Origin of the sequence: Pseudoalteromonas sp. SS15, from assembly GCF_049257195.1 — a bacterium.
GTDB lineage: Bacteria > Pseudomonadota > Gammaproteobacteria > Enterobacterales > Alteromonadaceae > Pseudoalteromonas.
In genome coordinates, this window is record NZ_JBMMUD010000001.1 from 461,371 (window position 1) to 519,041 (window position 57,671).

The 57,671-nt window shown below is 39.4% G+C and carries 48 protein-coding genes, 1 tRNA gene and 2 pseudogenes (1 of these 51 running past the window's edge); 16 read left to right on the forward strand and 35 right to left on the reverse strand.

Annotated elements, in window-relative coordinates; all coding sequences use genetic code 11:
• Positions 1-235 precede the first annotated feature (235 nt).
• Together AAEU28_RS01990 and AAEU28_RS01995 are read right to left on the reverse strand one after the other, a co-directional pair.
• Positions 236-898 carry a DUF2987 domain-containing protein gene (locus AAEU28_RS01990; protein ID WP_421962735.1) on the reverse strand — a complete coding sequence of 221 codons (663 nt, stop codon included), beginning with the start codon at positions 896-898 and terminating at the stop codon, positions 236-238.
• The gene (locus tag AAEU28_RS01995; protein ID WP_421962736.1) at positions 888-1,712 is read right to left on the reverse strand and encodes a glucosaminidase domain-containing protein; all 825 of its coding nucleotides are present in this window, start codon (positions 1,710-1,712) and stop codon (positions 888-890) included. Before AAEU28_RS01995 ends, AAEU28_RS01990 begins: the two co-directional genes overlap by 11 nt.
• Positions 1,713-1,944: 232 nt before the next feature.
• Here AAEU28_RS01995 and AAEU28_RS02000 point away from each other — a divergent pair.
• A pseudogene (locus AAEU28_RS02000) lies at positions 1,945-2,277 on the forward strand (HD domain-containing protein); the annotation flags it as partial.
• A gap of 108 nt (positions 2,278-2,385) precedes the next feature.
• On the opposite strand, the gene yfbR reads toward AAEU28_RS02000, so the two are convergent.
• From yfbR to AAEU28_RS02045, 9 genes are all read right to left on the reverse strand, one after another.
• Positions 2,386-2,976, reverse strand: a complete 591-nt coding sequence (gene yfbR / locus AAEU28_RS02005) for a 5'-deoxynucleotidase (protein ID WP_421962737.1) — start codon at positions 2,974-2,976, stop codon at positions 2,386-2,388.
• Between the two features lie 109 nt (positions 2,977-3,085).
• Positions 3,086-3,727, reverse strand: a complete 642-nt coding sequence (locus tag AAEU28_RS02010; protein WP_421962738.1) for a hypothetical protein — start codon at positions 3,725-3,727, stop codon at positions 3,086-3,088.
• Between the two features lie 199 nt (positions 3,728-3,926).
• Positions 3,927-4,289, reverse strand: coding sequence for a hypothetical protein (locus tag AAEU28_RS02015; RefSeq protein WP_421962739.1), 363 nt, complete (start codon positions 4,287-4,289; stop codon positions 3,927-3,929).
• A gap of 228 nt (positions 4,290-4,517) precedes the next feature.
• The gene (locus tag AAEU28_RS02020; RefSeq protein WP_421962740.1) at positions 4,518-7,691 is read right to left on the reverse strand and encodes a type III restriction-modification system endonuclease; all 3,174 of its coding nucleotides are present in this window, start codon (positions 7,689-7,691) and stop codon (positions 4,518-4,520) included.
• Between the two features lie 18 nt (positions 7,692-7,709).
• Positions 7,710-9,527 carry a site-specific DNA-methyltransferase gene (locus tag AAEU28_RS02025; RefSeq protein ID WP_421962741.1) on the reverse strand — a complete coding sequence of 606 codons (1,818 nt, stop codon included), beginning with the start codon at positions 9,525-9,527 and terminating at the stop codon, positions 7,710-7,712.
• A gap of 13 nt (positions 9,528-9,540) precedes the next feature.
• The gene (locus AAEU28_RS02030; protein WP_421962742.1) at positions 9,541-10,401 is read right to left on the reverse strand and encodes a hypothetical protein; all 861 of its coding nucleotides are present in this window, start codon (positions 10,399-10,401) and stop codon (positions 9,541-9,543) included.
• Positions 10,402-10,406: 5 nt separating this feature from the next.
• Positions 10,407-11,207, reverse strand: a complete 801-nt coding sequence (locus AAEU28_RS02035) for a DUF4391 domain-containing protein (RefSeq protein WP_421962743.1) — start codon at positions 11,205-11,207, stop codon at positions 10,407-10,409.
• A 10-nt stretch (positions 11,208-11,217) separates the two neighbouring features.
• Positions 11,218-14,493, reverse strand: a complete 3,276-nt coding sequence (locus AAEU28_RS02040) for a helicase-related protein (protein WP_421962744.1) — start codon at positions 14,491-14,493, stop codon at positions 11,218-11,220.
• A 1-nt stretch (position 14,494) separates the two neighbouring features.
• Positions 14,495-15,361: a WYL domain-containing protein gene (locus AAEU28_RS02045; protein ID WP_421962745.1), complete on the reverse strand. Its 867-nt coding sequence runs from the start codon at positions 15,359-15,361 to the stop codon at positions 14,495-14,497.
• 128 nt (positions 15,362-15,489) lie between these two features.
• Here AAEU28_RS02045 and AAEU28_RS02050 point away from each other — a divergent pair, with 128 nt between their 5' ends.
• Positions 15,490-15,744 carry a hypothetical protein gene (locus tag AAEU28_RS02050; RefSeq protein ID WP_421962746.1) on the forward strand — a complete coding sequence of 85 codons (255 nt, stop codon included), beginning with the start codon at positions 15,490-15,492 and terminating at the stop codon, positions 15,742-15,744.
• 52 nt (positions 15,745-15,796) lie between these two features.
• Here AAEU28_RS02050 and AAEU28_RS02055 read toward each other — a convergent pair whose 3' ends face one another.
• The 5 genes from AAEU28_RS02055 to AAEU28_RS02075 all read right to left on the reverse strand — a co-directional run bounded on the left by AAEU28_RS02055 (position 15,797) and on the right by AAEU28_RS02075 (position 23,078).
• A complete protein-coding gene (locus AAEU28_RS02055; RefSeq protein WP_421962747.1) occupies positions 15,797-16,099 on the reverse strand; it encodes a hypothetical protein in 303 nt (100 codons plus the stop codon).
• A 56-nt stretch (positions 16,100-16,155) separates the two neighbouring features.
• Positions 16,156-16,680 (reverse strand): hypothetical protein, encoded by a 525-nt coding sequence (locus tag AAEU28_RS02060; protein ID WP_421962748.1) that lies wholly within the window; start codon positions 16,678-16,680, stop codon positions 16,156-16,158.
• Between the two features lies 1 nt (position 16,681).
• Entirely contained in the window at positions 16,682-19,354 is a 2,673-nt protein-coding gene (locus AAEU28_RS02065) for a hypothetical protein (RefSeq protein WP_421962749.1), read from the reverse strand.
• Positions 19,351-21,645 (reverse strand): hypothetical protein, encoded by a 2,295-nt coding sequence (locus tag AAEU28_RS02070; RefSeq protein WP_421962750.1) that lies wholly within the window; start codon positions 21,643-21,645, stop codon positions 19,351-19,353. Before AAEU28_RS02070 ends, AAEU28_RS02065 begins: the two co-directional genes overlap by 4 nt.
• 167 nt (positions 21,646-21,812) lie before the next feature.
• Positions 21,813-23,078 (reverse strand): tyrosine-type recombinase/integrase, encoded by a 1,266-nt coding sequence (locus AAEU28_RS02075; RefSeq protein ID WP_421962751.1) that lies wholly within the window; start codon positions 23,076-23,078, stop codon positions 21,813-21,815.
• 78 nt (positions 23,079-23,156) lie between these two features.
• Here AAEU28_RS02075 and AAEU28_RS02080 point away from each other — a divergent pair.
• The 3 genes and pseudogenes from AAEU28_RS02080 to AAEU28_RS02090 all read left to right on the forward strand — a co-directional run.
• A pseudogene (locus tag AAEU28_RS02080) lies at positions 23,157-24,134 on the forward strand (anti-phage deoxyguanosine triphosphatase); the annotation flags it as partial.
• A gap of 127 nt (positions 24,135-24,261) precedes the next feature.
• Positions 24,262-24,723 (forward strand): hypothetical protein, encoded by a 462-nt coding sequence (locus AAEU28_RS02085; RefSeq protein WP_421962752.1) that lies wholly within the window; start codon positions 24,262-24,264, stop codon positions 24,721-24,723.
• A gap of 73 nt (positions 24,724-24,796) precedes the next feature.
• On the forward strand, positions 24,797-25,126 hold the full coding sequence (locus tag AAEU28_RS02090; RefSeq protein ID WP_421962753.1) for a hypothetical protein: 330 nt from the start codon (positions 24,797-24,799) through the stop codon (positions 25,124-25,126).
• 98 nt (positions 25,127-25,224) lie between these two features.
• Here AAEU28_RS02090 and AAEU28_RS02095 read toward each other — a convergent pair.
• Positions 25,225-25,301, reverse strand: a tRNA-Pro gene (locus AAEU28_RS02095).
• Between the two features lie 144 nt (positions 25,302-25,445).
• Entirely contained in the window at positions 25,446-25,790 is a 345-nt protein-coding gene (locus tag AAEU28_RS02100; RefSeq protein ID WP_421962754.1) for a VOC family protein, read from the reverse strand.
• 369 nt (positions 25,791-26,159) lie between these two features.
• Here AAEU28_RS02100 and AAEU28_RS02105 point away from each other — a divergent pair, with 369 nt between their 5' ends.
• Entirely contained in the window at positions 26,160-28,046 is a 1,887-nt protein-coding gene (locus AAEU28_RS02105) for a phytase (RefSeq protein WP_421962755.1), read from the forward strand.
• A 124-nt stretch (positions 28,047-28,170) separates the two neighbouring features.
• On the opposite strand, the gene ybaK is transcribed toward AAEU28_RS02105, so the two are convergent.
• Entirely contained in the window at positions 28,171-28,638 is a 468-nt protein-coding gene (gene ybaK, locus AAEU28_RS02110) for a Cys-tRNA(Pro) deacylase (RefSeq protein WP_421962756.1), read from the reverse strand.
• Positions 28,639-28,766: 128 nt separating this feature from the next.
• On the opposite strand from ybaK, the gene AAEU28_RS02115 reads away from it, so the two are divergent.
• Together AAEU28_RS02115 and AAEU28_RS02120 are read left to right on the forward strand one after the other, a co-directional pair.
• A complete protein-coding gene (locus tag AAEU28_RS02115; protein ID WP_421962757.1) occupies positions 28,767-29,717 on the forward strand; it encodes an alpha/beta fold hydrolase in 951 nt (316 codons plus the stop codon).
• A complete protein-coding gene (locus AAEU28_RS02120) occupies positions 29,714-30,862 on the forward strand; it encodes an RNA polymerase sigma factor (RefSeq protein WP_421962758.1) in 1,149 nt (382 codons plus the stop codon). Before AAEU28_RS02115 ends, AAEU28_RS02120 begins: the two co-directional genes overlap by 4 nt.
• A 100-nt stretch (positions 30,863-30,962) precedes the next feature.
• Here the strand turns inward: AAEU28_RS02120 and AAEU28_RS02125 are convergent, their stop codons facing one another.
• The 9 genes from AAEU28_RS02125 to AAEU28_RS02165 all read right to left on the reverse strand — a co-directional run bounded on the left by AAEU28_RS02125 (position 30,963) and on the right by AAEU28_RS02165 (position 40,440).
• Complete coding sequence (locus tag AAEU28_RS02125; RefSeq protein ID WP_421962759.1) at positions 30,963-32,132, reverse strand: cystathionine beta-lyase; 1,170 nt, start codon at positions 32,130-32,132, stop codon at positions 30,963-30,965.
• A 28-nt stretch (positions 32,133-32,160) separates the two neighbouring features.
• Positions 32,161-33,081 (reverse strand): NAD(+) diphosphatase, encoded by a 921-nt coding sequence (gene nudC / locus AAEU28_RS02130; RefSeq protein ID WP_421962760.1) that lies wholly within the window; start codon positions 33,079-33,081, stop codon positions 32,161-32,163.
• A gap of 386 nt (positions 33,082-33,467) precedes the next feature.
• Entirely contained in the window at positions 33,468-34,265 is a 798-nt protein-coding gene (gene nagB / locus AAEU28_RS02135; RefSeq protein ID WP_421962761.1) for a glucosamine-6-phosphate deaminase, read from the reverse strand.
• 247 nt (positions 34,266-34,512) lie between these two features.
• Positions 34,513-35,640 carry a transmembrane glucosamine N-acetyltransferase NagX gene (nagX, locus tag AAEU28_RS02140; protein WP_421962762.1) on the reverse strand — a complete coding sequence of 376 codons (1,128 nt, stop codon included), beginning with the start codon at positions 35,638-35,640 and terminating at the stop codon, positions 34,513-34,515.
• A gap of 65 nt (positions 35,641-35,705) precedes the next feature.
• Positions 35,706-36,830, reverse strand: a complete 1,125-nt coding sequence (gene nagA / locus AAEU28_RS02145) for an N-acetylglucosamine-6-phosphate deacetylase (RefSeq protein ID WP_421962763.1) — start codon at positions 36,828-36,830, stop codon at positions 35,706-35,708.
• A complete protein-coding gene (gene nagK / locus AAEU28_RS02150) occupies positions 36,830-37,741 on the reverse strand; it encodes an N-acetylglucosamine kinase (protein WP_421962764.1) in 912 nt (303 codons plus the stop codon). The genes nagA and nagK overlap by 1 nt, the downstream gene beginning before the upstream one ends.
• Positions 37,742-38,063: 322 nt before the next feature.
• Positions 38,064-38,306 (reverse strand): YdcH family protein, encoded by a 243-nt coding sequence (locus AAEU28_RS02155; protein ID WP_421962765.1) that lies wholly within the window; start codon positions 38,304-38,306, stop codon positions 38,064-38,066.
• 246 nt (positions 38,307-38,552) lie between these two features.
• Positions 38,553-39,563 (reverse strand): LacI family DNA-binding transcriptional regulator, encoded by a 1,011-nt coding sequence (locus AAEU28_RS02160; protein ID WP_421962766.1) that lies wholly within the window; start codon positions 39,561-39,563, stop codon positions 38,553-38,555.
• Positions 39,564-39,795: 232 nt separating this feature from the next.
• Positions 39,796-40,440: an HD domain-containing protein gene (locus tag AAEU28_RS02165; protein ID WP_421962767.1), complete on the reverse strand. Its 645-nt coding sequence runs from the start codon at positions 40,438-40,440 to the stop codon at positions 39,796-39,798.
• Between the two features lie 93 nt (positions 40,441-40,533).
• On the opposite strand from AAEU28_RS02165, the gene AAEU28_RS02170 reads away from it, so the two are divergent.
• Positions 40,534-41,724: a class I SAM-dependent methyltransferase gene (locus AAEU28_RS02170; RefSeq protein WP_404389985.1), complete on the forward strand. Its 1,191-nt coding sequence runs from the start codon at positions 40,534-40,536 to the stop codon at positions 41,722-41,724.
• A 132-nt stretch (positions 41,725-41,856) separates the two neighbouring features.
• Positions 41,857-43,479 carry a methyl-accepting chemotaxis protein gene (locus tag AAEU28_RS02175; RefSeq protein ID WP_421962768.1) on the forward strand — a complete coding sequence of 541 codons (1,623 nt, stop codon included), beginning with the start codon at positions 41,857-41,859 and terminating at the stop codon, positions 43,477-43,479.
• Between the two features lie 56 nt (positions 43,480-43,535).
• Here AAEU28_RS02175 and AAEU28_RS02180 read toward each other — a convergent pair whose 3' ends face one another.
• Positions 43,536-45,437, reverse strand: coding sequence for a beta-ketoacyl synthase (locus tag AAEU28_RS02180; RefSeq protein WP_421962769.1), 1,902 nt, complete (start codon positions 45,435-45,437; stop codon positions 43,536-43,538).
• A 113-nt stretch (positions 45,438-45,550) separates the two neighbouring features.
• Here AAEU28_RS02180 and AAEU28_RS02185 point away from each other — a divergent pair, with 113 nt between their 5' ends.
• The gene (locus AAEU28_RS02185; RefSeq protein WP_421962770.1) at positions 45,551-46,561 is read left to right on the forward strand and encodes a GlxA family transcriptional regulator; all 1,011 of its coding nucleotides are present in this window, start codon (positions 45,551-45,553) and stop codon (positions 46,559-46,561) included.
• 4 nt (positions 46,562-46,565) lie between these two features.
• On the opposite strand, the gene AAEU28_RS02190 is transcribed toward AAEU28_RS02185, so the two are convergent.
• Positions 46,566-46,958, reverse strand: coding sequence for a hypothetical protein (locus AAEU28_RS02190; protein ID WP_421962771.1), 393 nt, complete (start codon positions 46,956-46,958; stop codon positions 46,566-46,568).
• Between the two features lie 152 nt (positions 46,959-47,110).
• Here AAEU28_RS02190 and AAEU28_RS02195 point away from each other — a divergent pair, with 152 nt between their 5' ends.
• The 3 genes from AAEU28_RS02195 to AAEU28_RS02205 all read left to right on the forward strand — a co-directional run bounded on the left by AAEU28_RS02195 (position 47,111) and on the right by AAEU28_RS02205 (position 49,476).
• Positions 47,111-47,965, forward strand: a complete 855-nt coding sequence (locus AAEU28_RS02195; protein WP_421962772.1) for a hypothetical protein — start codon at positions 47,111-47,113, stop codon at positions 47,963-47,965.
• Positions 47,966-48,052: 87 nt separating this feature from the next.
• On the forward strand, positions 48,053-48,460 hold the full coding sequence (locus AAEU28_RS02200) for a hypothetical protein (RefSeq protein ID WP_421962773.1): 408 nt from the start codon (positions 48,053-48,055) through the stop codon (positions 48,458-48,460).
• Positions 48,461-48,561: 101 nt separating this feature from the next.
• Positions 48,562-49,476 (forward strand): M14 family metallopeptidase, encoded by a 915-nt coding sequence (locus tag AAEU28_RS02205; protein ID WP_421962774.1) that lies wholly within the window; start codon positions 48,562-48,564, stop codon positions 49,474-49,476.
• A 92-nt stretch (positions 49,477-49,568) separates the two neighbouring features.
• Here AAEU28_RS02205 and AAEU28_RS02210 read toward each other — a convergent pair whose 3' ends face one another.
• Positions 49,569-51,089, reverse strand: a complete 1,521-nt coding sequence (locus AAEU28_RS02210; protein ID WP_421962775.1) for an aldehyde dehydrogenase family protein — start codon at positions 51,087-51,089, stop codon at positions 49,569-49,571.
• 156 nt (positions 51,090-51,245) lie between these two features.
• Here AAEU28_RS02210 and AAEU28_RS02215 point away from each other — a divergent pair, with 156 nt between their 5' ends.
• Positions 51,246-52,133, forward strand: coding sequence for an AraC family transcriptional regulator (locus AAEU28_RS02215; RefSeq protein ID WP_421962776.1), 888 nt, complete (start codon positions 51,246-51,248; stop codon positions 52,131-52,133).
• A 34-nt stretch (positions 52,134-52,167) separates the two neighbouring features.
• On the opposite strand, the gene sohB is transcribed toward AAEU28_RS02215, so the two are convergent.
• Positions 52,168-53,172, reverse strand: a complete 1,005-nt coding sequence (gene sohB / locus AAEU28_RS02220; RefSeq protein WP_421962777.1) for a protease SohB — start codon at positions 53,170-53,172, stop codon at positions 52,168-52,170.
• Between the two features lie 92 nt (positions 53,173-53,264).
• The gene (locus tag AAEU28_RS02225) at positions 53,265-55,655 is read right to left on the reverse strand and encodes a VolA/Pla-1 family phospholipase (protein ID WP_421962778.1); all 2,391 of its coding nucleotides are present in this window, start codon (positions 55,653-55,655) and stop codon (positions 53,265-53,267) included.
• Positions 55,656-55,851: 196 nt separating this feature from the next.
• Between AAEU28_RS02225 and AAEU28_RS02230 the strand changes: the two genes are divergently transcribed.
• A complete protein-coding gene (locus AAEU28_RS02230; RefSeq protein WP_058030016.1) occupies positions 55,852-56,589 on the forward strand; it encodes a YciK family oxidoreductase in 738 nt (245 codons plus the stop codon).
• 84 nt (positions 56,590-56,673) lie between these two features.
• Here AAEU28_RS02230 and rluB read toward each other — a convergent pair whose 3' ends face one another.
• Complete coding sequence (rluB, locus tag AAEU28_RS02235) at positions 56,674-57,534, reverse strand: 23S rRNA pseudouridine(2605) synthase RluB (protein WP_390440676.1); 861 nt, start codon at positions 57,532-57,534, stop codon at positions 56,674-56,676.
• Positions 57,534-57,671: the final stretch of an SMC-Scp complex subunit ScpB gene (scpB, locus tag AAEU28_RS02240; RefSeq protein WP_421962779.1), read on the reverse strand. 450 nt of this gene lie beyond the right edge of the window; the window shows 138 of its 588 coding nt (coding positions 451-588); the start codon falls outside the window, past its right edge — the gene reads right to left on this strand; its stop codon occupies positions 57,534-57,536. Before scpB ends, rluB begins: the two co-directional genes overlap by 1 nt.

The window sequence follows — 57,671 nt, forward strand, 5'->3', positions numbered from 1 at the left end:
ATCCGCAAACCCACAAAGAAGTATCAAGCCTCTTCAAAAATTCTAAAACCTCGGTAGCACCGACATTATGTCGGGTCAAAATCCGCAAACCCACAAAGAAGCATCAAGCCGCTTCAAAATTTCTAACCCCCCGGTAGCACCGACTTTATGTCGGGTTAAACCCCATAAAAAAAGTGCTGAGTTCATAACTCAGCACTTTCTCAATGTCGATAAAACAAACCGTTAATTTAAACGCTTATTTCTCTATCCAAGGTGTGATTAATACAGGCTTTGCACTCATAGAATCACTGGTAAATTTAAAATCATCGCCTTCCCAGCTGTCTTCCACAGTGAATTTACACACGTTATTCGCGCAACTGACACCGGGCTGATTGAAAGCAACCTGATTATCAAACTTCACCGAGATCCCTTTTTGCGATGGCAATAAAAAGCTCATTAACTTACTTACAAAGAAGCCAGATAAGTCCGATAACAGTTCATCAAACTCATGATGAAGCTGATAAATGTCAGCTTTGGTTAAATTTTCTAAACCAAAGTGTTCAGCTTCAATCTGAAACTTTAGCTGACAATCATGCTTTGGGTTTTGTGGTTCGATGACCAATACCGCTTTATCTTTGTCTAGCTTGTCGTCGTAAGGGAGTAGTAATTGCGCGTCTTCAGTGTAAGTTAAAGGCGTTTCACTGTTCTCGGTCACAATTTTACCTTTGGCAATTTTGCACGGCTCAAGGGTGGCAATATCAACAATGTAAAAATTAACGCGGGCAAACTCGAACTCACCTTTTTCGATCACCTTCAAACGGTCGTGAAAGCCATCGTAAGACACCACGAAGTTATCGGCCATAGCTGGTTGAGCAAACCCAATAGCCGCTAACGCGAGCGCAAAAAATTTATTCTTCATTAAAATAAGCCTTGTTATGACGGATCATGTCATTCAGTTCTTCAATATACGCATCGCCACGCTCAGAGTAAGAAAGTAGGCCTTCAGTAAGCTCTGTGGCTTCGATAGGCTTTTTCTCAGCGCGTAATTGTGCTCGCTTAGCTCTTAGCTCGGTATACGCATTATGGGTGTTTAAATTTCTAAAATACGATTTAACACTGGCTCTCACAGACTTAAACGCTGCAACTTCATGGGCTGCTTCGTCTGCACGTCTTTTAGGAACCAAACCGCAGCCCTTCTTGTAACACCACTGCCCAAAAAAGTTAAGGCCAATTCGCGCAAACCTTGATGTACCCCAAGCTGATTCATTGGCTGCCTGCATTAGCGCCAATTCTTTTGGAATGATATCAACATGTACCAAAGCAGTTTGTAAGCTTTCGACTGTATAGTCGGCATCACCCAAACGGTAATAAGCAAAAATATCGTCTAACTTTTTAATTTGTGTTGGGGTCAACTCTTCTTCAAACTGCAACATCATTAATGCAATCTCAATCGACGCACGTTGCTGCAAGATGGTTTGGTTTTCTTTTACTACATGAGGTTTAATGAAATCAAAGAACGCCTTCTTCTTGGCTCTCACATCTTTGATATTTGCAAAGTCTGGTAACTCTACATCATGAAGTGGTTTTTCTACTTCCACTTTTTTTACTGGTAGCTGTTCTTGAGTAGGCGCTTCAACCACCTCTTCAACCACTTCTTCAGGTTGAATGAATGGATAAATCAAACCATATATCGCTACCACTGCAATAACCAGTTTAAGTAAATTTCTTAGCATTTTTTCTCCGATAAAACAGCACATTCCCCGCTTCCATGAATGGGTTGTTACCTGCTATACATCACACTTTATGCGTTGCGAAAAGCAATTGTAACCTGCACTATGTATACTATTAATGAACTCAAAAGCGCGTAATTATATATAAATTCGCCAAAAAACGCGAATGACCCCAAAATACGCTGAGATTATGTCATTATTTTGATACACAAGAATGAGGAATATTCGAGGATTTATGGACTTGATTTGGCAGCAAAGACGATGTGAACAACGTAAAAATAGACCCAACGATAACCGCTCAGCTTTTCAAGTTGACCGCTCTCGTATTATTCATGCAGCCGCTTTTAGGCGACTACAAGCCAAGACTCAGATCATGTCAATTGGCGTTAACGACTTTTACCGTACACGACTAACCCACTCGCTCGAAGTTGCACAAATTGGTACCGGCTTATTACGCCACTTACAAAATAGCCATCCCGATTTTTCACTGTTTCCAAGCACAAGCTTAATTGAAACCTTATGTTTAGCGCATGATATCGGCCACCCGCCATTTGGAACCAGACACGGGATTTCGTATGTGTAGACATTCAATTGTTATAGACTTCATATAATACAAGGATTCATACATATACAAGCGTTAGAATACACATACGGTTTTTCACATACGCTTTTCTTGCTAATTAGAAAGCTCATCTAAACTTGCAAGACAGCCTTGTTCAAAAAATTCCATAAATAATTCAACCTCAGGCATGTCCTTTTTGTAGTCTTCGATTTTCAAACCTAACCTTTCTTTCACAGTAGTGAACTCTGGGTTTTGAAACTTCATTTCGTCGCAGGCCTTAAAATAAGCTGTTATCACATCTGCGGCTTTGACGAGTTTCTTATATTCTTTATCTACTTTTCTTTGAACAAGAAGCTCTTCAAATAGAGGTTGAAGCTTTTCTGGTAAAGATTTTAAACACTCTACTTCAGCAAGTTCTTCTATCTTTTTAAATTCTTCTGTTAATGCTGGTGACGAATACTTAGTTACGTGATTTATATCCTGTAGTTTAGTTTCTGAAACCTCATGATATAGCGCGATTGTTGCTGCTGTTTCAGGGTTTAACTTTCCACCACAATAAACATTCTTAACAGTCGCAAGTAGATGCGCTATTACAGCCACTTGGTGACTATGTTCGGCAACATTCTCTTCTTTAACAAGATGCATTGGAGACCAGCGCTTAATTAGATTCATTCTTAGAATCCAAGCAAGGAATGAGCTTTTCATATCAAAACGTCCTTAAATTTAAAATCCGTTATGTATTAATTTACGGTAACCACGTATAACTATAAACGTTTTTCTTTACTAATTTTTATACTTCAATTTATATAGAAATTTAAAGATGTTGTCCTAACAAACTTTCCTCTACAAATGGTTTAGCTGCCAGGTAAACTTCCCATTCATCACTTGATGTTAGTAGATTCAGTAAGCCATCTTGTATAACTTCGTCTAGAGGGAAGAACTTCTTTTTTATATCTAATTTAAAGGTTTCTTCAAGTATTTCCCTGAATTCAAGAATGTTCATATTAGAAGCGTTCAATAGCTCTCTCAGCGTTTGTGAAGGGTCATAATAGGCTTCCTCAATTTCTTGAAATAGAGCATTCAACCTTAAGCGGTTAAATCCTTCACTATCATCTATTGGCAAAAGATCAAGAAAATCTAATCTGGAATTTACGAAATGCTTTTCGCTTAAGATATATTCAAATTGTTGTCTTTTACCTGAAACCTCTATAAGTGTAGTAATCACAACACTTTTACAAACCTTTGAAGACTGCGAAATATAAGAAATCGTTTCGTTTCGATACGCCCATGATATTTCATTTATAATATGTACTAATTCTTCAAATCTTTCTAAATCACAGCGAAACAAAGGCGACGAAATTGTTCCGCTGGTAACAAATAGATCATTAAACATTTCTGTGAAGTTAATAATTTCATCAACAGAAGACGGCTTTGCACCACAAAATGGACAATTCATAATAGTCTCCATCAGAAAAGGCCCACACTTACGCTTTCCTGAATCAAATATTACAAATTTTGCGGGCGCATCGGCTTTGTCGTTTTATTGTAGGCACAGGCTTCCCGGTAAGCCTCTAAATTTCATGTTAACTAATTTGCTTTAATCTATGAAGCGTTAAGGGTAAATATTTATTTGAAAAGCACTGGCCTAGAGAGTTTTATGAGTTACTCACTAATAGTTGCAATTCATCTGATGGTAAATTCAAAATACACGCGAGAACATCAATTCTCTCAAAAGGCTTTAAATACTCTATTGAATCAAAAGCTGTATTTATCCGAATCCATTGCCTTTGAAGAGAAATTAATGCAGCATCGGAGCCGTCGAACTCTAGTAGTTGCAGAATATCAGAAGGAGCAGTACCAGTTTCCAAACTAACTTTTAAGTGCTTAAGAGACTTATGATCATAAAAATCAATTGCTATGGAGCGTTGAGCTTGATTTAATTTACAACCCGTAAAGTTACTTAAACGTCTTGCCTGTTGCTTAAGTATTTTTTCATATTTTGACTTTTCTTCAGGCACTACTAACCCTCAAAGTACTGAAGAATCCACAACAATCTCAATACTCAAGAATTAATTAGCAATATAAGATGGGCCGAAGCTTTGTTTTTGTGGTCACGGGCCGCCATCTCGGCCATTAATCACGATTGTTTTTAGAAAATCTACTAGTTAGTAAAGAACAGAGTAAAGTCCTATTGTTATACCTAAATTGGATGTAGACAAGACTGCACTTGCCTACATTATGGCAAATTAAAAGTGCGTCGAGAAAGTATCAAAATTGTCGGCCTTTACAAACTTGGCTGGGTTTTCTAACTCTTTATTATTAAGATCTTTTCTTAATGCTTTAAAGTGTTCGATACCACAGTTAATTTTGGCTTGTTCTGATGCTCTAATATCATCAGAGAATATGCTAGATTTTGTTTCTACAACGAAATAAAGCTGTTCACCTTGACCATCATATTTATCAATTAACACAGCCCAATCAGGATTATAACTGCCTAGTGGAGTATCTATTTTGAACCAAGCTGGTAGTTTGGCATATAGTTTAACGTCTTCAAGGCTTTCGAGCTTTTCGGCAAAGGCTTTTTCAGTATCAGAGTCACATACTACATAGTCATAAACTGATTTTTCAGCTTCAACCATATCCTTTAAGTAGCCTGTTAGCTCTTCCTCTTGAAATAGCTCTTGTGCATAGTATTCATCATCACCAATACGCTGATAACTAATGCCATCAACAATCGCTAGACGCATTTGTTTTTTAATAACTTCACCAGCTAATTCAATGAATTTTTGCGGATTGTTTTTAAATGCTTCTAGTTTGTCCTCAATACCAATCAATATATCAATAATTGTTTGACGAGTTAGGTTTGATTGCTCTGCTAAATAGGTCACAATATCAGGCAATTTGAAGTTTCGGTTACGGTAATACTGAATCTTAGTTTTCTCATCGTAAGTCTCTAATTCAGCTTCAGTAACAGCTACTTTAACTTTTTTATATTCAAATTTAGCGCTGGCTACAGCAACGCTCGCTCTGATCTCTTTAATACAATTATCAATTAATAAGCCCTGATCAAACTTAACTCGATAAGTGGTCTTGTATTTAATCTTATCCCACAAAGCTTTGAAGTCAGTACCCAATACAACTTGCTTACCTTCATGGTCTTCAGCAAGCTTGGCTGTTTTCTTTTCTTCATGCTTTTTAATGCTTAGGCCTTTTGCTACTTTCTTTAACGTAGCAATAATCTCTTCGGAGTGCGTTTTAACCGACTCAGGTAAATTCACATTACCCGTTTCAATATCAACTTTTAAAGCATTCTGTATTTTGCCTTTCGTATCTATGTATCCATGGTCAAGCAGATGTTTATAAATCTCTTCAGATTGCTGAGCACCCAAGAATACTTTTTCATCACCTTCACCAGAAACTACAATATTGGCAAATTGGTGAGACTCTACTGCGCCAAACTTAATGCCTTCTTCAGCTTCAATTTCTTTTTGCAGATCAGAGACAAACTTCTCATATGACTCATTGGCCATAACAGTCAAAGTATTTACCTCAAAACCATAAGGCACGCGCTCACCTGACTGGTCTACAGCTAAACGTAAACCACGACCAATTTCTTGACGTTTTTTCATTACGGACGCTGTTTCGTTCAACGTACAAATTTGAAATACGTTAGGGTTATCCCAGCCCTCTTTTAACGCAGAGTGTGAAAATATAAATCGTAGCTTTCTATCAAGTGATAGAAGCTTTTCTTTATCTTTCATAATTAAGTTGTAGGCTGATTCGTCAGCAGCTGTCTTACCACCTTCACCTTTAGCTGATAGCTTTGACTCCGCAAATAGAGGATTACCAGATGCATCTTTCTTTTTATCTTGTGCAAAGTACCCCTCATGTACTTCTTTGGTTAACTCTTCTAATGCTTGCTCATTAACTACATAACGTTGTCCGTCATGATCCCAAATTTCAGGATATAAAATACGGTATTTAGGCTTGCGAACTAACTTTGCAAACTCTTCCTCAAACCACACAGCAAACTTACCAGCAACAGGAACACCTCCCTCGGCGTAACCTCTATAATTCGCTACTTTATCAATAAAGAATAGGCTTAAAACTTTAATTCCTTTTTCACTTAATACTTGCTTATGTTGCTCTTCGTCATAACCAGTAGTTACTTTGCGATAAAACTTTAATTCCTTCTCTAGGTGCTCTTCAATGGTTTTGGCCACTTGAATCCGTTTAAAAGCGTCTTGATCGACTTCTCCAATAGCCTGACCAACATAAATAATATGTTCGCCATTATTGATATCGATGTAAGAGTTTCCTTCCTCACAATAAATTTCATCAATAACTAAGCCTTCATAAACACTGCGAGCACCAGAAAGTTGGAATAAATCATTCACATTCCCATCTTTAATGGTGATTTGTTTTGCTGGCTGCAACTTACCTTGTTTTGTTTGGGCATCAATTTCAATTTTTGCTGAAATTGGTGATTTCTTATTGTCTACACTAATGAGCTTGATATAAGCCTGGTTGTGGCCATCTTTAACATCAAGAGAAGCAACCTCTATTTGCTTAACCAATTTACGATCGTAAGCATCAATAGAATCAAGCTTGTAAAGCATGTTATGCGTTTCTGTTAGTGTTGCTGAATAACGGAAAGTACATAATGGGTTCAGGCTTGCAATTGCTTTTTTACGGTTAGCTGTTGATGCTACTGATTGGGGTTCATCAATTAACACAACTGGATTAGTTGCTTTAATAAACTCAATTGGCTTCATACCGTTTAGGCGATCATCAGTACGGTGAATTAAGTTAGCCTTGGTTTCTTTACTTGGATCAGTAAACGACTTACTAAATGCATCAATGTTAATAACCATAATTTGAATATAATCATTAGTGGCAAAGTTACGCACTTGCTCACGCTTTGATGAATCATAAACAAAGTAGTCATACTGCACGTTTTTATAATCTTTTCTAAAGTGTTCTTCAGTGATTTGCAACGACTTATAAACACCTTCTTTAATGGCAACCGAAGGTACAACGATAATGAATTTAGTTAAACCATAACGCTGGTTAAGTTCAAATACACTTCTAAGGTACACATAGGTTTTACCTGTACCCGTTTCCATTTCTATAGAGAAATCTAGGCTTGGTAAGGCTTCTTTGTTGCTTTCCGTTTGTGGTAAACCATTTAACAACTGAACATGACGAGTATTGTGGTAGATCTCTTCGGGTAACAACGTTAGAGCATTAGCGTGGCCGATGTCATTATTTTGTGCAAAAAAATCCATTTGCTCGTTAAAGAACGCATTTTCAGCAACGGTGAAATTTGATTTAAATGACTCTTGGCCTTCGAATACACCAACTACAGCATTAATTGCTTCTTGTTGATGTGATAAGTCTGATTTAAATTGAATCTTCATCTGGGCTCCTAATCAGACTTAAATGCTTTTAACATCTTCTACACCACGCTGTTTGAGGATTAGGATTGCATTGGTTTTCACATTATTGTCGTTACCAAACCCCTCATCTTTAAAAACAACCTGAGTGCTTTCCGGCTCTAATTCATCTATTAACTTAATAATACCTTCAACCAGAGATTCTGTAATATTATCATCCAAACAAACAATAAGGGCACCTGCTCCCACGACAAAAACAAGTTTATTTTCTATAGTGTGCTCTTCGATTAGTACTGTTAGTTCGATACCATATTTAAGTAAAATTTCGTAAAGTACATCTTTCGCTGTTCTGCTTGGCTTTATTGATTGGGCAGCCAGTTGAAGAGCTGGTTCAAGCTCTTCAAAATCAGGGGACCATTGATTTATATTTGTTTCATCTAAAAAAAATGTATTAACGTTAGGTAAACCATATTTCGCTTCAACACGATTAATTCTTTCTAATGTGAAATCCGATATTTTTTCATAATCTTTCTTCTTAGTAGGCTCCGGTAACTGAACCAATATAAACTTTCTGCTTCCATTATCTTCAGCATTTTTTTCTATAACAGCGTGAGCCGTAGTTCCACTGCCTGCAAAGAAATCTATGACTAAAGACTCTCTATCCGAGGCAATATCTAGTATTCTCCTAATAAGACTTGAAGGTTTAGGAGTATCGAAAATGTCTTTAGTATCTGGGAAAAGCTTTTTAAGCTCTTGCTTAGCTGATTGATTGTGGCCAACATCGGTATAAGGCCAAATTGTCAATGCTGTTGTTCCATTTTTAACTTCAGATAGGAAACGTTTTATACGCGGTGTGTTATTTCCATCTTCCCCAAACCAAATCCTTTTATCCGCTACCATTTCTTCAAATTTAGATTTAGAAACACGCCAACAAGCCGAAGCTGGGGGATTAACAATGCGCCCCGAAGGTGTGATAATTTCATAATCATTCGCTTCTGAGTATGTTTTTACCGACAAATTATCTGACATCCAGTTTCCACGAGGATCATTATCTGGGTTTTTATATCTAGCTAAAGCTTCTTCGCTACGAGGTAGCAGGTTCGGCCTCCAGATAGATTTGTTTTTTGCATAGCATAAGATAAAGTCGTGGTTATCAGACAGCCATTTGGCATCGTTAGCCGGTGAATACTTTTTCTGCCAGATTATATTATTAACAAAGTTTTCTTCCCCAAAAATTTCGTCACAAAGAGCTTTTAAATTGGCGTGTTCATTATCATCAATAGAGATAAATATAGCTCCATCATCGGCTAAAAGGTTTCTTGCAACTTTTAGCCTTGGATACATCATAGTTAACCAGTCACTATGGTATCTTCCAGAAGATTCAGAATTTGTTGAAAGTCTATTACCTGAGCTATCGATTTGACCAGTGCTTCTAAGGTAGTTTTGTATACTATCTCTATAGTTGTCAGAATAAACAAAATCTTTTCCCGTATTATATGGGGGGTCGATATAAATTACTTTTGCCTTCTTGTGGTAACTTTTTTGAAGTAGCTTTAAAACTTCTAAATTATCGCCTTCAACAAACAAATTCTCTGAGCTCTGATTCAACTTTTTGGGTCGCAATGTAGCTAATGAAGGAGCAATTGCATTTCTTATCGCTGTTTTTTTCCCATGCCAGTTTAGGCCAAACGTTTCTGAGTGATCATTCAAATCACTCACTCCAAATAACTCTTTGACTACAGATAGATTTAATGAACCATCACAAACTAACTCTGGGAACACTTCTTTAAGTCGGCGTAAGTTCTCATTCACAACCGCGCCCTCTTTCAAGCCTATGCTTTCTTTCGTTATTTTTTCCATTGTATTCTCTTCATTACAAGACGCCTATCTGCGTCATAATATTTTTTAAACTGTCTATGTTTTCAATAGTTTTCTGTTTGTATCGAATTCCGGGGCTACGGCGATGTGAATCATCTGAGTATACGATTTGATCAACAATTTTATATTTGATATTGCCTCCAATCTCGTTTGGTGACCAAACAATAATTGCTAGATCTAATCTGGCTTGTTGCGACAATAGATCAAAAACTTTCCAACGTTGTTCATCACCTTTTCGATACTGGGTACGTGTAAAATATTTGTTATTGCAGTGGTTAGCCACAGATGCTTTCTTTGTAGTTTGAAACTCTACTAGCAACCTAGGGTTCTTACTATTTCTCGTTATAAACAAGGCATCTAAATTACCCATCCAAGGGATACCACAAACATCTCTAAAATATCTATCTATTTCTGGGAGTTGATCCTCTTCATATGCGCTACTCATGTTGAGGTCACGTAGAGCCATTGAATCTTGAATAAAGCGACAAAAGTTATTGTATTCTCTCATTAATTCAACACCTTGAGAATAAACTCTATAGACTTTAATCAAATTCAGCTCGTAAGAATAAAAAACATACCTATAATGAACGTCAAGCATCTTTGCGAATTTCAACTTAGATTCTAAATGAGGCTCCACATTTCTTATAAGCTCGAAAACTTGCAGATCAGTAAAATTTAAAAACTCATGATTTAAAAAAAGGCGTCTATCAAATAAACCTGTACAGCGTGAATCTTTAATTGTATACCCTTCAAATTCGACAATTTCCAATCCCGAAGCCAGTAATTGCTGCTTAACCCAGTTATTCTGGTCATTCCGCTCTGTTGTTTCGTAGACCAGCCAATCAAAACTTTCCATGTATTTTATTCTCCTGAATCATAACATTTTAATTTATTTTCAATTAGTAAGTTTTTTAATTTCGACATTTCCAACTTGATTTTTCTTGAGCGCATATTTAGTTCAACTCTATTGTTCATTAGGCTTTCTTGTCTTATTTTGTTTCTTAATACTCCAAGTTCATTTTCCAAAGCAGTCAATTGATACAATATGTTTGTGACTTCAAAGCTATCATGCAGCCGCTGATTCTCGTCATATGTCCCCGTAAACTTAGCTGACTCTAAACGGTTAAACCGATTAATAAAATCAACGTACAAATCATATAGGCTTACGGTTGAACAGCTCATTAGAGAAAAGTGAGCTAAGAACTTTGTCTGAATGTCATCGGTTGGAGGTGTGATCCAACCGGAATCAAATTGGTTTTCAATAGTAAGCTTGTGACTGTCTGCCTGATTGATTCGCTTATCTGCTGTACTAAGTGCTAATGACTCTTCAAATTCAACAAGTAGCATCGTTGGATATGGGATCACACTATGCAGTAACTTACATAGTTGCTTTGTTTTACTTAGGCTTTTTACCCTCACTAGTAAAATGGCAATCTCTAGATATTCTCTAACTCCGTCATTGTATGTTGGAATATTTATTGTTTCTGGCTTTAATGTGTAAGCCCAGTCAATCGATTTGAGTACATCTTTTACGATGGCCTTGTCGGCACTGGTTAGGTCAGTATTATCGGTCAGTGTTTTCTTAGGCACTTTAACCCCAAGCTTTGTCTCGCTTGGAAAGTTAAAGTTACTTATAAAATTGGTAAGTAGTGTGTTGTGCATTATTGCTTCCTTATAACACCACTAAGTAACTGATAACTTCAAAGTCATTAACTTGTTGAGAAGACGATGAAGTTAACGTTGTACCACCACGACTAAATAAGCTTGCTGCACCTTTTTCTTCGCTTTTGCCCGCGATATCTTCTACCGCTACTGCCAATAAGTTTTGGTAGTGTTGCATTTGAGTATTGCTTTGCGTTTGCTGATCAAATGTAGCCTGAGCATTTTCAAAAGCTTGCCCGTCTTGGATTGCTGAAAACTTTTTAAGCAAATCAAGCATATGTTTGGCTTGGGTAAATGAGTATACGACTTCTTCATCATCTGATACGTATACAAGGTAATAAGGCGATAAGGCATAGCTATCATCAACTTGCACACTACCTGTTTTATCTTTAAGACAGAATATAGCTCCGGGAACTAGGTCTTCAGAAACATCTTTAAGCTCAATATGATTTGAATCGACTTTTATAGGTGCGTACAGCCCCGTTGGTGATTGCTCAAGCGATTCTAAATGACTCTTCATAAAGTCTGACAAGTCCATTCTAAAGTCATTTAGTGTGAGGTCTGTAATCGATACACCACCTGATATCTCTTCTAAATCAACCACCTGATTTTGTAGTTGCTCTAACTGTTTTCGGCGGTAATCAAGGTCATTCATTTCGCTAGCTGACTGATCTATGACGTTTTCTTCACCTGTAGCTGATATATCTAACAGCACCATTCGGCCACTTACACGAGCTTCGAGGTTAATGTACTCGTCTAACTCCATATTTGGCCAGAAGTTAACTAACTGTATTTTGTCATTTATTGAACCCAAGCGGTCTATACGACCAAAGCGTTGAATAATTCTTACCGGGTTCCAGTGAATGTCGTAGTTTATTAAATAATCGCAATCTTGGAGGTTCTGACCCTCAGATATACAGTCGGTTGCAATTAGAATGTCTATTTCCTGACTAAACTCTGGAAATATTTTTTCTCGCTCTTTTGAGCGAGGCGAAAAGTGAGTCAACATCGCATTTAGGTCGGCAGTTACTCGCTTACCAGTTGGATCTTTTAACGTTGTATCTGTTTTTTGCCCTGTAATGATTGCTGTTTTAATTGCATGCTCTGAATCTGCCCACTTAGCGATGTCTGCATATAGATACTCAGCCGTATCTGCGAAAGCAGTAAAGATAATGACCTTCTTGTTTTGGCCATTAATCGGGTTGTTCACTTTATCTAGAATGGTGCTTTTAAGCACGCTTAGCTTGGCATCTTTGATTGGGGTGATATTTTTAGCTTCAGACACTATCATTTGTAAAAAGGTTTTGTCGGCATCTAAATCTTGAGCGTAGCGAATAAGATCCATGTCTTGTAAACGCACTTTAGTTTTTTTTCCAACCATGTACGGCGCAAGTTCTGGGTTTTCTAATTCAAAATCGTGAATATCTTCAATCGGCGGGGCTACAAACTCTTCCGTTAAGTCGGAAACTATCTTTGGAGCTAGATGTTCGTTAAAGTGCTCGATTTGCGAGAGTATACTGGTTACTTGACCGAGTAGCTTACCCGCCGTTAGATGAAACGAGTAAATTGAGCTTTCCATACGTTTAAGTAGGTTTACTCGCATTAAATGAATTAGACTTTCTTCACGGTCTACTTGTTTAAATGTAGATGTGCCACCTTTAACCTTTTGGTCGTAGCGTCTTGCATATTCTTCTTGCTTATCGACTCTGACATATTTCATCGGTGAATAGCATGCGAGCGTTAATCGTCTGATAGTATCGTTTACTTCTTTTAACGGCGGAAATTCATTATTAAGATCGATATCAGATTTAACGTTCTTTGGCAGTAAGCGAGTTGGGAATTTACCAATGTCTGACGTGCCGTAATATTTTTCTATGTGCTTTCTTGAACGAGCAATAGTGTATATATCTAACAACTTAAAGTAGTCGAAATTTATCGTATCTAATAGGTCTTGAGCTGTACGTTCTTCAGGAGGTTGTTTTGACCACGTATTAAAATGTGTTTGCGCTTTTCTTAAGGTAGCCTCAATACTGTTAATTCCGAACTCACCAAGGGCTGTGTCGTTAGCTTCAGTGATAAACGCCACCTGATTTTTCATATCATTAAGGCGGTTGTTTACTGGCGTTGCCGAAAGCATTAGTACTTTGGTTTTAACACCCGCCTGAATAATGTCTTCAAGCAACCTTTGATATCTGTTTTTGCCTTCTTTTTTAGGGTTGTTATTGCGGAAGTTATGACTTTCATCTATTACAACGAGGTCATAGTTTCCCCAATTTAAAGTTTCTAGATTTATTGCTCCTGATTGGCCTTTTGTGCGGCTCATATCTGTGTGGTTTAACACATCATAATTGAACCTGTCATTTGCAAGTAGATTGCGCTTGTCGTTCTGGGTGTAAACTAGCCAGTTATCCCTTAATTTTTTAGGGCAAAGAACAAGCACCTTGTCGTTTCTCAACTCAAAGTATTTTATAACGGCAAGAGCTTCAAAGGTTTTACCTAGACCTACGCTGTCAGCAATAATGCAGCCGTTATATTTCGATAACTTATCAATCGCACCAAGAACACCATCTCTTTGAAATTTGTATAGCTTGTTCCAAACGAGGGTGTCTTTAAAGCCTGTTCTGGTGTTAATGATGCTTTCTTCTTGCAGCTCACCTATAAAGTCTTTAAATAAGTTGTAAAGCGTTACGAAATATATAAAGTTTGGGGTCTGATCTTTGGTTAGTTGTTCAAGTTGCTTTAATAATTCATTTTTTGCATCAGTTACCTGGCCCTGAGCATTCCAAACCATATTGAAATAAGATAATAAATCTTGAGATTGTGGGGCTGGTATCTTAGTGATCATGTCAAAACCAGTTGACTCAACTAATCCCATTCCCGCACCGTTGAACTGTGCGCCATCAATAGCAGTCAGCTCAGTGCTTTCGTTGGTGATAATGTGCTTACCTACGGCTCCGGGCAGTTTTACTAATTTAACTTGAGCTTTTTGCTGCAACCAATTACTGAACTCTTTTGCTATTGCCTTTTGGTTTAGCTGATTTCTAAATTTTGTTTCATGCTCACCACCCGTTAATACACCAAATGGACTAGCTACTTGGTCTAGCTTTCCGAAACCTTTAAATTGGGAAAATAAAATACGGGTTGATGAAAGATTAGATAATTCTGCTTTTAGCGCATCGAAAGCGTAAATAGAGAATAAGCCAGTCATAATTGAAAGCTTGTCATTAATACTTATGCTTTGAGAAACGATATCTTTAACTTTTGAGGTGGTGTTATCTATTAGCATTCTATTTTCCGTAACCTGGGGCGATAGCTAGATTTTCCGCACCGTATAATGTTTGTGTATTGCGCAAAAATAATTGGTATTCAGGGCCTGAAAGCCTACCGTTTTCAGAACAATCAACATTCCAGCGCCTCAATAAATAACCAGCCATAGCTGCTCTTACATTTACTTCTAGCATTCCGTCTTCCATGCCGAAATCCAGCTTAATAGCTGTTGGATGCTCGACATTATTTGGATGAGGAATGATTTGCAACGGCACCATGCGCATCCACTGATGATCTTCTAATTTACCTTCATCAGAATCAGGCGTCTGTGCCAAAATTGTTACTTTAGTAATGCGAGTCAATACAAAGTCCCTAAAGGATTTTGTTTTACGGTCAAAAGCTCTTAAATGCCAACGTAAGCCGTTATCTACAATTGAGTGAGGCACAAGTTCTCTTGCTCCAGAGCCACTGCTCAGAGACGTATAGATTACGTTAACAGGTTTGTTGTGAATTATTGCCTGAGACAATTTGGCAATTATGTCTATGTTGGGGACGTTTAAAGGGCTCGGCGACTCTATAGGAAATGACGTATCACCTATAGCATCAAATCCATCACTGATATTGTTTGCCAATTTAATTAAAGTACGTCGCGCGTCATGTTTAAACAGCGGCTTAAACTTCGTAGTTATGAAGTACTTTTTCTCTACGTTGTCGTACTCCATATTTTCAGGAGCTAAATCTTTGTAGAGCTTTATATCTCGAGTTGCAGCTGCCAGGCCTAATTCGAAATGACTCACTATTTCACTACGTGTCGCCATGCCAGTAAAATAGAGTTTAAAGTCGATATAAGCTAAGCGTTGCTTTTGCGCAAAGTTTAATTCGTCCATGCGATAAATTGATTTTATTGACAATTTTAATAATTATCGAAATAGTATGTATCATTTTGATTTGGACATCAAATAGAATTTATGCTTAACTTTTGCTTGAGATCATATTCATTTAAAAGTACAAAATAATGATGAATAGAGAACCGAAAAACTCACCTGATGCTCATGTTAAATTTGCTGAAATGGAACATTTAAAGTCTGAACATCATGCTATATATGAATCACTCATGAGGGCGTTTAAAAATGATGTTCGAGTGTGTAATTATTGGCTGACGAAACCCAAGCCTCCGTTGCAAGGCTGGTCACTGTTTGAGCAACTTTCAATTGATGCCTGTATAGTCATCGACATGTTGATAAGGATGAGAACAGGCGACGTTTCATGAAGCCGAATTATATAAACCGTGATTTAGATAACCAGTCATAGATCAACGTAAGTCAACAAATAGATTTTGATTCATTTAAAGTTAACTTTTTAAATAAATCGCTGCCAGGATAAAGCGTGAAAGCTCTCCCAGCCTCTACTAAATCACCTGAATGATATAATGCGATTATTACTTCCTTATACTCTGGAGCTAATTTTTCGATGGGAGTGTTGTCGGAGTTTCCCATCCCTGTGTAATAACCTAAGTGAAAAGACTCATTATTTACGGATATTAATAAGCTAGGACCGCCCTCCGAATCATTTACCCAGTCTTTAACTTTACCCATTATGTTTTTTTTGGAAAGGCTATTTTTCATTATTATTGTCCTAAAAGCATGTTAAGTTGAGAAGCAACCATCTGAACACGGCTTAATCAAGCCTTGATTTTTAACGTTCTTTTAACGTCTAGTGGTAATTCATCTAGCATCATCTGAAAAAGTACTTCACAGTTATTTTTTGTGAGATCATCGATTTCCTGGGTAGCCTTGCGAACTTCTTTAACAAGTTCAGTCTTTGACCTGTTTTGGAAGCCATTACTTTTTCGCTCAAGCTGACTAATTTTTGCCTTTTCAAGATCTCCATTTGCATCTTTAAAATGTTCTTGGAGAGCTTTCGAAAATGAATTTTGATTAAATAATGGCCCTGGTTCTCTATCAACCTCTCTGGCTACTTCTGCTCTATTGATTTCATATGTTTTTTTTGCTTTAAAATCTGAGTCTTTAAAGTGGCCCTTTATGTATCTCAACTTTTCTTTTTTAAGCTTGTCAATCGCTTGCACTGCTGCTAGATAAGTAGGGTGACTTGACTTTAGAAGAGTACTACTGCTTTCTGCTTGCTCAGTTTGGCTGCTATCTTCATCAATCCCGATGAACTCTTGGTAAAAGTCATTTTCCGACATATCAATAAGCTCCATTACTTTTAGCGATTTCAATACTTTGCTGAAGATAACTTATTGCTTTGCCATATATCTGATTGGCTCTGTTAAGCTCTTCAATTCTTTTTAATGCTTTGGTTACAGTACCTAGCGATTCTTCTTTTAGCCAAAACGGAAGCCCTTTATCTCGAAGAATATCGAGATCTTGTTTGATATAAGCCATTGTCCCATCATAGTGAGAGGCTTCAAAATTTGCATTAACACAGCCCAAACAAAAGCTTGGTTTCGCTAGGTGTGGCTTTGGTTTACCACCATGACTACATTTGGCATTTGAAAACGTCCCAATACGCAGCAAACAATCATTTGTTGGTAGAGAATTTAAATCAACAACACGAGTGTCTGAGATTATTTCGATTAACTTAGATCTTTCTGCATCAGTCTTAGTACCATATAGAGCTTTTTGTATAAACTTTTGAAAGCCAGAATAATATTGATCTTTCTGATCCTGAATTTTGTTTATCCAATACCTCACAATGCTATTAATAGTAGTCAATTTAGCCATATCCATGATAGCCCTTATTTCTTTTCCATTGATATAAGTATTGAAAAAGCGATTATCCATGTGCTTGAAGTTTGACCTAATGCGTTTCCCGACATTCCCTTTATAACGTTGAAGTACTGCTTCAGCCCAGACATGCCTTAATGCATGTGGGGTTGCGTAGTGTGTATCAGCAATAAACTCTGTTCGAACTGCATCAGCTGTTTCTTTGCTTAGTACAAAGTCTGGTTCTCTGATTTTGGCTATTGTTAACGGACCAAGCTTTTGCTCTAGTAGCTCTTTGTCTTGATTTTCAAGCTTTCCTTTTATAAACAGTTCTAAAGTACGTAAAAACCTCACTGTCGAGCCATTCTCTCCTATGTATGAACGCATCGACAATTTTCTAATCGCACAGTGGTATCTTAACTTTTTTTTCAGAGCCAAAAGTTCTTTAACAAAAGATAACTTTAAATCATATTTTTCTATTAAATTGTTGTATTGTGGGTTTGATGTGTCTTTATTTTCTACAACATCTAGTTCTTTAAAAACACTATAGCGTTCAGGAAATTCTAGCCACAGCCTATTTACTAGGTTGTAAACTATCTTCGATGCTTCAACGGAAGTAAGTTTACCTTTTGAAAACAAAGCAAAGCCGTTTTCTTCAAACTTTGTTAATTCTGTTAACTGGTAAGTCAGAATCGTGCATGAAAGAGTTATTTCTCTCTTAATAATCAATTCACCACAAGTTTTGGGAACAACCCACTCCAGAAAGAATCTAAATGGAGTGTAAGCTACATCTCGTATCTCAAAGTTAGGTTCAGTTTTTATTGAGTTCTTTGGAAACCCGTACTCACTAGCACGATACCCAGTATAAGAAACTAATGTAGTAACACCAGCAGCTTCGACATCTTGTATAAACCGCTTAAAATCCAACCTATTTGATATAGATAAACTTTTTAAACGATTGTTAATATTTCTTCTTTTTAACGGCAGGTCACCTTTATTTCTTTTTATGACCTCGTCAACGATCCTATCAAACCTTTCTAGACTCAAATTTTTAAAATTAATATTACTTTCCGGCTCCGAACAAATTAACTCATCGTTGAATGAGCCTCGAAACTCTTCAAAGATAGCAGTCCTAGACTTTGTGTGTTGTTCATAAAAGCGTGCAAACATAAGTGCTCTAATAAACTCGTGTGTATCTAGCGCATTGACTTCAAGCCCAAGCTTATCTGCTATTTCATCTAATACTTCTTGCCTAAACGCAACTATGGAATTTGCATTTTTTTTTAAAAATTTTGCGACATGATTGCAGAATATTTCATTGTTCACACTGTTCTTTGAACAAAGTAAATCTTCCCAAGGACTATCACTTGACCCTTTATGAAGATCTAAATTCATTTTGTTTAATGCTTGCGTTAGTGCAGTTGCAAAAACTAAGTTTTCTTCATAGAAAGAAGCGCAATAATCAATGTAATGCTTTGCAATATCCAAACCTAAATAATCGAAAGTTGAACCTGTTTGGTAATCAGCGAGCGTCATGTCCATCTGTCTTAGACATGCTTTATTCAAGTTTTCATTAAGCTCAGCCTTAGAAATGGATTTAATAAAGGGATCTATTTGATAAATTCTGAGTACAGCGCTCATTTCTACTAGGTGAACCCACTTTAAACGACTTGAATATGCAGGTGATGAGTATCTGCGTACAAATTCATTGTTTTTATAATCATGAGTTAAAAGTAAGCCAAAATAGCTTTGTAAATCTTCTACAGTTAAGCTTGCTAAGTGATTATCTGATAAAAACCTAAACAACATTTTCAAGTTATCTAAGTACCAGCTAGCACGATAGCTTACTGAGTCACTAGATTTAATTTTTAAGAACAACCACTTTGCTAAGCCGCATGGGGTTAATTTTACTGTTTTATTGTCACAGACTTTAATAGTGATTGCTTCACTGAATCTGAGTTGAAGTGTTTCAAATTCGGAAAAGTCCAACTTTATTTTGAGTGAGCTATCAGAACTTCGCGATTCTTCCCAGACATCATCTTTAAATGATTTTTGGGAACCCTTAAAAAAGGCCATGTACATATCAGCCATTTCTTTATTAAATAGTTCTATGCTTTCTAAATCTTCATTTTGGTTGGCTAGCAAAGGGATCATTTTGCAACTCCCGTATTTACTGCAAATAAGCTAGGCAATTTATTTTTGAAACGATGAAAATATTCCTCTCCTTTCTCTACGCTTGTATTTGAGAATTTTCTTTCAACAAACAATTTTTCAATCCATTCAGCAGTAGGAAGTGCTTCATAGAACAGGAACTCTGGTGAGTGCTCAAACATCTGCCTATGATACTTCTCTAGCTGAGACAAGTAATGCTTCATTTTTAGCACTGTTTCAGGAGAGTCGACCAGGTAAATTGTGTCCGGTAGGTCATTTTTAAGAAACGAATTTTTATGATTAGAAACCACGCCTAGAGAGTCCGTTTCAGATTCATCAATGCCAGTAACTATTTTTAATCGAGCTAATACATCATTCCTTCGCTCTGTAACAACTTCGGAAGCACGTTCATATTGTTGGTTAAAAAATGCTATTTCCTGTTTACTTGGATGAAGAACATTTAATTGAAGATCGTGCATCACTAATCGTGTTATTTGTCCGCAATTATTCTGATATTCCTCATTATATTCAGATAAATAGTCCTTTTGCTCGGTTGATGATGAGTGAGAATGAAAGTTAAAAAGCTTTCGAGGGTCGAAGCTTTTCGAATCTGAATGGATCCTAGAATTTTTTACGGCTTGTTGCGAAAAAAGTCTTGTAACAGTAGGAGTCTTACATTCTGTATTGAAATCTCCGGTTGCTGAGTTTTCTTTTTTTATACCCTTGGAACAGATGATCCCCATACACTTGTGAAAAACAGGCGACGCTTCATTCTTTGCTAGTTGGTTACAAATGACTTCGTTCAATGTTGAATTAGACAAAAAAGAATAGAAAACTGAACCAGATGAATGCCTTCCAGATTTGGGCTGGAGACTATCTCTTTGTAAAACCAATCTGATTTCTTTATCTTTAAATCCATCTGTTTTATCTTCTAGGTACTTTTTTACTGCTTCACCAAGTAGTGTTCTAGTATCTATATAATCAACAGTATGTTCTCTGTTTGCTCTGGTTTTAAAATAGTCACAACCTATAGAGTATATTTTCCCCTTTTGGTTTCTAAAAAGCTTAAAATTTTTAAGGGTAAGTTTAAAAATGTCTGAACCGGCTACAGTTTGATAAGACATCAAATTTATAAAAATATATTCTTCAGCTCTTGAAATTGGCTTTGGATTGGCTGACTTAACGAAGTTGTACAAACTTAAAACAAAATTAATGTTAAATAATAACGAAGAATCTAACTGCTGGTTAAAAACTGTTACTCGTCTTTCATCGACTTTGATTTGCTGAGAGATGGCTTTATGATTTTTGAACTGTTTTTTTACATATCCATAAGCTTCCGCACTACACTCAGCAAATATTATTGCATCAATTGCTAATTCAAGTTCAAGCGTCAGCTCTGTGGACTGGTAAATCAAACTCAACCATAAAAAAAACTTTTGCTTATAGTTAATCACTTCTTTTTTATAATTAGCTACGGCTTTTTTGTATTCTGCTGATTTCGCCCCATCATCGTATTTTAATTTACTCGGTCGAGAGGCTGTAAAAACCGGGAGCTCTTCAAAATCGTTACGCTTGATTTTAAAAAGATCAATTAACGCATTTTTTGCCCCCAATATTTCAATCAGTGCAGTAGACATGGTAATTTTGAAGGACGCCATTAAAGCCGTCGCTGAGCCGGCCCTTTGATAAAGCTGATGCCCAACGCCTAGATCTTTTCTTCCTAGCCACGAATGGTAGCCAAAGTAATTACTCAGCGTTTTTTGAACAGCATCCGTTGAACGGGCAATGTGTGTTTTAGTTAATTTATCTAGAAAATTATAATCAGATAGATTTAATCGCTCGTAAAAATTCCTGTAACTAAGCGATAAATTAATAAGTCCAATAAGCTCTTTAACACCTGTTGATTGCGGTTTCACTTTATCATTATTAACGCGGTAAGATTCAAATTTCGTAAATACGTTGATAAGGTCCTGCTCTTCAAGTCTGTGCTCATTCATAAAAGCAACTAGTTTTGGTAAATAAGAGGACAGATGTGACATATGTGAATTACTGCCTTTACCCGAGCAAAAAAGCAAATACGATGCGGTAGAAAAAGCAGATAAAATAAGTCTGCTTTTATAACTATTCTTGACTTCATCTAATTTGACCACTATGGCGCTAGAGCCACAACATGATCTATGAGAAGGTATTTTAAACTGTGTAACTTTGGTAGGCTCAATATTAAAAGGTGTGATGTTATGATGAATATTAAATTCATCATGCATATTCTGTTGAGTAATTAATTCATTACCCATTAGTAACTCTTTGTAAATCATATGAAATACGCGGAATAGTATTTATGCATTTTTTAACTATCATGCTTTTGAACTACAGGTCATCTTCTCCATATAATAACAATACTACGCCACCCCAAAAAGATCAAATACTCCTTATATATCAATAGGTTAGTTCCACTATGAAACTAACCTACAAGCACTAAACTCGAATTTACTTTTTCTTCCGTAGCCAATTTATCAAAGCAAAAATGTATATACATACTTGTAGTTTGACTTTGCACGTCAGGTTTTTCACTTGTATGCCCAAGAAGCTCGGCAACAAGCCGATATGGTTGATGTGTATAGGAAACCGTTTCAAAGTTTAGTCCGTTTTTAATACATGCATCATAAAACTTATCTGTGCCAAACGAGTGTCTAAGACAATGATATGTATGTTCGTCTTCCAATATATCGAAGTATTCCGGGAGCAATCCTTTGTCCTGCTTTTCCAAAACAATTTTTCTTGCCTTGGTAAACGCACGAGTTCCTTGATATGTGCCGATTGGATGTCCTTTATTCGTAACAAACAAGGTATTAGAGTTACTAGTCGGACGTTCAGTTTGATAGTACGCTTTATATCTCAGCATGAGATCTCGCTTAATATAAATCCAACGAGCTCGTCCGCCTTTGGATTTCTTTCCCTTAGTATACTTGCCTTGTAACCTATACTTAAACTCTTGTTGCAATTGCTCCACCTGAAGGTTTTGACTCTCTTCCCAATCAATTTTATCGAAAAAGGATTTAACACCTTGATAAGTCATCTTTCCTACTTTGAAGTCATTTAACAGAATTCCAGTATTTTCTTTCGTACGTAATCCACATTCTCCGCTATTTTTTAATAAGCATTCATCACGAATAGTGTCCGCTGAATTGTAAATAGTCGCTCTCATGTTTGTAGAAATATACTTTATTGCATTGCGAGTTTGGGTATTGTCCTTAGCTATAACTCTGGCTTTTTTTGTAAAATCAATTGTTTTTAAGTGGGAAATTCCATTATAAGCAAGAAAGTTATAATAATACCTTATAGCACTGAGTGCCTTCTCTACCATTTTTTCGCTCTTACATAAATCCACAACGAGGACTTCATTAATATAATGCTCTAATAGCTCATCCGGTGCATTATGATGAAATTTCATTTTAATGGCATTTTTATCTTGGGAATATTCCTCATACCAAACAATGAACTTTTTCAACTCACTACAGATTGACTTAATCGTAGTGTCTGCAAGGTGGATATTAGTAAGTTCAGCCTTTTTCCTAGATTTCTTATCAAGGTTGCCAATCCAGGAAATTTTGTAGCCTTCTTTATTTTCATGTAAGTGTTGAGAAAACAAGCACGGTAATAAATACGGAACTCCCAGTTCATTGCAATATAAAGTTGATTTGAACTTCTCACTGTTAAAGGCGTACATGAATATGTTCCCTAATCACTAATTTAACTCCCCTTATAATACATACGCTTTTTACTTATTGGTATGTGTTCATTTTCATTTGGTCATGGCGGCGAAACTGCACTGAACTTTATGATGCGTGAACATGGTGGCTTTGAGGGCAATGCCCAAACACTGCGCATCGTTGCCAAACTTGAGCCTTACTCAAAAGGTTTTGGTATGAACCTAACGCGCCGTACATTACTGGGCTTTATTAAATATCCGGCATTAATCAACCAGCTTTGGCATTCACAGGCTGAGCACGACCCTGCTTCGCCATTCATTACCGCCCATCACTGGCTGCCAGCCAAAGGCGTGTATAACTGCGACCAAGACATTTTTGACTGGGTACTCGCGCCTTTCTCAAATGCCGATAAAGACTTACTCCAATCAAATAAACCTTGGGATGATTTTAGAAATAAAACCCAATTTAAGTCACTCGATTGCGCCATTATGGAAATGGCCGACGACATTGCTTATGCCGTGCACGATTTAGAAGACGCCATTGCCACAGAAACACTGTCAGCCTCAGATTGGCACAACTATGCGATGCCAAAACTCACAGCGCTCGATTCGCCTTGGTTAAAACAAAACTTAGACACGCTCACGCAGCGTTTATTCTCAGACGATGAGTCGCTCAGAAAAGACGCCATTGGCGAGCTTGTAAACTTATTCATTGTAAACAGCAGCATGCAAACACAAAACGACGCGTTTGAATCAGACTTACTTAAAAGCACTGTGAAACTCGAACCCGAGTTTGCAGCAATTCTGCAAGTGTTAAAAATCTTCGTGTACGAGCGACTCATCCGCGAACCCAAAATGCAGCAAATAGAATTCAGCGGCCAAAACCTGTTGATGGACTTATTCAAAGCATTCGCCAGTGACCCGATGCGACTACTGCCACACACGACTCAAGTGATCTTTGAAGAAGCAAAAGATGAAAACGCGAGAATGCGCGTGCTGACCGACTACCTATCGGGAATGTCTGATGAATATGCAAGAAAGACGCATGCACGGTTATTTGCGGGAGCGGTTTAAAAGAAGAGTCATTGAGGCTCTGTGATTTAATGGGCCTCCTAGAAAATAACTATTATGAATTAAAGCTTTAGAATCAAAGTTTTGGAGAAACAACATCAATACAATTATCACAAAAGAACTCAAACTAATGATGACACTTGGTGTATCACTCATCATAGCCATGTTTGTTCTGATATGGGCAAGAAGCGAAAGCCCTGTCTATAGACCACTTATTCAAGACATGCGCTTGGTAGACTCAGTGAAGATTGCCGATAAATTAGATCAAGAACGTATTCAGTATCATGCTGATGTTAAAAACCACATGCTTTATGTTAATCAAGCACAATCTGAACTTGCACGTATCTCACTGGCTAAAATTGGGTATGTTATTGAGTATCCAGAAATCACTAAACACGCTGATTTAAATAAAGCTTATGACGAATTCATCAAACAGAAGAAGTTACAAGAAGAAAATGGAGAGATATGGCAAAGGCCTTGGTTTTTTAAAACGTTTAAGTTAGCACTCGGTGCGATTGTCTTAATCATACTAATTTTGTCTGTTGCAAGGCCAGCTCTAATGGCGATAATAAATGAAGACGATGAAACCTAACTCCCGCACTCTGTTTTGCCTTAATAAAAAACAAATGCTTCACAGCTTTCACTCAATATTTAAAGCCATCTTGATGTCGTTTATTCCATTCATGGTGTTGTTTTGGTCTAACGAATCAAGTTATGTATCAATTGATTTATATTACTTCTACACCTCAATTATCTTTGTTGGCCTCTTTTACTTTATTTTTTCGATTATTGGCTGGATTATTTTCGGCTTGCCAACTCACTTTATTGCTACGAAGTTATTTAACGGCAGTTATTGGGGCTATTTAGGTGGTTTTCTTTTATTCAACGGCATGTTTGTATTCATTTCAGGGAGTATAGAAACACTGTGGTTTTACAGCGGTGTAGCTGGGCTGCAAATCGCGCTATTTTTATGGTGCTTTAAGAGAAGAGTTTAGTAATGAAAAGGTGAACGATTAAAGCGTGTTTTAAGATAAAAGAGAAAATGAGTTAAAAATTAAAATGTTCGTTGATATTTAAAGGGGAGAGGAAAAGCTGGTCGGCATAGCAGGATTTGAACCTGCGACCCCTGACACCCCATGACAGTGCGCTACCAAGCTGCGCTATATGCCGACTTGCTAGCAACTATACAAGATTAATCTTAAAAGGCAACAACCTGTTGGATTGTTTGAACATTTTGTGTTCTTTATTTCAATTTGATGATGCTTAGCTGATCCATTTTCAGAGTTTATAAATAAAAGAAAAGTTTCTCTGGGGTTATAACTCCCAAAACCCTTGCTCGATGCCGCCTATTATGTAAATTGCAAACTTACCTTTCTTTGGTATCTCCATTGGCGACATAGCTATTTCAGCGCCTTCGGCCTCAACATGCAGAACAGCAGCCTCTATATTGTCGACTAACCAATATGGCCTAACTACTGGCGTTTCGTTTTCTCTTAAGGGCCCGCGTACACCAAGAATGCTGCCATCTTGTAAAAGCCTTGTTTTGGCACCGCCTAACATTGCATCTGGGTGGCTAAAACTTGCATTTTGTGAGTGCTCATACGCTTTACACACGGCTTCAACATCTGGGGTAACGATTTCAAGATAATGTATTTTCATAGTGATACTCTGTTGAGACGACTTTTCTCTTAAATTTAGTAAAATCACTTCAAGCTGCAAAATTGTAAGATAGCCTATTAAAGCGCTTAAAGCGCTCTATTTATCATGCAGATTTGCCCAAGGGTCTTATTGGCTCATACAAGAATGTGCATTAAGTGACTTTTCGTAAATTGCTCCTCATTTCATTTCGCTGCAAAGCTTTAAACGGCTTTTTTAGGGGTCGAATTAGCTCAAAAAATGCTTAATGAGCTGTTTAAAAGCCCCAAAGTGCCCTGCTGACACTTTGCATAAAGACAGCTGAAACATTTATGTCATTTTTCATCGTTACTGTCTGCCGCAATGATTTAGTAACAGCTTTAAGAGCTCAACATGACAAACACATCTTTAAAATTATCTTTGTTGATTGGTGGATTACTTTGTAGTGGCGTTGCCAATGCTTCACAGGCTAATAAACAATGGCTAACCGAGTCTGAGTTTATTTCGCCTATTGATGTCGCACATACTGGCCATAAACAAGTTGCTGTGAGTGAAGCGCACGGTATTGCTTTACTCGATGAGCAAGGGCGAGCTTTATCGATAATCAATTCTAAGTCTGAACATTTAGATTTTAGGTGGCTACCAAATTCAAAGTCTTTAGGGGTGTTATCGACCCTAAATAAAAACACCGGCAATATCGAGCTCATTAAAGTTGACTTTAAACACAATCGTATTGAAAAAGCGTATGAGCTTTTGGCTGATAAAACAGCATTTGATGCAATTTGTTTAGCCTCTTCATCTGAACATATTGAGTTATTCACAGTTGATGTGGACGGCATCGTTAGTCAAATGGCGCTGAATACCGCAAACGAGGCTGATTGGCAGTTAAGTGAAATTCGACATTTCGCAGCTGGTCTTAATATGAAGTCTTGTGCAGTGAACGACCTCACAGAGTCACTGTATATCGCAGAAGAAAATATTGGCGTTTGGCAGTACTCGACTAACCCTGAGCTTGAAATTATTCGCGAGCTTTTCCAGCTTGCTGAGGGGCTCGAAGTAGAATACTTAGATACAACCGCTTCGGGTGATGTATCTGTGGTGTCACCGAGTACAAACCAGCTTTGGCTACTTGACCAAAATAATCACGCGTTCAAACCTTTTGAGCTGCCCAAAAACATAGCACCTAGAACCGTTCAGCTTCAACGCTCTGACAAAAACTTAATTGCGTATATCTTCGATGATGAGACATCTAAGAATATCAAAATCAATTTGGGCAAACATAAGTTACCTTTGAAAAAGAATAATGAGCAACCGATTGCCAATCTGCTCCCCTTTGCACAAACGAGCCCTGTTGCATCTCATGGTGATGCCGCAGATGATCCCGAGATCTGGGTAAATAGAGTTAACCCTTCAAACAGCTTGGTTTATGGTACTGATAAAAAGTCAGGACTCAACGTATATGATCTTAATGGCAATCTTGTAAAAGCCTTGCCTGTTGGTCGAGTAAACAATGTCGATATTCGTTACGGCGTTAAATTCAATGGTGAAGTTGTTGATATTGCAGTAGCCAGTAACCGAACCAATAAAAGCATCAGCCTATTTAAAATCGATCAAAAATCTGGGCTCCCTACTTTGCTTACCGACATTAAAACAGACTTGGCTGATCCATATGGCTTATGCTTGGGACAATACGATAATGAACTGGCGGTATGGATTAATGACACCGATGGCCGCTTTCAAAAATACGAGATTGCATTTAATAAGCAAAAGGTAGCAGGCCAGAAAACTCTAGAATGGACAGTGCCTAGTCAACCTGAAGGCTGTGTAAGCGATGATGCGAATAGACGCTTGTTTTATGGTGAAGAGTCAACGGGTGTATGGTTAAAAGATCTTAAAGGTAAACAACCTGACAAGCTAATCACAGGTCTAAATGAGCAAGTCGAAGCCGATATTGAAGGCATGAGCTTATATCGCTTAAACGGCAAACAATACCTTGTTGTATCTAGCCAAGGTAATAACCGCTATGCAGTATACGCCGTAGACAATAACAATGAATTTCTGGGTGTTTTTCAAGTCGGTGCAAACTGGGCGAGCATGATCGATGGTGCTTCAGAAACCGATGGTTTGGCAGTAACAAGCAGCTATCTTGGTGAAGCCCTCCCTAATGGTTTATTGGTTGTTCAAGATGGTCATAATGTAATGCCTAAAAGCACACAAAACTTTAAGCTTGTGGATGGCAGTTTGTTAAGAGATTGGATTTTAAATAAAGTCGATAAGTAGCTTTGAAATTTCTACATCAAAGAAGGAGCAGGCTTCCTTCTTTGATTATGCTGGAATACTTTCATTACATAGACAAATTCGAAATGGAACAGAATAAGCACCAAATAAGGTGCTAAAAAACTCATTAGCTTTGAATATCTGCAAACTGCCCTTGCGTTAATTCACATAAAGTAGCTGCCGCTAATTCAATTTCGAGCCCTCTGCGCCCTGCACTCACAAAAATGGTTTCAAAGTTTTTGGCTGAGCTATCAATCACAGTGGCGAGACGTTTTTTTTGGGCCAATGGGCTAACGCCACCTAAAATATACCCCGTTGAACGCTCGACTAATTGCTGTGGCGCCATAGCGGCTTTCTTTGTACCCGCGGCTTTTGCTAACGATTTTAAATTCAGTTGTTGGTTTACGGGTAAAACCGCGACCACAAGTTGTTTGCTGTCAGTTTCAACCACTAGAGTTTTAAACACTTGAGATGGGTTTAAACCTAGCTTTTCGGCCGCCTCCAAGCCATAAGATTGCGCTTTTGGGTCATGCTTATACTCGTGAACGTTAAATGAGATTTTGGCTTTCTTGGCGAGTAAAATCGCAGGTGTCATGACTTTAATCCTTTTACTTAACTTTTCCAATGTAATCGCTATTAATTCGGATAACAAATAAATTTAATAAAAGTTGTCACACTTTGATTCGCTCAAGTGACTAAGTTATATAACCAACAGGAGCTACTATGATTAAGTCACATAACAAACCAAATAAACCTAAAAAATTAAGTCTATTGATTGTCTTGTTCATCGCGATTGCGGCAGCATTAAATACCGCTAAAGTTTGGGCGCATAATCACTTTACTGTTAAAACAGTCGGAAATAGCCAAACAGAAAATGCCGATATCGTTCTGATCCCTGGTCTTATGTCTAACGGTGAAGTTTGGCAAGGCACTCTAGACACAATCAAAGATAAACACCGTGTACATGTGGTATCAATCACCGGATTTGCCGATAGTCAAAAACCTACAAACTTTTCGATGAACGAGTTAAAAAATGAGCTAATTGATTTTATTACTGAAGAGAGTCGCAAGTCAGAAGATTCAAGTGCGGTAGCAAATAAAACAATTCTAATTGGTCATAGCCTAGGAGGCTTTTTAGCTATGTCTATCGCATTAGAAAAGCCAGAGCTTGTTAGTAAGGTCGTTTCAGTAGATAGCCTACCCTATATTGGCCCGATATTTACCGGCACAAATCAAACGACACCTGCTTCACTTAGCAACCAAGCTGAACGCATACTTTTAATGCACAAATCAATGACTCAAACACAACTAGCTGAGCAAACTAAGCGCGGTATATATATTCATGCGACTCAGGCTATGCATCAAAGACAAATCATTGATATGGCTGAACGCTCTGATCCGGTTACCGTTGGCAAAGCTATACACTATTTAATGAATAATGATTTAAGACCATCACTGACTGAAATAAAAGCGGATTTGCTTATTCTGGGGGCATCAGGTGGATTTAACGATAACTCTCGCAAACAAGCCGTTGAACAACTATATAAAGGGCAAGTGGCAAATTTACCTAACGCTGTAGTCAAAATGAATACAAACTCTCGCCACTTTATTATGTATGATGATTCTAAATGGCTAAACGACCAAATTACGGCATTCATTAAGGATAAATCATGAATACATTAGCGTATAAACTAGACATGAAAGACAGTACCAGTATTGCTTTATATGTGTCGCATGCACGAAAAGGTGATGTAAATGCCTTTGAAGCACTTCACAAAGCATGTCGACAACTCATATGCAGTATTGCGCTCGCTATCACGAAGGACGTGCATGCAAGTGAAGATGTAGCGCAACAAGTATTTATCAATGCATGGCAAAACCTCGATAAGTTAAAAAACGATCACAGCTTTTTACCTTGGCTTCGACAAACTGCTCGTTATAAAGCTTTAAACGTATTGCGAGAAAAGTCGAATTTAGTGTCTGACAATGATGAGTCACTCGAGCAATCACTTGAGCAGTTACTTGCTCACCATGATTGTCCTGATAGTGATTTACTAAAAGATGAACAAGTCATGCTGATGAATCAACTTGTTTCTGCTTTACCAGAAGAGAGCCGTGAGATTTTAATCTTATACTATCGAGAAGAGCAATCAAGCAAGCAAGTCGCTGCATTATTAGATATCTCTGAGGAAAAAGTACGTCAGCAGTTATCAAGAAGCCGAAAGAAGCTTAAGTCTCAATATTTAAATCGCTTTGGTACATTGGCAATTTCGACGATTACCCCAGCTGTTGCTTTAGGCTTGGTCGCCCCAAGTGCACCCGTTGCTGCGGCAACACTGGTCAGCAATACAACGTATAGCTCACCGATTTTGAAACTTTTTGCAGTGCTTGGCGGTGCTTTTATCGGCGCATTCGCAGCTATGCTCGCGGTGTTTTACAGCATGAAATTTCCGATTAAGTATGCAAAGACTGAGCAGACAAAATCAATACTTAAAGTTATGAGAACCAGAATGTTAATTACCACGTTTGTATTTGGGGTGCTATTCGTTATGAGTTACTCATTTAGCGCGGGGTGGATTATGCCAACGCTCGCTTATACAGCATTTGCATTGATACTTGGCTTACAGATTTTCCAAGCTCAAAATATCATTAACATAGACCAGCAACACATGACTGAAAGTGAAGTGGCAGATAAGCCATTTCTATGTCGCCCTAAATGGCAAAAGCTTTTTGGCCGAATTGGTCTGGTGCTTGGGTTTGCCAGCGGCGGCTTTGGCTTAGTGATGGGGTTAATTGGCTCGGGCAGATTGGTTTTATGAGGTTGTTCCGTTCGAAAGTAGCAAGATTGCGCGATGTAAAAAGAAAAACGCGACATTAAGTCGCGTTTTCATAAATCTGTTTCAATTTACTAATCGAACCTTACAAATTATCTTTATAAACCTGCAGTGCTTGCTCTAAATCTGCGATTAGGTCTTCAACATCTTCTAGGCCTATGTGCAGGCGAATAATCGGGCCGTGCTCCCACCCTGTTGTTGAGCGCAGCTTTGCCATGGTTTTATTGGCAGTGACAAGGCTTTCGTAGCCGCCCCATGAGAAGCCCATTTTGAAATGATGCAATGCATCTAAAAACGCATTGATTGATTTTAGGTTACCTTCTTTCATGACAAACGAAAACAAACCGTTGCTGCCATCAAAATCGCGTTTAAAGAATTCATGCCCTGGGCAAGTTTCAAATGCTGGGTGGCGAACATGATCAACCAATTCGTGTTCAGACAACCACTGTGCGACTTGTATCGCAGCTTTTTCATGCTGGGCTAAACGCACAGGCATAGTACGAAGACCACGTAATGCTAAGTAAGCATCATCAGCAGACGTACATTGACCTAACAAATAAGAATGCTCACGCAATGTCGGCCAATGGGCTTCATTTGCAACCGCAACGCCCATCATCACATCTGAGTGACCAACAATGTACTTGGTTGCCGCTTGAATACTGACATCAACGCCAAAATCAAGCGGTCTAAAATGCCAACCATTACCATAGGTATTGTCTAGCATAGTGATGATGTTATGTTTTTTCGCAACCTCAACAAGTGCTGGCACATCTTGAATTTCCATGGTGATTGACCCCGGAGATTCTAAGAAAATCACTTTGGTGTTTTCTTGAATAAGGGCTTCGATGCCTGCGCCAATCGTTGGGTCATAATACGTGGTCGTGATCCCAAGGCCAGCTAAAATCTTGTCGCATAGATCACGTGTCGGCTCGTATGCGTTATCAACCATTAATAAATGGTCGCCTGATTTCAAAAAAGACAATAAAGATTGACTGATGGCCGCAGCACCGGATGGATAAAGTGCACATCCTGCACCATTTTCAAGCTCGGTAATGGCATCTTGCAGCGCATAGTGGGTATTTGTACCACGACGACCATAAAATAAGGTGCGATCAGCACGCTCTTTAATGGCAGTCTGCATTTCTTCTACGGTATCAAATACGACCGTTGAAGCACGTTGCACAACTGGGTTTACGACCCCTTGGGTATATTGTTTTTTTCTGCCAGTACTGACAATCTTAGTGTTCTTTTTCATTGTTAAACCTTGGTATTTTTAACTTGCTTTATTCGCCGAGAGCGCGCCAATATTCGACTAAATAGCGTGAAATTGAATCTCTTCGGGTAAGTTTAAACCCAGGCGTATCATCGCCCCACTCTGCGAATGTATTTAATTCTGCCCTTGAGAACCACTTAGCATCTTGTAGTTCATCTTGCTCCACAGAAATCTCTGTGGTTTTCGCTTTGGCAATAAAGCCCAGCATTAATGACGACGGAAAAGGCCATGGCTGTGATGCAATATATTGCGCATCTTCTGCAATAATGCCCGATTCTTCTTCGACTTCACGCAATACTGCTTGCTCGAGTGATTCTCCTGGGTCAACAAAACCTGCCAGCGTTGAATACACGCCTTCTGGCCAGCTTTCCTGACGGCCCATCAAACAGCGCTCTATGCCATCTTCAAAAGTGTGGGTCACTAACATGATCACCGCCGGATCAGTTCGCGGGAATGTGATATGACGACATTCACTATTTTGACAACGACGGGCATGACCGCCTTCATAAGGCTTATTTGCTGTGCCGCAACGGCCACAAAAAACATGCGTTTTATGCCAATAGCACATACCTCTAGCCAGTACGCCGATAGATGCTTCAAAACCATTTAGTTTTGGCCCAACTTTACGCATATCTTCAAAAGTGCCACCCGCTGATAAATCATTCACTTCATCTGAATCTATATTCGACACATCTAACACAAAGTAATGTATTTCGTCTTGATGACCAATATACACGGCATCATCTGTATTTAAGTGTGCGACTGACGACCAAAGTAATAGCTGAAGTCTCTGTAAATCAGCGCTAAATAAGTTTTTATCTTGGTTAATTAAAAGCCATCGACTGTTGGTGGTTTTTTGCGTGTTTAGCCAGTTGCTGTCTTTGCGCTGCTGCGACGCTCTGTCTAAACTCATTTGCGTGTAATGAAGCATATTCACTCCTTTGCATGATTTGAGCCTAAGCTAACATACAGACAGTCTAAGCTAAATAAATAAGCCGTAAAATTTGCAAAAAAAAAGCCCTTACGGGCTTTTAAAACATGTAGTTGCGTAAAGGGCCTGTTACTGTTTGCTGTTCGAGTTTTACTCTTTATGAGCGGGCTTTTATCGCAACACTCGGTTTTATACCTAGTGGGCTAAGTAAAAATCGAGTAACAATGAGAAAAGTTCGCTCAGAAGAGCCTATTTGGCAGCGCTTGATTGGCATTTCTACTTTGTTATCGCCTGACTTACATGGAAAAACCATGCTACGCAGGCTCTGCCGTGTATAAATACCAATCAAACTACTGTAAAAACAAACTTGAAAGTTCAACAGGTCCTTAGGACAAAGAGGCTAAGTAGGCCTGAAGCTTTTGGTTTTCAGCTTCGATGTGCTGATAAAACTCAATGTCTTTTAACTTGCTAGCTGCAGCTTTATCAATCACGATAACCGCATCACGGTGCATTTGTAGTGCAGATGCTGGGCAAGCTGCTGTTAACGGGCCTTCAATCATTGCATGAACCGCTTCGGCTTTGTTCTCACCCGTCGCAAGTAGCACCACTTTTTTAGCATCAAGAATAGTGCCGATACCCATAGTGATAGATAAATGCGGTTGGTATTCGTCTTCTTTGAAGAAACGCGCATTATCATCAATGGTTGCTTTGGTTAATGTTTTAACACGTGTACGTGACGTTAAACCTGAAGACGGCTCGTTGAAACCAATGTGACCGTTACGACCAATGCCCAATAGTTGAACATCAATACCACCAGCAGCGGCAATATGGCCTTCGTATTCCTGACACGCAGTGATTGGGTTTTTCGCATCACCCGGTGGTACATGGGTTTTATCTTTGTCGATGTCTACATGGTTGAACAACTGCTCGTTCATAAAATAACGGTAGCTTTGCGGGTGTGAACCATCTAGGCCTAAGTATTCGTCTAAGTTAAATGTTGTCGCGTCTTTAAAGCTAATTTCACCTGCTTCGTTACGACGAATTAGTTCTTGGTAAAGCGCTACTGGTGTTGAACCGGTCGCTAAACCTAACACAGACTCTGCTTTCTTTTGTAGTTGTTTTGTAAAGATATCTGCGCCATAAGCTGCAACTTCATTGGCGTCGTTTAAGATTACTATTTGCATGGTTTTGGCTCGTTGTAGAAGAAAAGAAAAAATGGGATCTGGGCTTACTTCGCGTGCAATCAAAATAAGCGCCAGATCAAACCTAATCGGGATAATCTTATTAGGCTGTACCATTATGACAACGCTGTCATTATTATCATTAATTGAGCGCTTGTAAAGTAAAAGTGAAAAAAAACTTGTGTTTTTTTATAACAAAAAGGCTCATTAATATGAGCCTTTTGCATAAGTAAATAATCAAGGTTTTAAATTAAACGCTGACAAAAATCTTGCGACGATACATCCAATGTAGCACTAACATTTGCACCGCAATCAGCGCAGTCACCGCCAATACCGGCTGCCATTCACTTGGGGCTGCGTTTACCACACCACCGAACACACTACGGCTAATGTATTCCCAATCAACTAAAGATGACGCTAGGTAGATAATGATTGAGTTTGCACCAATAATTACAAACGGATAAGCCAGTTTTTGGCCATTTAAAATGTCGACTGCAGCGTAGAAAACAGCAAGTAAAATCGCACTCCACCCCACTGTTACCAATACAAATGAACTGGTCCAAAGCTCTTTATTAACTGGGAAGTGTAAATCCCATGTCCAACCGAGTACTAAACTTACAACACCTGCGCCGAATAAAATGCCACAGGTTTTCCATTCACCGCGCTCATTGGCTTTGGCGATCAGTTGTCCTGCAAATACGCCTGCAATCGCATTCACAATCGCTGGTAAACTCGACAAAATACCTTCAGGGTCAACCACACGATTTTGATATGAAATACCAGGTAAAAGGTGTTTATCAAACCATGCATTCCAACTACCTGCCGCAGACAAGTCACCTGCAACACCACCCGGTACAGGTATAAAGCAAAGAAGTACCCAGTAGAAAATTAAAATACCAACGCCAGAGTATGCTAAGACACGTAAGCTAAAGTGCCAAACTAATAAAGCACAAAAGAACCAAGCGATAGCGATCCGCCCTAACACACTAGCATAACGTACTTCTTCAAACGCAAATGGTGCTCCAGTGCCCCAACCGTGGTTATACAAAACACCAAATGCCATAAGTAAAAACAATCGCTTGAGTGCTTTGTTGTATAACGGGCGTCTTTCGTTAAAAGGAAGGTGATCGATACGCTTAGGTGCAAGACCCATAGCAACACCAGATAAAAAGATAAATAGCGGGAATATTAAATCGTAAAAAGTAAAACCATGCCATGGGCTATGCACTGTGTGTGCTTCAAACGCTTTCCATCCCTGCCAGCCCGTTAAAACAAATAAGGCGGCAAAAATACCCTGTCCGCCTAAAATCCAAAACATGTCCATGCCTCGGAGTGCATCTAAAGATGCTAATCGTCTTTTTTGTGTTTTTGCTGTCATATTTTATTCCAGTACAAATAAAAAAGCCCCGCTATACTGCAGCGGGGTTTTTTCCTCAGGGAAAGTTAAATCTGAGCACCAGCGATATATGTTGCCTGTGCAAATAAATTCTCATCTAGGTGAACAAAATCTGCATCAGCTCCTTCACGCAAATGGCCTTTGCTGTTTAAGCCTAAATATTGCGCTGGATATAAAGATGCCATACGAAGGGCTTCTGGTAGACTTACATCTAGCCAATCAACCGTATTTCGAACCGCGCTTGCCATGTCTAACACACTGCCTGCAAGTTCGCCGGTTGTTGAATTTAAACGATCGCCAGTACGAATGACTTTACGACCATCGAAAAATGCAAATTCAGTATCGTCGGTACCTACTGGTGGCATCGCATCTGTCACTAGCATGATTTTGCCACGCTGTTTTGAGCGGATCGCTAATTTTGCAGACGTGTTATGAACATGATGACCATCAACAATTAAACCGCACCAGCTGTTATCATCCCATAACGCTGCACCAACCACACCCGGCTCACGTGAAGTAAACGCAGACATCGCATTGAATAAATGGGTAAAGCCATCAGCACCGGCTTTAAGCGCAGTGTTAGCTGTTTCAAAATCTGCATTTGAGTGACCAATACTCACTTTAACGCCTAAGCTAATTAAGCGTTCGATATCAGCTAGGGGCACTGTCTCTGGCGCTAAAGTCACCATTTTTATGCCCAAGTCTTGACGCGCATAAATATCGAATTCTTGTTCAGTGATAGGTCGAATAAACTGCTCGCTGTGCGTGCCTTTCTTTGGGTGGGACAAGTGTGGACCTTCAAAATGGATCCCCACAACACCTGCTTGATTGCTTTCAATGGCAGCTGCCATCGCGTCTGCTGCCGCTTGCATCACTTCAATTTTATCTGTTATGAGAGTTGGCATAAGCGCAGTAGAACCAAATTGCGCATGCGCTGAAACCATTTTCGCAAGGCAGGCTGTGGTTTGCTCAGCGTTATAAAATGCTCCACCACCGCCGTTTACTTGAACGTCGATATAGCCTGGTACAACTAGGCCATCAAGATTGATTACTTCGGCTTTTTCAGCCGAAACTTTATAACTAACTTTGCCGTCTTCTACTGAGAAAACAACATCGTGATGAAATTGTTCACCATCAAAAAGCTTTTTGGCTTTATAAATTTGCTGGCTCATTAGTTCACCTTTTTAATTTCATGCTGGGTGCTTTCCATCGCAAAATAGATAGCACCAATTTCTGGAGGCTGTTTTGGTTGCTGAACAAGTTTCGCAATATCAGCATCTAGCCACTTATTTAATGGCTCAGCAAGACCACCGATCATAGATAAACGCGGTGGATTAATTTCTAATAATCTTTTCGCAAGGTTGCTGATATATTCGGCACCTTGTTTCACAATTTGCAATGCAACTTCATCGTTCTGCTCTGCAGCTGCAAATACATGGCGTGCTAGCTTCGCATAACCGCTTGAAGGTTGTCCTGCCATTTGCTCGGCGATACCCATAGCGTCTGTGACATGAAAATGTTGCTTTAAAGTATCTGATAACACGGTTTTTGGCCCCAGGCCATCAAGATCTACAAGTACAGCTTTAACAGCTTCTAGACCCATCCATGCACCACTGCCCATATCACCTTGCGCAAAACCATGACCGCCATAATTGACTGTTTCACCGTTTACAATAGCAAAACCACATGAGCCTGTGCCTGTAATAATCACTGCGCCATCATCACCGTCATGTGCACCAATACACGCTGTGTGCAAGTCGGTTGTAAGATACATTTCTTTAAATGGATGGTCCCATTGCATGATTTTGTCATACAGACCTGGAATATTCACACCCGCTAAGCCAAGACCTGCTACTATATCATGCACCTGTTCAACACGAAGACCCGCGTCTTGTAATGCTAGCTGAGTTGATACCATGATTGACTCTAATGTGCGCTCAAGACCATGTAATGGATTGGCAGGACCACCTAACCCAGTACCTAACACCCCTTGTGTAGCAGAGTAGATAGTTGCACGACATTTTGTACCACCTCCATCTATTCCAATAAATAACTGGTCTTGTTCAACCTGTTTAGCCATCATTTAGCGACCCCTGATCTGTAACGTATTGCTCAAATAGTTTGTGATTATTTGGCAGAGCATTTTTCATGTTGATTTAATGTTACACACAAAATGACAGCGTTGTCATTAAATTTTTCAGAAAAATGTTCGAAATTGATAATTTCTAATATTGCACAAAAGAATCTTTTTGTCACCGAAACCAAAGTCTAACAACAGACAGAATTGTGCTTTTAAATATAAAACATTAATAATTCTAAGGATATTTAACTGGTATGAGGTCTTTTGTATAATTAGTAAGGACTTAAAAAGGAGTAGCAGGCTACTCCTTATATAGTGAAAACTTTTATGATGCACTTTTTAAGATAGAATAAAGTTGGTCTTTTAGATGTAATCGTTGCTTCTTAAGTGACTCAAGATATTCATCTGAGGTATTTTCAACCCCCTCTTCAATGCGGATCACCTCATGATCTAAGTTATGGTAATCATCAAACAAGCGCGCAAAATGTCGATCATTCATTTTTAGTTCGTGGATTTTTTCTTTAAATTCAGGTAACTCTTTAGCTAAGCTGTGGCGATCAATAATCATAATGAAGTCCTGTTTAAGTTGTCATTTTTCCAAACAAACCTGATGCTTGGCTCACTTTTATAGTACGCCTGCAGCCATGGTGAATGTTGATCTAGCACAAGTTTTATTACACATTTATAAAACGGTTTTATAAGGGGCTTAAAACAGAATTTTTAATTTGATTTATGAGCTATAAAAGTTGTCAAAAAAGAAAAAAGCCTAACAGCGAACCGCTAGGCTTGGGCAAGTAAAGAAATTGAAAAAGGTTTATAGCTTAGCTGTCGATTCTCTTACGATAAGCTTAGCTTCAAGTGTGGTCTGCGTTCTTTCTACATCAGGGTCGCTTATCTGAAGTATCAACTGCTCAACAGCTTGTCGCGTCATCTCTTCTACAGGCTGTGCGATTGTTGTTAACCCAGGCCAAATATGACGGGCTATCGGTGCATTATCAAAACCCGCTATTGATATATCTTCCGGTACATTCAGCTTTGATTGTGTCGCCAACTTTAACACCGCGGCTGCCATGTAATCATTCGATGCAAACACCGCACTCGGTCTTGGTTGTAAATCTAAAATCTCTTTTGCGCTATCAGCACCTGAGTGATAACTAAAGTTACCTTCAGCCACCAGCTCTGCATCGAATGCAATATTATGCTCTGCAAGCGCTTTCTGATACCCCGAGAAACGCTGCTCTGTCGCACTGTGATCTGGGTGACCTTTAATAAATGCAATTCGGCTATGACCCAGAGAAATCAAATGTTCTGTGATCTCGAAAGCACCTTGTTCATCGTTACTTCTGACTGATATTGACGTTTCATCTTCGATTGCAGATGCAACTCGTGCGTAATTAATACCTTTCTTTTGAAGAAATTCGATTAATTCTTGTGAATCAGAAAATGGCGGCGTGAGAACTAGACCATCTAGACGAGAGGTTGTTAGTAAGTGTTCGATGTTTTCGATGAGCGCTTCGCCACGCAGTTCGCATGGGTGTATAAGCAAGTTGTAATTATATTTGTGACATGCTTCTAAAGCACCACTTTGAACACGTGTGATATAACTTTTACTGGGGTTATCGTACAAACAGCCGATGATAAAGCTGCGATTGCGAGCAAGGCCTCTGGCGATAGGATTCGGTGTGTAATCAAGTTCTTTGAAAACTTTTAATACTTTTTCGCGTGTTGCCGGGCTAACATTGGGCTCATTATTCAATACGCGTGAAACGGTTTTTTTCGATACACCGGCGTATTCTGCAACACTATTTATTGTTACTTTCTTCATCTGGTTTCCCGCTCTACATTCGAGGGAGTAAGCACTTCAACCTCTACTGCAATTCATCCTGAACGAAAGAAATATCAATCTAGAATTCTTTGATTAATGGGTTATCATTTATTTAAAAAAATGCTGCCCACATACATGGGCAGCCAACACGTTTTGACAACAAAATGATAAAACGCCGACATTATGACACCGGTGTCAGACTTGCGCAATAAAATTTTTCAATTGACTATTCTTAGCTGCCTATTTCTTGCCCTAACTTTTTCATAAACTCTTTCATAAACAACACCCTAGATTCAGCTTCTTGCTTTCCTGCATACGTGTGCATAACTTCAGGTAATTTAAAGAGTTTGTTATAAAAATGGTCAATGGTATATGAATAATCATCTGGTTCTCGATTTTCACAAAAGGGATCGTCAACCTTGTAGACACTTCGATGCATCGCACCGCCAACGGTAAAACAGCGTGCAACACCGATAGCCCCTAAGCTATCAAGCCTATCGGCATCTTGAACAATTTTAGCTTCCAGTGTTTCAGCTTCCACATTCGCACTATAGCTGTGCGCAACTATGGCGTGATGCACTGCAGACAACTTTTCACTTGGAAAGTCGATACTTGTTAAATAATCGATGGCTTTGTCAGCAGCCAATTTTGAAGCTTGGCTCCTCAGAGGGCTATTTTTCGCGACTGCCACACAGTCATGAAGCCATGCTGCAGCAACCACCACTTGCAAATCTGCCTGTTCTTTTTCAGCCAAAAGCTTGGCAGCTGTGACAACCCTTTGCACATGCGCTAGGTCATGTCCTGCATCGGCTATGGGTAATGCTTGTACAAATTCGCGACAATTTTGTTCTAAAGACGCTAATTTATCAGTATTCAATGCCCTACTCTCCGGATAATTCGCTGATCAACATTGTATGTTTGTAAACGCTTAACTAAAATGCCCAGCATACAATTAAGTTAGGAAAAATTCATGTCTTGTGCAGTGTACTTGCAGCCTGGTAGAGAAAAATCATTAAAACGTAAACACCCTTGGATATTCTCCAAAGCCATCAAAAAAGTAAAAGGTAAACCTGCTCTGGGTGATACCGTAAAAATTTACTCTAACGAAGGTAAATTTCTAGCTACTGCAGCATATAGTCCTGATTCTCAAATTAGAGCACGTATATGGAGCTTTGATGAATCTGAAAGCATAGACAAAGATTTTTTCTTACGTCGTTTAACGCGTGCTTTTGATGCCCGTAGTCAAGTCATTGAAGAAGGCGGCTTAACCGGTTTTCGCTTAAGCGCAGCAGAGTCTGATGGCTTACCTGGTATCACCATTGATAAATTCGACAATTATATTGTTTGTCAGTTATTAAGTGCGGGTGCAGAGCGTCACAAAGGTGACATAGTACAAGCACTTCGTGAGCTTTTCCCTGATTGCCACATTTATGAGCGTTCTGACGTAGACGTTCGTAAAAAAGAAGGCCTAGAAAAAACCACGGGTGCACTTTGGGGTGATGCGCCGACAGAGCCTGTTGTCATTACAGAAAATGGCTTAAAGCTTGAAGTTGATATTTTAAACGGCCACAAAACCGGTTTTTATCTGGACCAACGTGATAGCCGCGCAGCACTTGAACGTTTCTCTAAAGACAAAGAGGTTTTAAACTGCTTCTGTTACACAGGTACATTCGGTTTATATGCTTTACGTGGCGGCTGTAAAAACGTCATTAACGTAGATGTATCACAACCAGCCCTTGATACAGCAAAGCGAAATGTAGAGCACAATGACCTTGATTTATCACGTGCTGAGTTCGTTAAGCAAGATGTATTTAAGTTGCTGCGCCAGTACCGTGAAGAAGGCCGTCAATTCGATACTATCGTGATGGACCCACCTAAGTTTGCTGAGAGCAAAGCACAACTAACGGGCGCATGTCGTGGTTATAAAGATATTAATATGATCGCAATGCAAATCCTAAAGCCTGGCGGCACATTACTAACCTTCTCTTGTTCTGGCCTGATGGAGCAAAACCTGTTCCAGAAAGTTGTTGCTGACGCAGCCCTTGATGCAGGTAAAGAGCTGCTGATTATGGAGCGTCTGAACCAAGCAGCCGATCACCCTATCGCAGGTAACTACCCTGAAGGTTTCTACCTTAAAGGCCTTATTTGTAAGGTTTATTAAATTGTGCTGAGCGTATACCTTGTGTATGCGCTCCCCTTCACTGACTATTTCGTACTCACTGTTTGAAACTGGCAATACTCCATATCCCAACTAATATTTAGCAAAGTAATCATGCTTTTATTAAGTGGACATATGAAAAACCTCAGTATTGCAATTAAATACTCTATCCCTATTTTTGTATTAGTGCTGTGTCTCGTCATAGTCCAGTTTTCCAATGGACATTTAATTAATTCTTTGGAAGAGGAAACCAGTACCTTTCCTGACGAATTTATGCCTGCACTCAGTGTGGTATTGAATGCAGATAGAGACTTATATCAGGCTAGGGTTGCTGAACTCAGTATTGTATATTCAAGCAAGGCTGATATTGCCAACTACGTCTCTGACTTGAACGAAAATGCCCAACAAGCCAAAGATAGGTTTAATAAATACCTTAAACTTATGGCTGCTTACCCAGAGATCAGGGGCAAGTTTTCTGACTTCAACAATAAGTTTACACAGTGGAAAAGTACGGTTGATGAAGTACTGAGGCTAAAAAACACATCTGATCAGCAAGCAATTCAATTAGCAAAAGGCAAATCTCTAGACACTTTTTCGAAATTACGAGATGAATATAATCTCGCTGGTGAGATAGCGTTTGAAAAAGCCAAACAGCTCGAAAAAGAAATCGCAGAATCGAATAGTAAAAGCAAAACCTTGAGGTGGCTATTTGCCATCGCAGTGATCTTAATAGCCTGTGTGATCGGCTATATAAGCCAAAAAGCTCTACTAAACAGAATTCAACAGCTTACCTCTAGGATCAACGAGATCACCTCAGGAGGAGGTGATCTAACAAATAAAATTACCATTAGTCATAATGACGAGCTCGGACAGCTTGCTCACTCGTTCAATACTTTTTTAGACAGTTTAAAGTTGATTGTCGATGACATTCGACAAGATAGTGTAAAACTTGAAGCCTCTAGTAATGAGTTAGATCTTACTTCTCGCCAGGCCAATGATATTGTGACACAACAGACACACTCTACAGAGCTTATCGTGACATCGGTCACAGAAATGAGCACTGCCACTAAAGATGTTTCTCAAATCGCTCAAAATACCGCAGATGAAAATACGTCAGCGCTCAATCAAATGGAAAAAGGATTAAGCAGCATAGATTCATCTGCCGCACATATTTCGTCCTTATACCAAACAATCGTCGATGCATCTGACAGTGCCAAATCACTTGCTGAAAAATCAACAAATATCTCCAACGTATTAGATGTCATTGGCGGCATTGCTGAGCAAACTAATTTACTCGCTCTAAATGCAGCAATTGAAGCGGCCAGAGCTGGTGAACAAGGTCGAGGCTTTGCTGTTGTAGCAGACGAAGTGAGAGCGTTAGCCAGCAAGACTCAAGATTCGACACAAAACATTCAAACTATGATCACCGAGGTACAAAATGGCGTGGACGGGGTTGTGGCCAAAATTGAAAGCGGTGTAAGTAAAGCTGATGCCGCAGTTTCATTGTCTCAAGAGACCAAGTCATTGCTTGCTGATACCATGGAAATTATAAATCGTGTCAATGATATGTCGATGCAAACTGCCGCCGCTGCAGAAGAACAATCAGCGGTATCCGATGATATTAACCGAAACCTGGTTGATTTAAACGCGCAAACCAAGATGACCCAAGAAGAAGCAGCGAAAGTACAAAACATCGCGGTTAATTTACATACAATCTCAGGTGATATTTTACGTGGCGTAAGTAAATTCAAGACATAAAAAAGGCGCTCATCCCAGAGCGCCTAAGTTTGCTTAACATTCTTTTCTTCTTAAGCTTATTCGCTTAAGTCACCATATTGGTTATTTGTACTTAGTAATACTGCTTTATCAAAGCCAGGTAAACTTAAGCTTTCTTGGCTCAGTACAAGCTCATTTTCATCAATCATACCGTTACCAAAGCGATAAATAAGCTCATATTGGCCATTGTCAGCGGCTTGCTGGTAGTCTGCTTGAGCAAGCTTAGTTTTCTCTAACTTTGCTTGGTATGAATTTAACTGCGCTTCAGAATAGCGTTTCGCTAGCAACTTGTTGGTAAAGTTTGGTGAAAATACCGTCGCTGTTGCGTTGTTACCACCGAAGCCTTTTGAGTTGATAAATGCCACATCCATAGGTGCACACTCATAGTGCTCATTACGAATATCTAAATGTTCCGCGTGTACATCGTCAGCCACTTTATCAATTGTTGTAATACCTGGCATGATGTTGTGACTAAATACACCCAGCGCTAGTGCAAGTTGGTCACCACTTGCAGGCGCAATGGTGTGCCCTACGTATGCCTTTGGCGCAACTACTTTCCAACCATTGATTGAAAACGCTTCTGCTACTTTGTGATAAATCAGCGATTCAGTTACACGGTTTTGCGGTGTACTTGAGCCGTGCGCTAAGATAAAGCTGCGCTCTTTAATAGCATCAGTGCCAGCAATTTGCTCAGCTAATGCAACTGACTTAGCCATTGTGATGTAGTTACCTGGGCCAGGTGCTGTGATAGACTTTTTGATACCATCTGCATTTACAAATACATCGACTACCGAGCCCATCACTTCTGCGCCAAGTTCTAGGGCTAAGGCATCATCCATTAAGATTGCAACCTGTGCGCCTTCACCAATTGTGAAACCACAGTTCTCACCAAACGGACGGCTTGTGCGACGGTAGTCAACGTTTTCAGTATTATCGAGCTTACGAAGACCTTCTTCGTTTGCCAATGCGCTCATGTTACCAAAACCTTCAATGACTTCTGGCGTTAGCGCACATTCTACGCTCGCTACAATCGCAACACGTGTGCGACCTGCTTGAATATCATTTACTGCAGCGCGTAAGTTATACAAGAAAGTTGCACATGCACCTGAGGTTGTGAACGTCGTACCAACACTGCCAGTCACGTAAGCATTAATAAAGTCTGTCGACATGGTATTTAAGCCCAATGCCAATTGTTTTGTACTTACGCGATCACCTTGTTGACGAGAGCGGATCAAACCACCAAAGCCTTCTTGCTGCATTTGGCCTGCGACTGATGCTGAATAAGTACCAATTTTGTCTGGTTCAACACTGTTCATGACAGTATCCCAATCAAGACCCGTTGAACGAATTGCATCGGTTGCGGCAAAAATAGTAGCTTGTAAACCACGAGGTTGATAACGACTGTTATAAAGCGATGCCGGATCAAAGCCGGTTGGTAACTGACCCGCCGCTTTGATTGGATTATCGCGATAGCTATCGTGTTTTACTTCTAAAGAATCAGGCACAACCACATTGACTGTTTTTGCGTCTAATTCTTCAACTTGCCATGAGGCAGGCACTGGGTTTGGTAAATCACGCTTACGACAAGTGAACTTTAGTCCCGTCTCATCATTCGCATTAATAGTTAGCTTTTGCTGCCAATGTGTTGCATCACAATCGAAGTGTTCTTTTTCAATTTTACGGATCAAAGTACCCGCTTTAATTTGTTCGCCAAATTGCGCTTCAATTTGTTCAGCTGAAATTTCAACACCCGCTTGTGTGACGAGTCGACCGTCTTCGAAACGCACTAAATTCATTAGTGTTGCAAGGCCTAAGAAAGTTTCTTGGCGTGCTTGTTGATCTAGCTTATCTATAACAATACGGCGATAGCCCTGATGAAAAGATGTACGGCCAGCAGCGTTAATGCCACCCATCCCTACAATAATTGGTAATGCAGTCATAAATAATCGTTCTTAAAATTTTCACACAACTTAGATATGTTCGATTCTAGTTTGAACTTTAGATTACATTTTGCAAAAATAGCCAAATATCATTTATTTTTCGCCAAATTAGCATGGTCAGACCAGAAAACCCGATAAAAATTGGCTTTTGTATTTATTCAAGCATGCTCTTTACCAGTGTTTCGCTTCCCGCAGAGATGCTCAGAGCAGGTGAAGCATTTGCAAAAAGACACTTAGGGCATGACTTTAAGCCGTTACGCATAACTTGGCTGGCAAATGATACCTCGCCGATCAGTAATGAGCTTGGGTTACAAATATACCCTGATGAGGCATTTGGCTATTTGTCAGAGCAAGATTACATTATTGTGCCGAGCATTTGGCGAAATCCAAGACCTGTACTTAGAAAAAACCAATCACTTGCAAAGGCTTTAAACGAAGCTTGGCAACAAGGTTCGACCATCATTGGTGTCGGCACTGGGGTCTGCTTTTTAGCTGAGTCTGGTTTACTCGAACACCACCCAGCAACAACACACTGGCATTATGCGAAACAATTTAAGCTCAATTACCCGTCAGTCGATTTGAAACCTGACTTCTTCATTACCCAGTCTGAGCGTATTTACACGGTAGCTAGTTTAAATGCGCTCGCAGATGTCATTGTGCATTTAATTTCGCAATTATATGGGGTTGCTGCGGCGCAACACGTACAGCAAAACTTTTCTCATGAAATTAGAAAGCCCTACGAAGAGCAGCGTTTTTTAGAAGGTGATGCGGATACACATCCAGATGAGTTAATCGCATCAATTCAATTTTGGTTGAAAAACAATTATCACACAGAGATTGTCCTTTCAGGTGTGGCAGAGCAATTTGATTTAAGTTACCGGACATTTAATCGACGATTTAAAGCAGCAACGGACCAAACGGCCGCGCATTATCTGCAAACGATACGATTAGAAAATGCCAAAGAACTATTAGCTTCCAGTAATTTGTCAATTCAAGATGTGGCGATATCGGTGGGGTTTAATTCTCAAGGCTTACTCACTCGGGTCTTTAAGCAAAGGCTAAATCAAACACCGAGTGAGTATAGAAAAATCGTGCGTAAAAAGTTGTTTTCTCAAAACCACTAAACAATTAAAGCTCAGCTTCAATCACTTTTAGTGCATTAGATTCTGACTCAGTCACTATGCCATCAGCCTGTGCTAGTTGAGTCGTTAATCGTAAGGCCAGCTCCTTTATGGGTGCATCAACAATATGCTTCATTCTATGGTGAATAAAATGCTCTGCATCACCTTTTGCAATCACGTCTTTACAATGGGTGATCATATTAGAGATATAAAGACCTGATTCTATCTCGCTATTCCAACATAGCTTCTCTATCCACTGATTTAAAACTGATAACTCTTTTTCACATACCTCGCCATCAATTGACATAAGCAATACAGCTAAATCTACCACAGACTCAGTTTGTAATTGATCAACGCAAACGCCTGAATCTAGATGATTAAGTAACTGTTCAAATTTCATAAAGTCCCCTTTTATAGCGCTCGATAAACACGATTTTCAATGTTTTAAATAACATCAACTTAACAAGATAGTGAACTAGTTTGCTCTTGTCACTTTAATTTATCTCAACTTATACGATACTTAACTCAAATACAGACCAATGAATCATGTTTATGAAATGGGTATGTTTATTTTTGTGCTTTTTTACAGCTTTAAGTAGCAAGGCGAAAATTCCAATTTCGATTGAAACCGATATATATAATTACGCTCAACAAGTGCTCGGTGGAGAAAGCATAGAGTCAATAGAGCATTTCAATCACCCAAGTTGCCTTAGGGATGTTGTTGAATTTATCCTGGTACAAAAAGCAATAAAACTCGGAGGTCTTAACCTGGAGTATGATTTTGTACTAGGTGATTATGATGCGAGAAATATTCGTCTTATCCAACACGGGCTTCTCCTGATCAGTTTTGACTCAATCTGGCTTAATGAAGCATCCCAATACGAAAACGATGTATTCATATCTGAACCTGTGATCCGTAATGGAGAGTTTTACGCAGGTATCTATGTCGCACCTAACAAAATAACTGAGCTGAGACCCAAACTTACGAACGGCATAACAGACCTTAGCTTTGTGACCAGTGAAGCCTGGCACACTGATGTAAAAACACTCACCGCGCTCAAACCCAAAAATTTAGTCATTGAAGCCGATTGGTTAGTTATGGCTAAAATGGTAAGCAGTGGCTGGGTCGATGCCATGCTGGCTCCTTTTAAACCAGCCCAGCCTTTTGAGTACACAGGAAAAAACTACAAAATTCGAGCAATAGATGGCGTTAAAGTTGCGCTTCAAGACAGCAGACACTTTGTAGTATCAAAAAAGCATCCTCTCGGAAGCAAAACATTTAAAGCACTACAGAAAGGTTTAAAGCAGCTCAGGCAATCAGGATACATTGAGCGTGCTTATAAGGAATGCGGTTTTCTTAACCCACTTGTTGAAGACTGGAAAGAAATAAAAGCAGAGGTACATTAATTTAAGCTTTAAGTATTAACTCCATATTTTATTCATTTTCTTACATTACTTTGCACGCCTATAAAAAAGGTACGTAGGAGTTAAGAAATGTACGAAATTAAATCTTCAATCAATTTTGGTTTTTATATTCTTGCCGCGAGCATTATTGCGCTTCTTGTGTCAATAAGCACAGTATTTAACTTTACTGCTTGGTTAGAAGCATTAGAAATAATGCTTATATTTACCCTCAGTTTATTTGTTGTTGTCACATTAATTCAAACCTTAATAGGCCGAAGAAGGTCATCGTGGTGCGTGAATGGGTTGAGCTACTATAACTTTTTAGGCGCTCAAAAATATGTCCCTGTTGAACAAATCCAACAAATTAAAGTTCATACCATTATTTGCTGTAAAGTCACTCATGTAAAACTTGAAGATAAGAATATTTTTCTATTCAGCTGCAAATTAACCACTCAGCAAAAAAGTCGGCTGGCCCAACTTGGTTACTTTGCAAAATAAACAGCTGTAATCGTGTTCAGATGGTGTGCAATTAGATTTAATTACTTTACTGACCCCGGCTTTATCACTAGGATGGCAAAAAACTTTCACCGAGGACGATTATGACAACCGCATACCCAATTGGCACGCCTGGCACACCATGGCAAGAAGCAGAAAAAAAACAGTGGCTTGAAGCACAAGTGATTAAGCGTAGTTACCAACAAGAAGTAGAAACTAAAATACTTGCGCTCGCTGACGAGTATGACGTTGAGCAATATGGCGAACTAAATTACGGTGAACATGAGTATAAATTGCATGCGATAAAGTCTCGTGACTTTTCTGACGATAAGCCTACTGTTTTGGTAACAGGTGGTGTGCATGGTTATGAAACCAGTGGCGTACATGGCGCGATTGAGTTCATAAAATCACAGGGCAAACATTACCAATCTGATTTCAATCTTGTGGTACTGCCATGTATTAGCCCTTGGGGTTATGAAACAATCAACCGTTGGAACCCAGAGGCGATTGATCCAAACCGCTCATTTTATGCTGACAGCCCAGCGGCTGAGTCAAAACAAGCTATGGCTTATGTCGCTCAATTCGATGATTTACTGTGTCATGTTGATTTACATGAAACCACAGACACCGACAATTCAGAGTTTCGACCAGCGCTCGCAGCGCGTGACGGTGTAAGTCATGATAATTGGAATATTCCTGATGGTTTTTACTTAGTTGGTCATACTCAAAAACCGCAATACTCGTTCCAAACTGCGATTATCAAAGAAGTAGAAAAAGTCACCCACATCGCCCCTGCTGATGAAGATGGTAAGTTAATTGGTGTGCCAATTGAGCAATTTGGTGTGATCAACTATGACGGTACTAAACTCGGTCTTTGTATGGGTATGACAGACGCAGAGTACGTAACGACAACCGAAGTTTATCCTGATAGCCCATCTGCAAATGACGAAATTTGTGTGCAAGGCCAAGTAGCTTCTGTCGTTGGTGCTTTAAACTACATAAAATCAATCGAAGACTAATAAGCCAAAATAAAAAAGTAGCGCAATTTAATATTGCGCTACTTGCCCCTTTGCATTGTGATATCTAAATAACCAATTGAATAGCTGACTGTTTAGAAAAAGCCGAGTGGACTTTCACTATAGCTAACTAATAGGTTTTTAGTTTGCTGATAATGGTCTAACGCTTTTTTATGCGTCTCTCTACCCACACCTGACTTTTTATAACCACCAAATGCCGCATGCGCTGGATACATGTGGTAGCAGTTTGTCCATACACGTCCGGCTTCAATCTTGCGACCAAAATGATAGGCGCGATTCATGTTCCGAGTCCAAACACCCGCACCTAAGCCAAATTCAGAGCTATTCGCCAGCTCTAATGCTTCAGCTTCATCTTTAAACGTACACAGTGAAATAACTGGACCAAAAATCTCTTCTTGGAATACTCGCATTGAGTTATTGCCCTTAAGCAAGGTTGGTTGAATGTAATAACCCGAATTAAACTCTTCAGATAATTGCTCAACTTCACCACCAAACAGAACTTCTGCCCCTTCTTGTTTACCTATTTCGATATAACTTAAGATTTTATCGAACTGTTGCTGAGAGGCTTGCGCGCCAACCATGGTTTCTGTATCTAATGGGTTGCCTCGCTTAATTTGCGCTGTTCGTGCCTTAACACGCTCAATAAACTCGTCATAAATGTCTTCTTGGACAAATAAGCGCGAAGGACAAGTACATACTTCACCTTGGTTGAAATAAGCTAATACCGCACCTTCAATACACTTACTTAGATAATCATCGTCTTTGTCGAGCACGTCATTGAAGAAGATATTTGGTGATTTACCACCAAGCTCAACGGTCGATGGAATGATATTATCGGCAGCGCATTTCAAGATGTGCGAACCAACAGGGGTTGAACCCGTGAATGCAATTTTAGCAATACGCTTGCTGGTCGCGAGCGCTTCACCTGCTTCTTTACCAAAACCATTCACCACGTTTAAAGCACCCGCAGGTAATAAATCACCGATCAGTTCAACTAATAACATGATCGAGGTAGGCGTTTGCTCTGCTGGTTTTAGTACAACACAGTTACCCGCAGCCAGAGCTGGGGCTAATTTCCAAGCGGCCATTAATAGCGGGAAGTTCCAGGGTATAATTTGCCCAACTACACCTAGCGGCTCATGAAAATGGTAGGCCACAGTGTGCTCGTCAATCTCGCCAATACTGCCCTCTTGCGCTCGGATACAGCCAGCAAAATATCTAAAATGATCTGCTGCTAGCGGAATATCTGCGGCTAGGGTTTCGCGTACGGCTTTGCCGTTATCCCAAGTTTCAGCAACCGCCAAATACTCTTTGTTATCTTCAATGATCTGAGCAATTTTCAGTAAAATATTACTGCGCTCAGTGACACTGGTTATTCCCCACGCCTCTTTTGCTTCATGTGCTTTGTCGAGTGCCAACTCGATATCTGCTGCTTTAGAGCGTGCCACTTGGCAAAACACCTTTCCGTTCACAGGGCTTTTGTTTTCAAAATATTCGCCATCTAAGGGAGCAACCCACTCACCACCGATGTAATTGTCATACTTGTCTTTAAAATTAACGACTGCGCCTTGGGTATTCGGGTTTGAATAAATCATAGTGTCCTCTTCTATCAACTTGTTGCCCGGCTCATACTTCAGTTATGTGTTTATTTTTGAGCCGATTGAATTGACATTAAGCGAAAGGAGGCTTAAAAAATTAACTCTAGGTATTTTTTGCTTAACTCTCAGTCTTGATATTCATAAGGAACAGATATGCGCTTTGATTTGCAAGCTAGGCACCAACACATTGATAAATTGGTAGAGAATAAGCTCAGCTTTGATTCAGATGACGCGCAATTGAGTATTTATGACACTTATGAAAGCGCATTTAATGTGCCCTTATCGTCAAGCAATGTATTGTTTTGCGGTATGCTACAAGGCAAAAAAGTGATGCATGTAGAAACATGTGATTACCACCATGATTTTTTGCCAAATGAAAGCTTTGTACTTGCACCAAACCAAACCGTCCAGATAGATTTCCCCGATGCATCACAATTTTCGCCTACAACTTGTTTAGCCATCGAAATCAGTACCGAAAAACTGGCTGATATTGCACAGAGGTTGAACATAGAAAACCAAAGTAACCATGAAGTGAGTTATCAAAATGAACTCGTCCATGTAGAGCACAATTGGCAAACCCAGGCGTTACTAGATCGTATGGTGCATTTATTTACTGAAAATGGAGATCAACGCGGATTTTTGATTGATTTAGCACTGAATGAATTGGTGACACGATTGCTCACTCAGCAAACTCGCGAACTTATTTTAAAGTGCGCAGGCTCGCATAATCATCAAGACCCAATTACAGAAGTCGTTCAATACATAGAGCATCATTTGAGCGAGCCTCTAGATATTGATACTTTATGTAAAATTGCTTGTATGAGTCGCAGTAAATTTTTTAATTACTTTAAGTCATGCTTAAACATGACCCCACAACAGTGGCTGCAAACACGGCGACTGTCGAAGGCCAAAGAGTTGCTTAAAAAAGGTAAAAGTATTACCCAGATAGGGTTTGATTTAGGCTTTAATCATACCAGTCAATTTAGCCGTACATTCAAAAATGCCTTTGGTGTTTCTCCAAAGGCATTTCAAAAGAACTAAATTATGTTTCGCCAATCAGTAGTGCGTGCTATATCTACCATTTAGCGTCTTGCAATTTAGTCCAAAGCATATTTGTCGCACTCGCAACCGCTTTGCTTACTCCAAGTCCTAGCTTTTCTGGCAGCGATTTTTTGCTGGTATATTTGACCGTATAGATTTGATGGCTCTCTAATAACGATAAAATATAATCATCACTGGTGTTTAACTCATCGACTAAACCCAATTTTAGTGCATCAGTTGCAAACCAATACTCACCGGTTGCCACTTGTTCAAGTTCTATATCTTGTCTATGCGTTTGCACAAACTCTTTAAACAAGCCATGGGTAGATTCAACTTCTTGTTGAAATTTATCACGTCCCTTGTCGGTATTCTCACCAAATAGTGTTAACGTGCGTTTAAATTCGCCTGAGGTGATCATTTCAAAATCAATGTCATTCTTTTTCAAAAGCTTATTGAAATTGGGGATTTGTGCAATAACGCCAATTGAGCCAATAATTGAAAACGGAGCAGCGACAATTTTATTTGCCACACAAGCCATCATATAGCCGCCGCTGGCAGCAATTTTATCAACACATACGGTTAAAGGGAGTTCTGCGCTAGTGAGACGCTTTAACTGCGAAGCACCTAGTCCATAGCCATGAACCACACCGCCGCCACTATTGATATTTACAATCACTGAATCTTTATTTTTATCTGCAATTTGTAGTACCGCTGTAATTTCTTCGCGTAAATTATTCACTTCATGAGCATCTGAACTACCATCGAAATTAATCACAAATGCCTTCGCAGAAGGCTTATCTTCTTGCTCTTTCTTTTGCGCTTTTTTGTAAGTCTTCAGTTCTTTTTTATCTAGAGTCTGCTCGATAAAGTCTTGCTTATTTCGCTTTAGCTTTTTAGATAAGTCTTGAAGCTCAACTTCACCTGCGTTTGTCTTAGGCTTTTGACTCGCTCCCACAGCCAAAATGATGATGATCCCAATCGATAACACAACTGTGACTGCTTTGGCTAAAAATAAACCGTATTCATATAAGAACGTCAATCTAGTCTCCTCGTTGTTCTTACGATCCAAAATGATTTTTATAAATAAAAAAAGCCGCTTAACGCGGCTTTTTCATCTTCTCGTAATTAAACTTAATTAGCAATCACTGCAGTGTTGTCAACTGGTAACTTCATACCTTTTGATGCCAAGAAGGTTGCAAGTTGAGTTTGCATTTCAAGTGTTGTCATCGCATGGCCTTGAGCTGTACCGCCTACGGCTTCATTAAATGAAGTCGTTGCAATAGATGAGTGATGACCTTGAGAGAACTTAACAACATAATTCTTAGGCTCACCCACTTGTGTTTCAGTCACTGGTGTCATACCGAATAACTGGGCCATAGGCATAGTACCAGATAAAGGCAGTGCCGTTGTTGGCGGAATAACTGCATCTGGTTGGTTACCATCAACCCCACCAGTCACTACGCTTAAGTAGGTTGGTGTACCAAGTGCTTGCACTGCTGCTGCGTAGTTAACTGGGTCTGCACTGTCTAACGTTGTTTGAGCAACGGTCACGAACTGGCTGATCACAGATTGAATACCAGCAAGTGCCGCTGTATTGCCAGCTTCAACAAGTTGCTTTTCGTATAGTGCATAAGAACAAGGGATCTTAGTCTCTGCAGGGCAAGCTGCTGTTGCTTCACTTGCCACGAACTCTAAGAACGCTTTAGAAGATAGATTACCCGCTGCAGCTAACACAGAGCCTTTCACAAACGAGCCAAATGAACCTGACTCAGTTAAGAAATTAGCAATACCTGCACCACCACTTGCTAGACCAACTGTATTCACTTTAAATAAGTTATCAACCGTTTCATTACCGATAGGCTTATTTGTATGCGCAATAAAGTTAGGCGCAACAATTGAACCTAGAGAATGGCCAAAGAAACTCACATCTGTAGGGTTGATTCCAAGTGTTGGGTCAATAAAATTCAAGCCAAGTCTAAGTGCAAGAAGGTCAGCTGAAGACTGTCTTAGGTTATCACGTGCGACGAGTAGTGACGTCAAGTTCATGTATGAAAGTACTGAGCCCTGACCACTTGTTGCATTGAAGTCATCTTTGCCGTCTAAATCGATATCAAGACCACGAGCACCGTGCATTGGGTGATCAATCGCAACAGTAGCAAAACCAGCTTTACTTAAAGCTAGCGTCAAACCTAACAGGCTTTCTTTGTTAGCAGTAATGCCGTGTTGTAGAATAACAACAGGCCAACCAGTTGCTGGCATTTCAATACCTAACAATTCTGCACGTGGCTTAGTAATTTGAACTGGTACATTGGCAATCCACTCAACAGAAGGAATACTATTAAACTTAGTTAAGAAGCGGCTTTTATCTAAACCAAAGTCACGAAGTAAACCACCTGATGCAGCATTACAATACGCGTCGTTCGCACCTGGTGTTAAGCCAGATAAATCAACACCGGCAGCAACCGCACCTGCTAGCGTAGCAGCACTATCACAACGTGCTTTCCAATACGTACCCGCTAAATCTTCAATTGCTGTACCTTCAGGTTTCTTTGAGTACATAGGCAACATAATGCTGCCTTGCATGTATTGAACAGCCTGGAAAGGTGCACGTGTTTCAGCATCTGGGATAACTGTTGCTAACGCATCTGATACTGTGATCATCGGTTGCTCAGGAACTGAGATTCTAGGGTTAGTTTGTGTTTGTAAGCTTTGCGCTAAACCTAGCTTAATGTTATTCATTACCGCACCCACTGACTGAATCGTCATTGCTGCGGTATAAATCACATCTTCTTTGGCTACTTGGCCAGAAATAATATTTTCGTATTGCTGAACCACAGCCTGAAGGCTTCTCTGTGCATCAGTAACCAGTGGCGCCTCTGCTTTAACTAAGCCGTATGTTGATGAAGGTTGAAGCGGACGACCATCTGCCATCACAATACTTTTTGTAAGCGCGGTGATGTAAGAAGCCCCTGGTTTTAATGGTTTAAGCGGCACTACCATGATGCCTTTTCCTGAATCAGTCAGCTTAGCGATGTAATCAACACCAAACGTCAACTCACCCACATATTTACAAGCAATACCAGCAGGAACTTTGTCACTCGCGCAGTCAGGATCTGTAATACTCGCGCCCATGACAACTTCAAAAATGCGAACAGCATCAGGTGTGGCAACAGAATCCGCATTAATGCTAACTTCGCTTGGCACATCTAAATCGATAACATAAGGCATATTAGTCGACCAACCGTCTAAACCACCCATAGCTAAACTTGGGTTGGCATAAGCAGCTGCCGGTAAAGGTTGGCCTTGGTCGTCAAATTCACCAGGTAAGTTTAAAGTACCATCTTTTGTACCACTTAAAAGTAAATCATTCGGAATTGATATCACACCATTTGATGGATCGAATTTCACTGAAGCTGAAGGTAGTACAGGGGTCGTTTCTTGTTTTACATCTTGTAGTGTTTCACCGCCGCCACAGCCGACCAAAGCCGTAGAAATTGCGAGTGAGAGAAGCATTTTTTTCATTGAATGGGCTCCGACAAATTTTATTATTCTTATGCAATTAACGCGTTAATATAATGTAATTCTGTTTTTAATGAGACATTAGACCAGTTAAACTTAACCCAATATGTAAAGTTTCGCCACCCAAATTTACAATAATTTAGATAACTTACCCTAATGCTGTGATAAAATGCGCAAAACGTTCAAATAGAGATCTACAATGCATAATTATCAAGCAGCAGACAACGCACTAGAAAATAAAACCATTTTAATCACAGGTGCTGGCGATGGAATTGGCCGTGTTGCGGCATTAACATATGCGAAACACGGTGCAACTGTAATCCTACTTGGTAAAACAACTAAAAAGCTTGAATGCGTTTACGATGAAATCGTGAATGCAGGCTATCCGCAACCGGCTATCGTTCCTATGGATATGCGCGGTGCGACAAAACAAAACTACCGCGACCTTGCTGCAACCATTGAGCAGCAATTTGGTAAATTAGACGGCCTACTTAACAATGCGTCAATCTTAGGTTCACTTGGTCCTCTAGAACATTTCTGTGTATCTACGTTTGAAAATATCATGAAAGTAAACGTCACTGCGCAAGCTATGATCACAAAATATATGTTCCCATTACTTCGTAAATCACCTTGTGCTTCTGTGATTTTCACTTCATCTGGTGTAGGCCGTGAAGGTCGTGAATTTTGGGGCCCTTATGCAATCTCAAAATTTGCAACTGAAGGTATGATGCAAACTTGGTCTAAAGAAGTAGGCAAGACCAATATCCGTATCAACTGTATTAACCCTGGCGCCACACGTACTAGCATGCGTGCTTCTGCTTTCCCTGGTGAAGATAAAGAAAAGCTTAAAACTGCTGAAGAACTCATGCCGACGTATTTATACCTAATGGCAGATGATTCTAAAGACGTTAACGGTGAATCAATTAACGCACAGTAGCTTATAATTCTGACACCATTAAAAAAGGCACTCCATCGAGTGCCTTTTTAGTATTTATTAATTTATATCGATACTTTCTTAAAGTTACTTTCTTTTCGGCTTTTGCGCACGTTGGTTGTGCTTTTTCACCGCCTTTCTGATCTGATTAATCTTAGCACGCTTGTCTTTACGCTTTTCTGGCATCACAGAAAGCTTAGTTTGCGTTTCAGGGCGCATTTTCACAGATTTACGTAAGTAGTTTACGTCTTCTAACTTAAGCTCTTCCCAGCCACCTTGAGGTAGACGTTTGTTAAGCTCTAATTTACCGTAACGGATACGAATTAGACGAGATACTTCTACATCTTGAGATTGCCATAAACGACGTACTTCACGATTACGACCTTCAGTTAGCGTAACGTTGAACCACTTGTTAATGCCCTCACCGCCCATAGGTTTAATTTTTAAGAACTTAGCTGGGCCGTCATCTAATTCAACACCTTTAGTTAAGGTATTCAATGTTTGATTTGTTACTTCACCGAATACACGTGCAGAATACTCGCGCTCTACTTCATATTTAGGGTGCATTAAACGATTCGCTAATTCACCGTCGTTGGTAAATAACAATAAACCTGAGGTATTGATATCTAAACGGCCAATCGCAATCCAACGATCACCTTCTAAACGAGGTAGTCTATCGAAAACAGTTCGGCGACCTTCAGGGTCTTTACGCGTACACAACTCGCCTTCAGGCTTGTGATACATTAAAACACGACAAACACGCTCTTCTTGCTGCTCAATTTTAACAACATGACCGTCAACACGGATAACCGCATTTTCTTCAACACGATCACCTAAACGTGCCACTTTACCATTAACGCTGACACGATTAGAGTCAATGTATTTTTCCATTTCACGGCGTGAACCCACACCAGCACGGGCCAATACTTTTTGTAACTTTTCACTCATTAGGATGGTTCTCTCACAGAAGGATCACTCAATATCTGCTCTAGTTTTACATCTTGTTGCTCAGGTAAATTAGGCAGCTGTTCTAAACCAGATAAAGAAAAATAATCTAAAAATTGTTTGGTGGTTGCATATAGCGC

Bases quoted from the DNA above. Each gene is read 5' to 3' on its own strand.
- AAEU28_RS01990 (WP_421962735.1), bottom strand. From the start codon at position 898: ATGAAGAATAAATTTTTTGCGCTCGCGTTAGCGGCTATTGGGTTTGCT.
- AAEU28_RS01995 (WP_421962736.1), bottom strand. From the start codon at position 1,712: ATGCTAAGAAATTTACTTAAACTGGTTATTGCAGTGGTAGCGATATAT.
- yfbR (WP_421962737.1), bottom strand. From the start codon at position 2,976: ATGAAAAGCTCATTCCTTGCTTGGATTCTAAGAATGAATCTAATTAAG.
- AAEU28_RS02010 (WP_421962738.1), bottom strand. From the start codon at position 3,727: ATGAATTGTCCATTTTGTGGTGCAAAGCCGTCTTCTGTTGATGAAATT.
- AAEU28_RS02020 (WP_421962740.1), bottom strand. From the start codon at position 7,691: ATGAAGATTCAATTTAAATCAGACTTATCACATCAACAAGAAGCAATT.
- AAEU28_RS02025 (WP_421962741.1), bottom strand. From the start codon at position 9,527: ATGGAAAAAATAACGAAAGAAAGCATAGGCTTGAAAGAGGGCGCGGTT.
- AAEU28_RS02030 (WP_421962742.1), bottom strand. From the start codon at position 10,401: ATGGAAAGTTTTGATTGGCTGGTCTACGAAACAACAGAGCGGAATGAC.
- AAEU28_RS02035 (WP_421962743.1), bottom strand. From the start codon at position 11,207: ATGCACAACACACTACTTACCAATTTTATAAGTAACTTTAACTTTCCA.
- AAEU28_RS02040 (WP_421962744.1), bottom strand. From the start codon at position 14,493: ATGCTAATAGATAACACCACCTCAAAAGTTAAAGATATCGTTTCTCAA.
- AAEU28_RS02045 (WP_421962745.1), bottom strand. From the start codon at position 15,361: ATGGACGAATTAAACTTTGCGCAAAAGCAACGCTTAGCTTATATCGAC.
- AAEU28_RS02050 (WP_421962746.1), top strand. From the start codon at position 15,490: ATGATGAATAGAGAACCGAAAAACTCACCTGATGCTCATGTTAAATTT.
- AAEU28_RS02055 (WP_421962747.1), bottom strand. From the start codon at position 16,099: ATGAAAAATAGCCTTTCCAAAAAAAACATAATGGGTAAAGTTAAAGAC.
- AAEU28_RS02060 (WP_421962748.1), bottom strand. From the start codon at position 16,680: ATGTCGGAAAATGACTTTTACCAAGAGTTCATCGGGATTGATGAAGAT.
- AAEU28_RS02065 (WP_421962749.1), bottom strand. From the start codon at position 19,354: ATGATCCCTTTGCTAGCCAACCAAAATGAAGATTTAGAAAGCATAGAA.
- AAEU28_RS02070 (WP_421962750.1), bottom strand. From the start codon at position 21,645: ATGGGTAATGAATTAATTACTCAACAGAATATGCATGATGAATTTAAT.
- AAEU28_RS02075 (WP_421962751.1), bottom strand. From the start codon at position 23,078: ATGTACGCCTTTAACAGTGAGAAGTTCAAATCAACTTTATATTGCAAT.
- AAEU28_RS02085 (WP_421962752.1), top strand. From the start codon at position 24,262: ATGATGACACTTGGTGTATCACTCATCATAGCCATGTTTGTTCTGATA.
- AAEU28_RS02090 (WP_421962753.1), top strand. From the start codon at position 24,797: ATGTCGTTTATTCCATTCATGGTGTTGTTTTGGTCTAACGAATCAAGT.
- AAEU28_RS02100 (WP_421962754.1), bottom strand. From the start codon at position 25,790: ATGAAAATACATTATCTTGAAATCGTTACCCCAGATGTTGAAGCCGTG.
- AAEU28_RS02105 (WP_421962755.1), top strand. From the start codon at position 26,160: ATGACAAACACATCTTTAAAATTATCTTTGTTGATTGGTGGATTACTT.
- ybaK (WP_421962756.1), bottom strand. From the start codon at position 28,638: ATGACACCTGCGATTTTACTCGCCAAGAAAGCCAAAATCTCATTTAAC.
- AAEU28_RS02115 (WP_421962757.1), top strand. From the start codon at position 28,767: ATGATTAAGTCACATAACAAACCAAATAAACCTAAAAAATTAAGTCTA.
- AAEU28_RS02120 (WP_421962758.1), top strand. From the start codon at position 29,714: ATGAATACATTAGCGTATAAACTAGACATGAAAGACAGTACCAGTATT.
- AAEU28_RS02125 (WP_421962759.1), bottom strand. From the start codon at position 32,132: ATGAAAAAGAACACTAAGATTGTCAGTACTGGCAGAAAAAAACAATAT.
- nudC (WP_421962760.1), bottom strand. From the start codon at position 33,081: ATGCTTCATTACACGCAAATGAGTTTAGACAGAGCGTCGCAGCAGCGC.
- nagB (WP_421962761.1), bottom strand. From the start codon at position 34,265: ATGCAAATAGTAATCTTAAACGACGCCAATGAAGTTGCAGCTTATGGC.
- nagX (WP_421962762.1), bottom strand. From the start codon at position 35,640: ATGACAGCAAAAACACAAAAAAGACGATTAGCATCTTTAGATGCACTC.
- nagA (WP_421962763.1), bottom strand. From the start codon at position 36,830: ATGAGCCAGCAAATTTATAAAGCCAAAAAGCTTTTTGATGGTGAACAA.
- nagK (WP_421962764.1), bottom strand. From the start codon at position 37,741: ATGATGGCTAAACAGGTTGAACAAGACCAGTTATTTATTGGAATAGAT.
- AAEU28_RS02155 (WP_421962765.1), bottom strand. From the start codon at position 38,306: ATGATTATTGATCGCCACAGCTTAGCTAAAGAGTTACCTGAATTTAAA.
- AAEU28_RS02160 (WP_421962766.1), bottom strand. From the start codon at position 39,563: ATGAAGAAAGTAACAATAAATAGTGTTGCAGAATACGCCGGTGTATCG.
- AAEU28_RS02170 (WP_404389985.1), top strand. From the start codon at position 40,534: ATGTCTTGTGCAGTGTACTTGCAGCCTGGTAGAGAAAAATCATTAAAA.
- AAEU28_RS02175 (WP_421962768.1), top strand. From the start codon at position 41,857: ATGAAAAACCTCAGTATTGCAATTAAATACTCTATCCCTATTTTTGTA.
- AAEU28_RS02180 (WP_421962769.1), bottom strand. From the start codon at position 45,437: ATGACTGCATTACCAATTATTGTAGGGATGGGTGGCATTAACGCTGCT.
- AAEU28_RS02185 (WP_421962770.1), top strand. From the start codon at position 45,551: ATGGTCAGACCAGAAAACCCGATAAAAATTGGCTTTTGTATTTATTCA.
- AAEU28_RS02190 (WP_421962771.1), bottom strand. From the start codon at position 46,958: ATGAAATTTGAACAGTTACTTAATCATCTAGATTCAGGCGTTTGCGTT.
- AAEU28_RS02195 (WP_421962772.1), top strand. From the start codon at position 47,111: ATGAAATGGGTATGTTTATTTTTGTGCTTTTTTACAGCTTTAAGTAGC.
- AAEU28_RS02200 (WP_421962773.1), top strand. From the start codon at position 48,053: ATGTACGAAATTAAATCTTCAATCAATTTTGGTTTTTATATTCTTGCC.
- AAEU28_RS02205 (WP_421962774.1), top strand. From the start codon at position 48,562: ATGACAACCGCATACCCAATTGGCACGCCTGGCACACCATGGCAAGAA.
- AAEU28_RS02210 (WP_421962775.1), bottom strand. From the start codon at position 51,089: ATGATTTATTCAAACCCGAATACCCAAGGCGCAGTCGTTAATTTTAAA.
- AAEU28_RS02215 (WP_421962776.1), top strand. From the start codon at position 51,246: ATGCGCTTTGATTTGCAAGCTAGGCACCAACACATTGATAAATTGGTA.
- AAEU28_RS02225 (WP_421962778.1), bottom strand. From the start codon at position 55,655: ATGAAAAAAATGCTTCTCTCACTCGCAATTTCTACGGCTTTGGTCGGC.
- AAEU28_RS02230 (WP_058030016.1), top strand. From the start codon at position 55,852: ATGCATAATTATCAAGCAGCAGACAACGCACTAGAAAATAAAACCATT.
- rluB (WP_390440676.1), bottom strand. From the start codon at position 57,534: ATGAGTGAAAAGTTACAAAAAGTATTGGCCCGTGCTGGTGTGGGTTCA.